This window comes from Kitasatospora sp. NPDC005748, from assembly GCF_040630735.1.
Taxonomy (GTDB): Bacteria; Actinomycetota; Actinomycetes; order Streptomycetales; family Streptomycetaceae; genus Kitasatospora.
This window is the reverse complement of the sequence record NZ_JBEXYD010000048.1, coordinates 1-56829: the sequence shown is the minus strand read 5'-3', so window position 1 is coordinate 56829 and position 56829 is coordinate 1. Positions and strand designations below refer to the sequence as shown.

Genomic DNA, 56829 nt, shown 5'->3' with positions numbered 1-56829 from the left:
CCGCACCACGCGGCTCGGTATGCGGCCGTTCACGATCGAGACCGAGAAGAACCGCCGGGAGTGGCGGCAGATGCTGCGAGCCCTCGAAAAGCGTGTGGTCCTGGCCGACAAGCATGACGGCATGCTCACGGACGACCTGTCCGACTATCTCTTCGCCCGCAGCACCGGACACATCGGCTCGCTGATGACGTTGATCAACCGCGGCTGCCAGCGGGCCGTCCGAAGCGGCGAGGAAACACTCAGCCAAGACTTGCTGGACGGCGTGAAGAACGACGAAGCGTCCGAGAAGGCCCGCCAGGAACTCGAAGCCGCCCTCGAGAAGAGGCGACTGACAAGCCGCCCGCAGACCACACGCAGGAAATCGGCATGACCGGTGCCCCAAGAACGCTGCCGATCCGGATCGACCCCCTGCCTGGCGAAGCCCTCGACTCCTGGCTCGAAGCCCTGGCCCATCGGCTGGACACCCCACTTGGCGACGTACGGTCGCATCTCGGCTTCCCGGTGAGAGACCGATCCGGGAACCACCTCAGGGACATCCCGCCGGACTGGACGATCGCGCTGCGTGAGCACGAGACATCGGCCGTCGCGCACGCGAGCGGACTCTCGCCGGCTCTGATCACGACCATGACGCTGGCCCACTACGACCAACGCGCCCTGCGTATCGACCTGGCCCGCCGGCACGTCGACCGCCGGGTGCTCTGGGGCCGCGGCCGGGGTTCGCGGTTCTGCCCGGACTGCCTGGCCGGCTCCGGCGGCCGCTGGCAGTTGGCCTGGCGCCTGGGATGGGCCTTCGCCTGCCCCCGCCACCGTCGCCTGCTCGCGGACTGCTGCCCGAACTGCGGGCGTGTCCAGCGGGAGCGACCCCGTTCCGGCCGGGTCGTTCCCCAGCTGGGCATCTGCGGCAATCCCCCCTCACAACCCGGCAGAGCGATATCCGGTGACTGCGGCTTCGACCTCACCAAGACCGGAACGCTTCGGCTGCCCGCAGGCCATCCAGCGCTGACCGCCCAGGACCGGCTGCTGGAGATCATCGAGTCCGGGGCAGCCGCCTTCGGTGCCTACACCGTCAGCCCGCAGCCAGCACTCGACGCCCTCGCGGACATCCGAGCCTTCGGCGGACGAGTGCTGGCGGACCTCCCCGCTGGTGTCATCAAGAAGCTGCTGCCCGCCGACCTCGCCGACGAGCACTTCACGCCTGACCCCAGCTCCCGACTCGCATCCCGGGCCGTGGAGCGGCCCGGCTTCATGGCCCCGCCACGGGCCGTGAGCGCTGGCGCCGCGATGACCATCGCACTGCGAGTCCTTGAACACCGGGATGTCCACCAGGCCGGGAAGGCGATGCGCGGACTGCTGGAGGCGATGCGCGAAGAGCTCTGGCAGATCAGTGCCACGAGCATCGACAGCTGGGGACGCGGCCTGAGCCCCGTGCTCAACGCGGTGCACTTGGTCGCGCTCGCCCCATCGTTCCGGCCCAGTGACCAGCTCCGCTTCCGTACGGTGACCAGCATGCCCAGCAGACCGAACCTCACGGACACTGAGCTGGCGCGCCGAGCCCGGAACATAGCCAGCACATTCTGGCCGGCCTGGGCAGTACGGCTCACCCCGTCGGAAGGGGTCTACCCTCGTGTTCTCGCGCCCGTCCTGGCCAGCGCTCTCCTGATAATCGGCAGTCGGACCAGCCTTGATGACGTGGCCCGGCACCTCGGCGCAGTCGCTGACGGCATCGACATCTCCCGGATCTTGCAACTGCTGAACGATCAGCCGAAATGGCCGGACATGATGACCGCCCTGGTCCGCCTGGCCGACTACCTCGACTCCAACGACATTCCCATCGACTACCAGCGGCGCCGCCGCCTCGACTACACCAACCTGCTGCCGCACGAGCGCTGGCTCGACATCTGCCGCAGCACCGGCACATCGCCCGGCCAACGCCGACGAGAGCAGATCATCCGCTGCCGGTTGTTCCAACGCATCAGTGGCCTGCCGACCGAAGCCGTCCCCGGCTACCGCCAGGTCGACGAAGCACCCTTCAGGGCCGAGGTCGCCCGAGCTGCAGCCCTCCAAACACCCGAGCTGGCCAAGGAACTGGACCGCGCAGCTATGGACTTCCTGGCAGCCCACGACATCCACGACGAGCCGGTGACCTGGCAGCCGCCCACCTCCCTGCTCGACGGACTGGACCTGCCCGGACCCGACCCCGCTCGCATCGAGGTCCCGCGCCTGCACCAGCTCATCCGCCAGCGCAAGAATCCGGTGCAGTACGCGGCCAGGGCACTCGACACCAGCGTCGAGGCGATCCGCTATGTACTGGACGAGCATCCCGCTCCCGCACCGCTGCCGACCAGGTCCGTTGCCAGAGCGACAGGCGCCACCCGTCACCGAGCCCGCCAAGAGGTGCCGAAGGAGACCTTCGTCCGCCTCTACCTGCACGAGCACCAATCCCTGAACCAGATCGCCGCCCTCACCGGCTTCTCTCGCAAGGTGCTCGCCCCGCTTGCGCACGAGTACGACATCCCGCTCCGCGACGGCCCACAGGACTACAAGCCCCGAGGAACCGTCGAACCGGACTGGCTGATTGAGCAGTACGTCAACCGCCGCCGGACCCTTGCAGACCTCGCCCACGAGAAGGGGATGAGCACCGCGAACATGGCGCGCTGGGCCAAGACCCACAACATCCCGCTGCGATCACGCGGAGGATCCAGCCACAGCCGGTCACTTCGCGCTGCCGACCAGGCCGATCGAGCGCCGACCATCCTGCGGCCGGCTCTCAGTGGCCAGGGGGCCAACGAACGCCTGAGCCGATTCGCGGCCGCATCCGCCTACCCCAGCCTCAGCGCGGCGGCGAGCGGCCTCGGTTTCAACACCTTCACCCTCGTCGCGCAGATCAACCGGATCGAACGAGAGCTTGGCGGACCGCTGCTGGTCAGAGCCGAACGCGGCCGACCCATGACGCTGACCCCCTTGGGGAAGAGGGTGCTCAGAGCTATTCGCACGTCTCAAGATGGTGCAGCGTCATGAATCCGAAGTTCACTCCAGGTCGGAAAGGCGATGGAAGGCTCCGTCGAAGTCTCCCGACGCAAGCAGTTTGGTGATCACGCCCACCATGCCCTGGATCCCAGGATCTTGAACGATCAGCCCGTCCAAGCACCAGAAGCACCGACCACCTGCCGCTTCTCCGGTCTCCTCCCGTTTCCTCATCAGCCGGTCCACCTCGGGGAGGGTGAAGATCGTCGCACTCCAGCGAGAGCCATCGGGGAGGTGAACCTCGACATCCACATTGCAGACCTCATCGAGCACCTCATCAGGGCTTGGGAGGAAGAGTGCCTCGAACCCGTCTCGGCGGGCACGGTAGTAGGGGCCATCCCATCCAGCGTCGGTCTGCGGCTTGCTCGTTGTAGTGGTCACAGCAGGAGCATCCCAGTAGTTCAGATGGCCATCCAACGGGAATTGGACACCGCGACGGCTGGAGAGCAGAGCACCGCCATCGTGGGCCCGTGAAGACTAGGAGCTGCAGGGTGCGATTAGATGTTGCTGGGGAAAAGACCGTGACGGTGTCGGCGTCTGCTCCTATCTTCAGACCATGACCGTCACCGCACGGCGGGAGCTGGTGAGCCCCGCAACCCGAAACGCTTTCCGCTCTCTGGCCACGGACCTGACCATCCGGATCGTGGCCGAGTTGTGGGAGGACCATGGCTTCGCGCCTATCCCGCCAGATGAGCTGAAGTACCAGGACTCAGGCCAGCGGCGCACCGAGTTCATGCTGTATGCGGAGGGCGTGGACTGGTCGGATCCGAACCACGTTCGGCGTGCCCTACTCGTCTTCGAGGACTTCATCCGCACCTATCGGAGCCCGGACGACCAAGGAACGCCAAAGTGGCTGGACGACATCAGAGTTCGCTTGGAGCGGGACGGCTTCGCCCTCGACAAGGAGGGGAAGATCTCCTGGTCAAGCCCGCCGGTGCTGGCCCGTGACCTCAGCACCCTGAGCGATGCATCAGGAATCACGATCGAGCTGGAGCGCATTCGACGGGACCTGACCACCGACCCCCATGGGGCCATTGGCGCGGCCAAGCAACTCATCGAAGCGACCGCGAAGACCGCTCTTCGGGAGCTGGGCATCGTGGTGGACAGGAACGCCGCGCTCCCTGCCCTGATCAGTACGGTCCAGAAGGCATTGAAGCTCGATGCTGCCTCGGCTCCGGATGGACCCGACGGCAGCAAGGCCGTGAAGAAGATTCTCTCGGGGTCGGTGAACATCGCGATCGGTGTCGCCGAACTGCGTAACCAGGGCTTCGGCAGCGGTCACGGTCAGGCGAGCGCACCGTCCGGGCTCGGAGTGCGTCATGCCCGCCTGACGGTCAACGCTGCTGTGACCTGGTGCGAGCTGATTCTCGACACGCTCTCGGACCCTGCCGCTCCGTGGCGCAACGCCAAGGTCTGATCCACTCGGGAAGAGCCGGGCCACCCCCGAGTTCTGTCGGACTGGGAAGGCACAATCGGCGCATGTCTGAGACCTTCGTCGACCTTGGATCCGTCAATGTGCCGTCTGGTGTGCTGGTGCTCGGCATGGCTGGGTGGATCGACTACTGGCGGGAAATGGGTCAGCTGCTGTCCGAGCGCGCCCGGACAGCAGCGTCGTCGGGAGGAAGCCATCTTCGTGAGTGGCTGTGCGAGGCGGTCGCGGTCCCGGCTGCCGATGACCGGCCCCTGAGGGTAAGGGCGACCGCCTCGCCGTCCCCCTTTGATGAGGAACCGACGATCGCGATCCTGGAGATCAGCCTCGGTGTCCAGTGGCCGGAGACCGCGGACCGGTCGGTGCCGATCCGGCTCGGGGACCTGCCCGTCGACCGTTGCGGCATGGTTATCGGCGACGCCGCAGGTCTGGACGCGTGGACGGGAATGGGCGGCGAGCCGGCCGATGGGCTCGCCGACGTCTTCTACTGGGGCCTGTACGCGGACGACGCGCACGCGGAGTTTGGCGGTGAGCGGATCGCGCAGCACGGCGTCGACGGACCGCACGGGTGGCTCGACCTCACGCTGGCCGAGGCGGCCGCCCGTGCAACCGAACTCACTGCCTGGTGCGACCGCCTCCACGGCAAGGGCCTTGTGGTCTCGGTCGACAAGCACACCGACGACCACCGTTTCCGTCGAGCCGGGTGGCACCATCCGCTCCGCGTCGGAGCGATCGAGGTCGGCGGCTGCCAGGTGCTCGGCATCGAATGGGACCAGGGCGACCATTCGATGAGGCACCGCGGTGAGCGGGACGCCGGCCAGGTCTATCCGGTCACGCTCGAAGCCGACGAGGCGGGCGAGATGGTGATGCGATGGACCATCCCGCCCTACGACTTCGACGACGAAGACGAGTAACGAGCTCAGCTCTGGGGATCCGCCACCGTGGTGAGACTGATCAACCTCGACACGCAGTGAGACAGATCGGGGAACCGCAGGTCACAGCAGTGGTCTCCGACACGAGCCGCGAGACCCTACACCGCTCCGGCCGTGCGAAGGGCCCGTACCCGGTGGGGTACGGGCCTTCGCGTCGCCGGCTCGCGACGGCGCGCTGGGGTGGCGGGGCGTCAGAGCGTCACGGTGGCGCGGAAGACGGTGGCGTCGTCGCCGTCGAGGCGGGTGGCGGTGCCGGTCGCGGGGAGGAAGACCGACCCGCCGCGGGCGAGGTCCAGCACGGTGCCGTCGGCGGCGGTGAGCCGGGCCCGGCCGGCGGTGCAGAGCAGGATCTGCGGGGCGCGGCCGTCGAGTTCGCGCTCCCGGCCGGTCAGCACGAAGCGGGAGAGCCGGAACTCGTCGATCGGGACGGGGAAGAGCTCCTCCCCGGGGGTGGTGTCGACGGCGGTCGGCAGCAGCAGCTCCGGCGCTCCGGGGGTGAAGTCCACCACCTTCAGCAGCTCCGGCACATCGATGTGCTTGGGCGTCAGCCCGGCCCGCAGGACGTTGTCGGAGTTGGCCTGCAGCTCGACGCAGACGCCGTGCAGATAGGCGTGCGGCACGCCCGCGCCGAGGTAGAGCGCCTGGCCGGGCCGGAGCCGGACGGCGTTGAGCAGCAGGCCGCCGATCAGGCCGCGGTCGCCGGGGAACTCGCGGGTGATCCGGCCGTAGAGCGCGTAGGGGCCGTCGGGGTCGCCGGCGGCGGCCTTGTCCACCGCGTCGGCGGTCTCCCGGACGGTCGCGGCGGCCGTGGCCTCGTCCATGGTGAGGATGGCGGCCAGTGTGGCGCGCAGGGCCTCGGCCTCGTCCTCGGCGCCGAGCAGCGCGATCAGCGGGTCGAGTGCCGGCACCCGCAGCCCGGCCATCAGGGCGGCCGCCCCGGCCGGTGTCCGGAAGCCGCAGAGACCGTCGAACTCGTCGAGCGCGCAGATGAGTTCGGGCTTGTGGTTGGCGTCCCGGTAGCTGCGGTGCGGGGCGTCGAGCGGCACGCCCAGGGCGTTCTCGGCGGCGTACCCGGCGCGGGCCTGGTCCAGGGTGGGGTGCGCCTGGATGGAGAGCGGGATGCCGGCGGCCAGGACCTTGAACAGGAACGGCAGGGCGGGGCCGAACCGGGCCACGGTGGCGGCGCCCAGCTCGCCCTCGGGGTCGGCGGCGATGAGCTCGTCCAGCGGGCGGAGCCCGTCGCCCCGGTCGGCGCGGGAGGGCGCTCCGGGGTGGGCCCCCATCCACAGCTCGGCCTGCGGTTCCCCGGTCGGTTCCTGCCCGAGCAGCTCGGGGAGCGCGGTGTGCGACCCCCAGGCGTACGGGCGGACAGTGTTGACGAGCCTGTCCATGCGCGCGGTCCTGCTCCTCTGCTGCTGTGCCTGGTGTGCCGGATCGCCGGGAGACGGCCCGGCGGGCGTGTGGTCCGGGCAAAGGCTGGGCATCGACCCTAGCCGACCGGTGCCGTCGGAAGGGAAACGGCCGGGGTCGGCCGGGAGTGCCAGAGCCGTACCGGCTGTTCGAGGACGCGGTAGTAGGATGCCAGGACGCAGTAATTTCCACAGTGGTTTCCAGGTCGGCGGGATGCCGACGGGGACTGCGTCTCAGAGTGCGGGCAACGGTGACTGGCACTTCCCGCCACCGGCCGAGAGGTTTGTACGTGACCGTGAACCAGCAGAGTTTTGCTGATCTCGGCAGGGTGCTGGTGATCATCCCGACGTTCAACGAAGCGGAGAACGTCGAGCGGATCGTCGGACGGGTCCGTGCGGCCGTGCCCGAGGCCCATGTCCTGGTCGCCGATGACAACAGCCCTGACGGGACCGGCGAGCTGGCCGACAAGCTGGCCGCCGAGGACCCGAACGTGCAGGTCATGCACCGTCGGGGCAAGGAGGGGCTGGGCGCCGCCTACCTGGCGGGCTTCCGCTGGGGCATCGACAACGGCTACGACGTCCTGGTCGAGATGGACGCGGACGGCTCGCACCAGCCCGAGGAGCTGGACCGGCTGCTGGGCGCGCTGCGCGGCGCCGACCTGGTGCTCGGCTCGCGCTGGGTGCCGGGCGGCCGGGTGGTGAACTGGCCGAAGTCGCGCCTGCTGCTCTCGCGCGGCGGCTCGACGTACTCGCGGCTGATGCTGAACGTGCCGATCCGGGACGTCACCGGCGGCTACCGGGCCTTCCGCAAGGAGACCCTGCTCGGCCTGGGCATGGACGAGGTCGCCTCGGCCGGCTACTGCTTCCAGGTCGACCTGGCCTGGCGCACGGTGAAGGCCGGCTTCAAGGTGGCCGAGGTGCCGATCACCTTCGTGGAGCGCGAGCTGGGTGCCTCCAAGATGAGCCGCCACATCGTGCTGGAGGCGCTCTGGCGCGTCACCTCCTGGGGTGTCGCCGACCGGGTCGCCAAGCTGACCGCCCGCGCGAAGGGCTGACCGGCGGCCGAAGAGACCGACCGCGCCCGGGCCCGCCTGTGAGAACAGGCGGGCCCGGGCGCTTCGTGCTGTCCGGGGTGGGCCCGTCCGGCGGGGCGGGCGGGGTGCGGCGCGGGCGGGTCAGCAGGAGCCGGGCTGCTTGAGGGCGCTGTCCGGCAGGTAGCGGTCGGCCCAGACGGCCAGCTCGGTCAGGGCCGGGCGCAGCGCGGCGCCCGCCTCGGTGAGCCGGTAGCTGACGCGCAGCGGCGGGCCCTCGTCGACCTGGCGCAGTACGAGCCCGGCCTCGGCCAGTTCGGTGAGGCGGTCGGAGAGCATGCGTTCGCTGATGCCGGGGACGGCCCGGCGCAGTTCGGAGAAGTAGCCGGGCCCGTTGTTGGTGAGCGTGGCCACGATCAGGCCGGTCCAGCGCTTGCCGAGCAGGGTGAACACCCGGGTCAGCGCGATCTCCGTGCCGGTGCAGGCGACCGCCGCCGCCCCGTGTTCCCCGGGGGTGGCGTGGACCTGCTCGGTCACCTCTTGCTGGGCCATGGGTACAGCGTACCGGTCTGTCCACTAGTGACTGCAGAAAAGTAAGCTGCTACGGTACTGATAGCTGCGGCGGAAAGAGCAGCTGCTTACTTTGATGGAGGTTCGCCATGCCCACTCTGCTGCACATCGACTCGTCCGCGTTCACCGACGGCTCGGTCTCCCGCGAGGTCTCGGCCGCCTACCGGGCCGCCTGGCAGGCCCAGCACCCCGACGGCACGGTGATCCACCGCGACCTCGCCGCCCTGCCGGTGCCGCACCTGGACGCCCACGGCATCTCCGCGGCCTTCACCCCCGCGGAGGGACGCAGCGCCGAGCAGGCGGCGGCCTTCGCGCTGCGCGAGGAGCTGATGGCGGAGCTGGAGCGGGCCGACGCGATCGTGATCGGCACCCCGATGTACAACTTCACGATCCCGTCCAGCCTCAAGGCCTGGCTGGACCAGGTGATCCTGATGGGCCGCACGGCGGGGGACACCCCCTCGGCGGCCGGGACCCCGGTGACGGTGGTCGCGGCCCGCGGCGGCTCCTACGCGCCCGGCGCCCCGCGCGAGCCCTACGAGTTCGTCACCACCTACCTGGAGAAGGTGCTGACCGGGATGCTCGGGCTGGAGGTCGAGTTCATCGTCCCCGAGTTCACCCTGGCGGCGACGGTGCCGGCGATGGCGGACTTCGTGCAGCACGCCGCCGACTCCAAGGCCCGGGCGCTGGAGGACGCGGCGCGCCTGGCCAAGGCCTCGGCCGCCTGACGGCGCCGTACCCCGCGCGGAAGGCGCGCCCCGCCGGGCGCGCCTTCCGCGCAATCGGCGGGCCGTGCTCCCATGCTGTAGGGCGCAGGGAGTCCGAGCGCCGACCGGAGGGAGCAGCCAGTGACGTCGTCCTCGCCCGAGGGGAGCGCCGCCGCGGAACGCGCGGGCGCCGCGGACGGCGACCGGGCCGGGGCGGACGGGGCGGACGCGGCCGGGACGGCCGGTGTCCGGCCGCTGGAGATCGCCGTGTTCACCGGTCCCGAGTCGGCCTTCTTCGCCACCTCGACCCTGATCCTCGGCGAACGGACCGCGATCCTGGTCGACGCCCAGCTCACCCGCAGCGCCGGCCGCGAGCTGGCCGAGTGGGTGGCCGGCAAGAACCGACGGCTGCTGGCCATCGTGATCACCCACCAGCACCCCGACCACTACTTCGGTGCCGAGGAGGTGCTGAAGCTCTTCCCGGAGGCGCAGCTGCTGGCCGCGCCGCCGGTGGTGGACGGCATCCTGCGCACCGCGGCCGCCAAGGTCGCCCAGTGGAAGCCGGTGTACGGCGACGACATCCCCGACCACCCGCTGGTGCCCGCGCCGCTGCTGCCCCAGCCGCTGATGGTCGACCGCCAGGTGATTCCGGTGCTGCTGTTCGGGCAGGGCGACTGCGAGGGGTCCACGGTGGTCCACGTGCCCAGCATCCGCACCGTGCTCGCCGGTGACTTCGTCTACAACGGCACCCACGTCTGGACGGCCGACACCACCCCGGAACAGCGCACCGCGTGGGTGCGCAACCTCGGCCGGATCGCCGAACTCGGCGCCGACCGCGTGATCGCCGGGCACCGGGCGCCCGAGCAGGACGACGACGCGGACCGGGTGCTCGCCTTCACCGGTGAGTACCTCCAGGACTTCGACCGGCTGCTGGCCGCACACCCGGACGACGCGGAGGCGCTGGTCGCCGCGGTGGGCGAGCGGTACGGGGAGCTGACCCTGCCGGCCATCCTGGAACTGAGCGTCGCCGCCAACCTCGCCCGCCCCCGCCCCCGCCCCCGCCCCCTGCCGGACGAGGACGGGATCGTCGACGCCGAACTGGTCGACGAGGACCCCGAGGACTGAGCCGGGGCGGACCGGGCGCCGCGGCGCGGATACTGGCGGCATGACGCCGTACGACGTGATCGTGCCCGCCGGGGGCGCCGCCCGCCGGCTCGGGGGAGCGGACAAACCCGGGCTGACCGTCGGTGGGACGGCCCTGCTCGACCGGGTGCTCGCCGCCGCCGCCGGTGCCCGCACCACCGTGGTGGTCGGCCCCGCCCGGCCCACCGCCCGGACCGGGATCCGCTGGACCCGCGAGCGGCCGCCCGGCGGCGGACCGGTAGCGGCCGTCGCGGCCGGTCTGGCCGAGGTGACGGCCGAGGTGGTGCTGCTGCTCGCCGCCGACCTGCCGTTCCTGGACGCGCGGACCGTCGGGCGGCTGACCGGGGCCCTCGCCGGGGCGGGGCCGGAGACCGGGGCGGTCGTCCTGGTCGACGCCGCCGGCCGCGACCAGCCGCTCGCCGCCGCCTACCGCACCGCCGCCCTGCGCGCCGCGCTGGCCGCCGCCGGGGACCCGGCCGGGCTGCCGCTGCGCCGGCTGACCGGCGGCCTGCGCACCCTGCGGCTGGCCGACACCGACGACGTGAGCCACGACTGCGACACCTGGGAGGAGCTGGAGCTGGCCCGGGAACGGGACCGCTCCCGCTGACGCCCGCCGCCCCCTCTCGTGGGGCGCCGCCGGCCGGTTCACGGGGGCCGGCGGCCCCCGTGCGGGAGACGACGCGCGGCGCTCATCGGGGAAACATCCCGGGGAAACCGCCGATCAGGCAGCATGGGGCCCATGGAGCGCACGCTGGATGACTGGATGGCCGAGGTCCGGGCCGAGCTGGGGATCGACCTGGACGTCGACGTCCCCGGACTGCTCGACCTCGCCCGGGTGGTCGCGCACGGGGTGGCCCGGCCCGCCGCGCCGCTGACCGCCTTCCTGGTCGGCTACGCGGCCGCGCAGCGCGGCGGCGGCCCGGAGGCCGTCACCGAGGCGTCCCGGCGCATCGCCGAACTCGCCGAGCGCTGGACGGCGGCGGCCGGGCCGGAGCACCCGTGAGCACGGTCGAGGAGGCCGCGGTGCCCGGTGGACGCTCCGCCGCCGGCCCGCTGACCTGGCCGCAGGCCCGGGCGGCCGCCCGCCGGGCCGGTCTGCACCCGCTCCCGCCGCAGCGCCTGGACCTGGCCGAGGCGCTCGGCCGGACCCTGGCCGAGCCGCTCACCGCCCTCACCGACCTGCCGGCCTTCGACACCTCGGCGATGGACGGCTGGGCCGTCGCCGGGCCGGGCCCCTGGCGGGTCGCCGGGCGGATACTGGCCGGGCAGTCGGGCGTGCCGCCGCTGGAGGACGGCGCGGCCGCCGAGATCGCGACCGGCGCCCAGCTGCCGCCCGGTGCCACCGCGGTGCTCCGGCGCGAGCACGGCGAGCGGATCGGTGCCCTGCTGCACGACCGGAGCCCGGGCTCGCTGACCACCGGCCAGGACGTCCGCCCGCGCGGTCAGGAGTGCCGCCGGGGCGAGGCGCTGCTGGCCGCCGGCACCCCGGTCGGCCCGGCCGTGCTGGGCCTCGCGGCGGCCTGCGGCCACGACGGGCTGGCGGTCCGCCGCCGCCCGGTCGTCGAACTCCTCGTCCTCGGTGACGAACTGCTCTGCGCCGGGGTCCCGCGGCCCGGCCTGGTCCGGGACGCGCTCGGCCCGCTGCTGCCGCCCTGGCTCCGGGCGGTCGGTGCCGAGGTGGGTGAGCCGCGGGCCGTCCGCGACGACTTCGGCCTGCTCCGGGACGCCGTCCGGCACTCCACCGCCGACGTGGTGGTCACCACCGGCGGCACGGCCGCCGGTCCGGTCGACTTCCTGCACCGGGCCCTGACCGAGGCCGGCGCCCGGCTGCTGGTGGACGGCGTCGCCGTCCGCCCCGGCCACCCCATGCTGCTCGCCGAACTCCCGGGCGGTCGCCACCTGGTGGGCCTGCCGGGCAACCCGCTGGCCGCGGTGGCCGGCGCCGTCACCCTCGCGCTGCCGCTGCTGCACGCCCGGGGCGGCCGGTCCGCCGGCGAGCCGGCGCTCGCGCTCGCCGCCGTGGACCTCGCCGGCCATCCCGCGGACACCCGGCTGCTGCCGGTGCGCCGCACCGCGCACGGCGTCGTCCCGCTGGCCTTCGACGGCCCGGCGATGCTGCGCGGCCTGGCCCGGGCCGAGGCGCTCGCCGTGGTGCCGCCCGGCGGCGCGGCGCAGGGCGCCACCGTCGAACTCCTGGAGGTCCCGTGAGTGCCCGCCGCCGTGAGTCGCCGCTGCGCCCGGTGACCCCCGGCACCGAGCCGTGGGCGGACGCCGGCATCGTGCTGCCCGCCCGGCGGACCGCGCCCGCCTTCCAGCAGGTCGGTTCACGGCTGCTGGTGGCCCTCGGCGTGCTGGTGGCCACCACCGTGATCGTCTGGCTGGACCGGGCCGGCTACAACGACAACGCCGGCGGCGGGGTGAGCTTCCTCGACGCGGCGTACTACGCCACCGTCACGCTCTCCACCACCGGGTACGGCGACATCACGCCGTTCAGCGACAGCGCCCGGCTCACCAACATCTTCGTGATCACCCCGCTGCGCGTGGTCTTCCTGATCATCCTGGTCGGCACCACGCTCGAAGTGCTCACCGAACGCACCCGTCAGCAGTGGCGGTTGAACCGCTGGAGGTCCACCGTGCGCGAGCACACCGTCGTGATCGGCTACGGCACCAAGGGGCGCAGCGCCGTCGACACCCTGCTCGGCCAGGGGGTGCGCAAGGAGGAGATCGTGGTGGTCGACCCGCAGCGCAAGGTGATCGACCAGGCCGCCCAGCACGGCCTGGTGGGAGTGGTCGGCGACGCCACCCGGACCGACACCCTGCTGCGCGCCGGACTGCCCGCGGCCGCGCGGGTGGTGGTGGCGCCGGAGCGGGACGACACCGCCGTCCTGATCACGCTGACCGCGCGTCAGCTGACCAAGGCGGCCACCGTGGTCGCGGCCGTGCGGGAGGACGAGAACGCCCCGCTGCTGCGGCAGAGCGGCGCCGACGTGGTGGTGACCAGCTCCAGTTCGGCGGGCCGGCTGCTCGGCATGTCGATGCTCAGCCCGCACGCCGGCGCGGTGATGGAGGACCTGCTCACCTACGGCAACGGCCTGGACGTGATCGAGCGCCCGGTGACCCGGGCCGAGGCCGGGCACGGCCCGCGCGAGTGCGAGGACCTCGTGGTGGCGGTGGTCCGCGGTCGCCGGGTGCTCAACTACACCGAGCCGGAGGCCCAGGTGCTCCAGCTCACCGACCGGGTGATCGTCATCAAGTGATCCGCCGGTGACTACAGTTCGTGTCATGAACGATCAACCGCAGCTCCCCTTCGGCACGTTCGAGACGGTCGCGCCGGCCCTCGACGTCCGCGACCTGCTGGCCGGGCCGGTGGCCGACGCCCTCGCGGCCTGGGCGGACCGGGAGGCCGCGCGGTCCGTGCTCTACGTGGACACCGACCCGGAGAAGGCGGACACCGCGGTGTTCTGCGAGACCTACGGGGTGCCGCTGGAGGCCTCGGCGAACTGCGTGGTGGTGGCCGCCAAGCGCGGCGGGGAGACCACGCGGGCCGCCTGCCTGGCGCTCGCCCACACCCGGGTGGACGTCAACCGGGCCGTCCGCAAGCGCCTGGAGGCGCGCAAGGCCTCGTTCGCGCCGATGGACGCGGCGGTCGAGCTGACCGGGATGGAGTACGGCGGCATCACGCCGGTCGGGCTGCCCGCCGACTGGCCGCTGCTGATCGACGAGGCGGTGGCCCGGGCGCCGTACGTCCTGGTGGGCAGCGGGCGGCGGCGGGGCAAGCTGATCCTGCCGGGCCGGGCGCTGGCGGCCCTGCCGGGCGCCGAGGTGCTGGCCGGGCTGGCCGGCTGAACAGGGGCGCTCCCGGCGGGCCGGCCGGGAGCGCGGACCGGGTTCGGTCGGCGCTCCCGCGGACTGCGCGGGGCGCCCCCGCCGCCCCGTCAGGACGCAGTAGCTTCGGGTCATGCATGCGATGACGATTCCCGAACCCGGCGGTCCCGACGCGCTGGTCTGGGCCGAGGTGCCGGACCCGGTGCCCGGTGACGGCGAGGTCCTGGTCGAGGTGGCGGCGACCGCCGTGAACCGGGCCGACCTGCTCCAGCGCCAGGGCTTCTACAACCCGCCGCCCGGCAGCCCGCCCTACCCCGGCCTGGAGTGCTCGGGCCGGATCGTCGCCCTGGGGGCCGGCGTGGCCGGCTGGGCGGTCGGCGACGAGGTCTGCGCGCTGCTGGCGGGCGGCGGCTACGCGCAGCGGGTCGCGGTGCCGGCGGGGCAGCTGCTGCCGGTGCCCAAGGGGCTCGACCTGGAGCAGGCCGCCGCGCTGCCGGAGGTCGCCTCGACGGTGTGGTCCAACGTCTTCCTGGTCGCGCACCTGCGCCCGGGGGAGACGGTGCTGCTGCACGGCGGGGCGAGCGGCATCGGCACGATGGCGATCCAGCTGGCCAAGGCGGTCGGCGCCCGGGTGGCGGTGACGGCGGGCAGCGCGGAGAAGCTGGCCCGGTGCGCCGAGCTCGGCGCCGACATCACGATCAACTACCGCGAGCAGGACTTCGTCGAGGTGCTCAGGGAGGCCACCGGCGGCGCCGGGGCGGACGTGATCCTGGACCTGATGGGCGCCGCGTACCTGCAGCGCAACGTCGACGCGCTGGCGGTCAACGGCCGACTGGTGATCATCGGGCTGCAGGGCGGCGTGCAGGGCGAGATCAACCTGAACACGCTGCTGCGCAAGCGCGGCGCGGTGATCGCGACCAATCTGCGCGGGCGGCCGCTGGCGGAGAAGGCCGCGATCGTGGCGGCGGTGCGCGAGCACGTCTGGCCGCTGGTCGAGCAGGGCCTGGTGCGGCCGGTGATCGACCGGGTGCTGCCGCTGACCGCGGCGGCCGACGGGCACCGGGCGCTGGAGGCCGGCGATCAGGTGGGCAAGGTGGTGCTGCGGGCCTGAGGCGGGGCGGGGCCGACGGGCCCGGGGAGTCGGTGGCCGGGCGGGGCGGTTGGTGCACGGCCGTTCGAAATGCCCGGAATGTCGGATTGTGTGACGCTGGTCCGGAGCTGTCCCGCCGCCGACCCCGCCCGTGCGCGGTCGGCCGTCGGAAGGACCTCGACCGTGGCCGCACCTTCGACCCCCTCGAACGCGCTCCTCGGGCCGCTGCCCGCCGCGCCGCCCCACGGCCGTGCCCGCACCCGGGGCCGGGCCGGTACCGGCACCCCGCGTGATCGGGGCGACCACCGGGTGCGGCGGCTGCTGACGATGGCGGTGCTCGGCCTCGCCCTCCCGCTGACCGTCGTGCCCCCGGCGGCGGCCGCCGGTCCGCAGCGGCCGTCCGGCCCGTGGGAGGCGGTCGCCGGGCCCGCCGCGTCGGACCCGCCCACCGTGCCCGCCGAGCCGTCCGAGCCGTCAGAGCCGTCCACCGCCCCCGAGCCCGGCGCTCCGGCGGCGGACGGACCGCAGCCCGGTGGCCCCGGGTGGTCCGGTTCGCCCTCCGCCGACGCCGGTCCGGCGTCCCCCGAGGCCTCGCCCCCGCCCTCCGCCGCACCCTCGGCCCAGCCGTCGGCGGCCGCGCCCCCGAGCACGCCGCCGGCCCCGGCCGCCACCCCGCCGCCCCCGGCCGCCCTCTCGGCGGCCGCCGCGCCGCCGTCGCACCAGGGCGGGCACCCGCGGCCCGGCCCGGCGCCCGTCGGCCCCCGAGCCGGTCACCGGCACCGCCCGGCCTCGGCCCCCGAGCGTGCCGAGCGGGTGCCCGACCGGTCGGAGCGGGGCCCGGAGCAGTCCGTCGAGGCCACGCAGGCCGTCCCGGACGCGGACCCCGGCACGCCGGACGGCGCCGCACCGGCCGAGGACGCCGTGCCGGACGGCGCCACGGTGGCGGCCGGAGCGACCCAGCAGGCCGCCGGGGCCGTCCCGGCCGTGCTGCCCGCCCGCTGGCGCGACGCCTCCACGCTCCAGCTGCCGCTGGGCGCCGGCCTCGGCCTGATCGGCTGCGGCCTCGGGCTGATCGGACTGCGCCTGCGCAAGGGCTGAGCCGCCGCCGCCCCCGCGCGACCTGAGTATCCGTACGGATGCCGGGCCGCCGTGCGGGGGCGTAGCGTCGTCAGCGGAAGCGGGTGCGGTGACCGCGGTGCCGCTGACCGGTGACCGTGGTGCGGGGCGGCGGTGCGGTCGGGGGTTCCACCCGGCCAACCCCAGTGAGGAAGAATGTTGTTCATGACGAATCCGATGAACGAGCGCTCGCCGCAGGACCTGTACCAGGCCATGGGCGGGCAGTCGCAGGACGGCCAGAAGGTGCTGATCGTCGGACCGGACGGGCTGCCCGTGGGCCAGGGGTTCGCCGGCTCGGCGCACGACGACGGTGAAGGGCCGCGCGAGCTCCCGGTGACCGAGATGGTGGAGCAGCCGGCCAAGGTCATGCGGATCGGCAGCATGATCAAGCAGCTGCTGGAGGAGGTCCGGGCGGCTCCTCTCGACGAGGCCAGCCGGGTCCGGCTGAAGGACATCCACGCCAGCTCCATCAAGGAGCTGGAGCTCGGCCTGGCGCCCGAGCTGGTCGCGGAGCTGGAGCGGCTCTCGCTGCCGTTCACCGACGACACCATCCCGACCGAGGCCGAACTGCGGATCGCGCAGGCGCAGCTGGTGGGCTGGCTGGAGGGGCTGTTCCACGGCATCCAGACCGCGCTCTTCGCCCAGCAGATGGCCGCCCGGGCGCAGTTGGAGCAGATGCGGCGGGCGCTGCCGCCGGGTCTGCACGGCGGCGAGCAGGAGGACGACGAGCCCGGCGAGGGCCGCGGCATCCGCTCCGGCCCGTACCTGTAGGCCCCCCACCGGCCCGGCGCAGCCGCCCCGGTCGGCGCCGCGGACCCCGTGGCGACCGCCCGGTATCGGACGTACCGCCACGATCCGGTGCCGAACGCACGACCGACCCACTACCGTCCGGTAGTGGGTCGCGGCTCGGACACAGTGTCGGCCCTGCGCCGATCACTGTCGCCGTGAGCCGATACCCTGAGCCCCTGTCGCAGGCCGGGCGAGCGCCGCGACAGGGGTCGGGTGGGCCACCAAACCGGGCCCGACCACGCACGGACGAGACCGAACGTCACGGTTGCGGCGGCACGACCGCGCCGAGGGGGAGCAGAGGACCATGAGCGAGCACGGCAACGCGGCGGTCGAGGGCCACTCCCTGGGCAACGGCAGGTACGTGCTGCAGCGGGTGCTGGGCGAGGGCGGCATGGCCTCCGTGCACCTCGCCTACGACAACGTGCTCGGCCGCTCGGTCGCGCTGAAGAGCATGCACGCCGAGCTCGGCCGGGACGAGTCCTTCAAGGAGCGGTTCCGGCGCGAGGCGCAGGCCGTGGCCCGGCTGGAACACGCCAACATCGTCACCGTCTACGACAGCGGCGAGGACGTCGCCGCCGACGGCTCCACCACCCCGTACATCGTGATGCAGCTGGTCGACGGCAAGGGCCTGCGCGAGGCGATCAACGACGCGGTCGCGCAGTACGGCGCGATGCCGACCGAGGAGGCGCTGCGGGTCACCGTCGGCGTGCTGAACGCGCTGGAGGCCTCGCACGACCAGGGGCTGGTCCACCGCGACATCAAGCCCGGCAACGTGATGTTCGACCGTAAGGGCAACATCAAGGTCATGGACTTCGGCATCGCCCGCGCGCTGGAGTCCGGGGTCACCTCGATGACCCAGACCGGCATGGTGGTCGGCACCCCGCAGTACCTCTCGCCCGAGCAGGCGCTCGGCAAGCCGGTGGACGCCCGCTCCGACCTCTACTCGGTCGGCGTGATGCTCTTCGAGATGCTCACCGGGCAGCTGGTCTTCGACGGCGACTCGGCGTTCTCGATCGCCTACAAGCACGTCCAGGAGGAGCCCTCGGCGCCGTCCACCGTCAACCGGGCGGTCAGCCCGGCGGTGGACGCCTTCGTCGCCCAGGCGCTGCGCAAGGACCCGGCGCACCGCTTCCCGAGCGCGGCGGCGATGCGCGACGAGGCGGAGCGGTTGATCGCGGCGGAGAAGGGCGGCGGCAACGGCAACCAGCTGGCCGCGAGCTCGCCGCTGGTGATCACCGACGGTCCGCGCTCGGTGCACGCCGGGCCGCAGGCCCCGCAGACCCCGCCGCCGTTCCAGCAGCAGTACCGGACGCCGCCGCCGGCCTTCCAGACCCCGCCGCCGCAGCACCCGCAGACGCCGCAGCCCTTCCCGCAGCAGTACCAGACCCCGCCGCCGGCCTTCCAGGCCCCGCAGCACTTCCCGCCGCAGGCGCACACCCCGCCGCCCCAGCCGATGCCGATGCCGACGCAGTTCCAGCCGGCCCCCGCGTCGAACAGCGGCGGCTGCTCCACCGCGCTCGTGATCGTCGGCATCATCATCGGTGTGATCGTCCTCGCGATCATCATCATCGCCATCGTGGTGACCAAGGCGGAGAAGACCAGCACCTCCCGGTCCGTCGAGCGGCCCGCGACCGTCCTGCACCTGGACGACCTGCCCGACCGGAATGGCCTGCTCTGACGCGGTGCGCCCGGATCGGGCGTGCTACGGGGGAAGTCCGGAGGCGGTAGCGTTCGGGGACACGAAGCGACAGGGCACCGCGATCCGAGCGAAGGCCCGGGGCGAGGAGCGATGGCACAGACGCAGCGGCCGGACGACGACGAGGGTGCCCGGGCGGCCGGTTCGACCGGCGGGGCCCGGAGGATGCCCGAGCCCGGCAGCGACAGCGCCGCCACCTCCGCACTCCCGCCGTACGGCGGCGGCCCGCAGACCCCCGGCCGCGGCACCGCGGCCCCGCTCGGCACGGTGGGTGACGGCCGCTACCGGCTGACCCACCGGCTCGGCCGCGGCGGCATGGCCGAGGTGTTCGCCGCCCAGGACGTCCGGCTCGGCCGGACCGTCGCCGTCAAGCTGCTGCGCCCCGAACTCGCCCAGGACGACATCGCCCGGCTGCGCTTCACCCGCGAGGCACACGCCGTCGCGGCGCTCAACCACCACTCGATCGTCGCGGTCTACGACACCGGCGAGGAGTACGTCGGCGACGAGTCGACGCCCTACATCGTGATGGAGCTGGTCGAGGGCCGGACCGTCCGCGAGCTGCTGGTGGACGAGGAGGAGCCGCCGGTCGACCAGGCGCTCATCATCATCGCCGGGGTGCTGGAGGCGCTCGCCTACAGCCACCGGCACGGCATCGTGCACCGGGACATCAAGCCCGCCAACGTCATCATCACCACCACCGGCGCGGTCAAGGTGATGGACTTCGGCATCGCCCGCGCGCTGACCGGCACCGCCAGCACCATGACCCAGACCGGCATGGTCATGGGCACCCCGCAGTACCTCTCGCCCGAGCAGGCCCTCGGCAAGCCGGTCGACCACCGCTCCGACCTGTACGCGGCCGGCTGCATGCTCTACGAGCTGCTCACGCTGCGCCCGCCGTTCACCGGCGACACCCCGCTCTCGGTGGTCTACCAGCACGTGCAGGACCCGCCGGTGCCGCCGGCGCAGGTCAACGCGAGGGTCCCGGCGGCGCTCGACCCGCTGGTGCTGCGCTCGCTCGCCAAGAACCCGGACGACCGCTTCCAGGACGCCGACGAGTTCCGCGCCCACCTCCAGCACGCCCTGCGCGAGATGCACGGCGGGGCCTGGGCGACGGGTGCCGCGGCGGCCGGGCTGGCGGCGGCCGGCCAGGGGCACAGCGGTGCCACCCCGATGCCCGGGGCGGACGGCGAGACGGCCGTCACCGCGCCGTTCGGCCTGGGCGGCCCGAGCGATTCGACGACGGTGCTGCCGTACCAGGTGCCCGGCGGCCCGCACACGCCGTCCTCGCCCTACCCCGGGGCCGGCGGCCCGTACGGCGGCGGCTCGTACGACGGTGGCTCGTACGACGGCGGTCACGGCGGCCCGGGCGGCGACGGCGGCGACGGGGACGACGACCGCCGCCGGCGGCGCGGGCCCTGGGCCTGGGTGGCCGGCGCCGCGGCGGTGTTCGTCGCGTCCGGTGTCGGGATCGCGCTCGCGCTCAGCGGTGGCGGTGGCGGCGGGACGAAGGACCCCGGCCAGACGCCCGCCCCGTCCGTCTCGGTGGTCTCCTCCTCCGACGCCGGTACGCCCACCGGTGGGGGGATCTCCCCGACCACGGTGGCGCCCAGCCAGACCAGCCGGAAGCCGAACCAGCCGACCGACACGAACAACAACAACAACCAGAGCCCGCCGGCCACCGTGCCCAAGCACTCGCCGAGCATGACCCCGACGCCCACCGGTACCAAGCCGTCGTCGACGACGACCCCGTCGTCCACCGGCACGCCGACCGGCGGGGGCACCGGGACGCCGACCGGCGGCGCGAGCGGGACGCCGACCAACGCCCCGACGGGCACCCAGCCGCCGCCGACCAAGCCGGCCACCCAGCCCCCGACCACCGCGCCCGGGGCCGGCGGCTGACCGGCGGCGCCGACCGGTGACGGTCAGTTGGCGAAGGCGTCCAGGACCTGCTCGTACTCCTGGCACCACCACGCCAGCTGGCCGGCCGAGGCGGGGTAGAGCGGGTCGGCCCGGTGGTCGGCCCGCTGGTAGCGCCACTGGAGCATCCAGAAGTCGTTGAGCCGCTCCCACCAGACCCGGTGGACGGCCGCCGCCAGGTGTTCCGCGGTGGCCGCCCCGGTGGCCCGGTACGCCTGCGAGTAGGTCCGGACCCGGACGAGGTCGAGCGCGCCCGACGTCCGGTCGTTGAAGACCAGGGTGGCCGACCGGACGGCCTCCTCGGCGCGCGGCTGCGGGCCGAGCTTGTCCCAGTCCAGGACGGCCGCGATCCGGTCGCCCGCGTGCAGCAGGTTGAGCCCGTGGAAGTCGCCGTGCGTCCAGCCGGTGGGCGGGGCGGCCTGCGGGACGGGCCGGCGGTGGGCGTACTCGGCGAGCAGGTCGAGCCGTTCGGTGAGGCGCCGCTCGACCAGCGCGTCCAGCGCGCCGTACGGGCGCTGCTCGCGGGCGCTGAGCCGGAGTTCGCGGGCCAGCCGGGCGCTGTCCAGCGGGTCGGCACTGTGGTAGCCGGCGGGTTGTGCGAGGGGGGCGCAGACGTCGTCGAGCGCGCCGTGCAGCCGGCCGAGCAGCGCTCCGAGCGCGCCGCACTGCGTCAGGGAGAGATCGCTGCCGTGCCGGTGCCGGCCATCGACCCAGGGGAAGAGCGCGAACAGCCGGCTGCCGAAGGACGCCACCGTGCCGGAGCGTTCGGCACACGCCAGCGGGGGAGCGACGGGCAGTCCGAGGGTCTCCAGCGCGGCCATCGCGCGGTGGTGCCCGGCGATCGATTCGCGGTGCGCGGTGGCGGCGTCGACGTAGCACTTCAGGAAGTACGTCCCGGCCTCGGTGGTGACCCGGTAGCCCCGGTTCAACAGGCCCTCGGCGACCGGCTCGGCGGTGAGCAGCCGCCCCACCCGGTAGCGGCGCAGGACCTCGGCCAGGACGAGGTGGGGAACGGGCGGGCTGAGGGTCCCTATCGGGGGTGCGGTGAGATCGGGGCGGGCCGGGGCACAGGCGAGGGTCTGGCTGAAAGTCACAGGCTGAGGTTAGGGCCCCCTGGCGGGGGTCCTTGACAAACCGTCAGAACTGTGATTCCCGGCGCTCTCAGTGCTGCTGATCGGCCTGGTGCCGTGCCACGAAGGCGGCTGCCTGGGTGCGCCGCTCCATGCCCATCTTGGCGAGCAGACTGGAGACGTAGTTCTTGACCGTTTTCTCGGCCAGGTGCAGCTCGTTGCCGATCTGACGGTTGGTCATCCCCTCGCCGATCAGATCGAGGATCCGCCGCTCCTGCTTGGTGAGCTGGGACAGTCGCTCGTCCTCCTTCTCGCCGCCGTCGCGCAGCCGGGCCAGCACCCGGCTGGTGGCCACCGGGTCGAGCAGCGACTTGCCGGCCGCGACGTCCCGGACGGCGGTGATCAGGTCGGTGCCGCGGATCGCCTTCAGGACGTAGCCGGAGGCGCCCGCCATGATCGAGTCGAACAGCGCCTCGTCGTCCGAGAACGAGGTCAGCATCAGGCACTTGATCTCCGGCAGCCGGGAGCGGACCTCCCGGCAGACCTCGACGCCGTTCCCGTCCGGCAGCCGGACGTCGAGGACCGCGACGTCGGGGTGCACGGCGGTGATCCGGGTGATCGCCTCGGCGGCCGTCCCGGCCTCGCCGACCACCTCGATGTCGTCCTCGACCGAGAGGAGATCGTGGACGCCCCGCCGGACCACCTCGTGATCGTCGAGCAGAAATACCCTGATCTGTCCGTTATCAGCCACGTGTAAAGCCTCCCATATCGCCGCAGGAGCGACCTATTGCCCGCGCCGCCCCCGGAACGCTATCCGGCCAGATCAGTCGAAAGCGATGCCGGTAACCCCCTTACGAACGGGGCTCCGCCCGGATAACGTGCGCAGGTGTCCTGAAGGCGACCGAATTGAGAGCTGCGCCACACCCGCAGTTGTAGGCCCTGAACAAGTAGGACGTCCTAGCGCAAGCGCGCCAAGGGCTGCCGCTGGGTAACGTTCTCGTGAGGGACGCCGTCGGAACAGGATCACCACCTGCCTTGCAGCCGGTGCGCACACCCACGCGCGCCCCGCGAGGCGGTGACCGGACCGGTCACCGGCGACCCCGGGCGGCCGGACAGACCGAGGAGTGAACGTGACCGTCAAAAGCACGGCGAGGGCCCGCAAGAAGGCGGCCCCCGGCGTCCCTGACACCCTCCGCGCCACGGGTACGGACGCCCAGCCGGAGCTCGTACAGCTGCTCACCCCGGAAGGCGAGCGGATCGAGCACCCGGACTACCCGCTCACCACCACCCCGGACGAGCTGCGCGCCCTCTACCGCGACCTGGTGCTGGTGCGCCGGTTCGACGCCGAGGCCACCGCGCTGCAGCGCCAGGGCGAGCTGGGCCTGTGGGCCTCGCTGCTCGGCCAGGAGGCCGCCCAGGTCGGCTCCGGGCGGGCCATGCGCACCGGTGACTACGCCTTCCCCACCTACCGCGAGCACGGCGTGGCCTGGTGCCGCGACGTGGACCCGCTGAACCTGCTCGGCATGTTCCGCGGCGTGAACCACGGCGGCTGGGACCCGAACGAGAAGAACTTCCACCTGTACACCATCGTGATCGGCGCGCAGACCCTGCACGCCACCGGCTACGCGATGGGCATCACCAAGGACGGCGCGGACGACGCGGTGATCGCCTACTTCGGCGACGGCGCCTCCAGCCAGGGCGACGTCAACGAGGCCTTCACCTTCGCCTCGGTCTACAACGCCCCGGTGGTCTTCTTCTGCCAGAACAACCAGTGGGCGATCTCCGAGCCCACCACCACCCAGACCAAGATCCCGCTGTACCGCCGCGCCTCCGGCTTCGGCTTCCCCGGCGTCCGGGTCGACGGCAACGACGTGCTGGCCTGCCTGGCGGTCACCCGCTGGGCGCTCGACCACGCCCGCAGCGGCAACGGTCCGGTGCTGATCGAGGCGTTCACCTACCGGATGGGCGCGCACACCACCTCCGACGACCCCACCCGCTACCGCCCCTCCGAGGAGACCGAGGCCTGGAAGGCCAAGGACCCGATCACCCGGCTCCGGGCGCTCCTGGAGAAGGAGGGCCTGGCCGAGGAGGAGTTCTTCGCCTCGATCGAGGCCGAGAGCGAGCAGCTGGGGCTGCGGGTGCGCGAGGGCGTGCGCACCATGCCGGACCCGGACCCGACCCTGATCTTCGACCACGTCTACGCCGAGCCGCACACACTGGTCGATGAGGAACGGGCCGAGTACGTCGAGTACGCGGCCTCCTTCGAGGCGGGGGAGAACCTCTGATGGCCGCTCAGCTCAGCATCGCGAAGGCGCTCAACGAGGCGCTGCGCAAGTCGCTGGAGAACGACCCGAAGACGCTCCTGATGGGCGAGGACATCGGCAAGCTCGGTGGCGTCTTCCGGATCACCGACGGCCTGCAGAAGGACTTCGGCGACAGCCGGGTGATCGACTCCCCGCTCGCCGAGTCCGGCATCGTCGGCACCGCGATCGGCCTCGCGCTGCGCGGCTACCGCCCGGTGGTGGAGATCCAGTTCGACGGGTTCGTCTACCCGGCCTTCGACCAGATCGTCTCCCAGCTGGCCAAGATGCACGCCCGCGCGCTCGGGCACGTCAAGATGCCGGTCACCATCCGCATCCCGTACGCGGGCGGCATCGGCGCGGTCGAGCACCACAGCGAGTCGCACGAGGCGTACTTCGCGCACACCGCCGGTCTGCGGGTGGTCTCGCCGTCCAGCGCGCACGACGCGCACTGGATGCTGTGCCAGGCCATCGAGTCGGACGACCCGGTGATCTTCCTGGAGCCCAAGCGCCGCTACTGGGACAAGGGGGAGGTCGGCGACGCCGCCGACCTGGGCCTGTACGACGCCCGGATCGTGCGCCCCGGCACGGACGCGACGCTGATCGCCTACGGCCCGATGGTCAAGGTCTGCCTGGAGGCCGCCGCGGCCGCCGAGGAGGACGGCCGCCGGCTGGAGGTCGTCGACCTGCGCTCGCTCTCCCCGGTGGACTTCGCCGCTCTGGAGGAGTCGGTCAAGCGGACCGGCCGCGGCATCGTGGTGCACGAGGCGCCGGTCTTCCTGGGTATGGGCGCCGAGCTGGCCGCCCGGCTGACGGAGCGGTGCTTCTACCACCTGGAGGCGCCGATCCTGCGGGTCGGCGGCTACCACGCGCCGTACCCGCCGTCCCGGGTCGAGGAAGCCTTCCTGCCGGACCTGGACCGCGTGCTCGACGCCGTCGACCGCGCGCTCGCGTACTGAACCGGGGAGCGAAGATGACCACCGAAGTTCGCTCGCTCCGCGAGTTCAAGATGCCCGACGTGGGCGAGGGCCTCACCGAGGCCGAGATCCTCAGCTGGTCCGTGAAGCCCGGTGACACCGTGACGGACGGCCAGGTCGTCTGCGAGGTGGAGACCGCCAAGGCCGCCGTGGAGCTGCCGATCCCGTTCAACGGGGTGGTGGAGCGGCTGTTCTTCCCCGAGGGCGCGACGGTCGACGTCGGCACCGTGATCATCTCGGTCGCGGTGGCGGGGGAGGCGGGCGCCGCCGCTCCGGCCGCGGCCGCCCCGGTCGCCCCGGTGGCCGCTCCCGCCGAGGCCGAGCCGGCCCGGCGCGAGGTGCTGGTCGGCTACGGTCCGCGGACCGGCGGTACCCAGCGCCGGGCCCGCCGGACCACCACGACCACCGTGGTCGCCCCGGCTCCGGCTGCTCCCGCGCCGGCCCCGGTGGCCGCCGCGCCGGTGGTACCGGCCCAGCCCACCGGTGACCGGCCGTTGGCCAAGCCGCCGGTGCGCAAGCTCGCCAAGGACCTCGGCGTCGACCTGCGGGCCGTCACACCGACCGGCCCGGACGGCGTGGTCACCCGCGAGGACGTGCACGCGCACGCCGCCGCGGCGGCCGCCGTCGCGGCGCCCCCGGCCGAGTCGGCCGCGGTGGCACCGGTGGAGCCGGTGGTCGTGGCGACCGCCGGCACCGGGGACGTCCGGGTGCCGATCAAGGGCGTCCGCAAGGCGACCGCGCAGGCGATGGTGGCCTCGGCCTTCACCGCCCCGCACGTCACCGAGTTCGTCCAGGTCGACGTCACCCGCACGATGAAGTTCGTCCGCCGGCTCAAGGAGAGCGGCGAGCTGGGCCGGGACATCCGGGTCAGCCCGCTGCTGCTGGTCGCCAAGGCGCTGCTGACCGCGATCAAGCGGCACCCCGAGATCAACGCCCAGTGGGACGAGGCGGCCCAGGAGATCGTCATCAGGGGCCAGGTGAACCTCGGCATCGCCGCGGCCACCCCGCGCGGCCTGATCGTCCCCAACATCAAGGACGCGGGCGGCCGCACGCTGTCCGGTCTGGCGGCCGCGCTCGGCGAGCTGATCGACACCGCCCGGCTGGGCAAGACCTCGCCGAACGACATGCAGGGCGGCACCGTCACCATCACCAACGTCGGCGTCTTCGGCGTCGACACCGGCACCCCGATCCTCAACCCGGGCGAGGCCGCGATCCTCGCCTTCGGCGCGGTCCGGGAGCTGCCGTGGGTGCACAAGGGCAAGGTGGTGCCGCGCCAGGTCACCACGCTGGCCCTCTCCTTCGACCACCGCCTGGTGGACGGCGAGCTGGGCTCCAGGGTGCTGGCCGACGTCGCCGCGCTGCTGGAGTACCCCAAGCGCCTGATCACCTGGGGCTGACCGGCCGGACCGAGGGAGGGCCCTGCTCCGCACGACAGTGCGGAGCAGGGCCCTCCGGCATTTCCGACACCGGACACCGGACACCGGACTCCGGACGAGCCTTAGCGCGTGGCGCGCAGCCGCCGCCCGGCGTACCGGACGCCCAGGCCGAGCACGAGCAGCACGGCGCCGAGACCGGCCGTCAGGATCCCGACGGCGGTGCCGGTCGGGGCCTGCTCCGGCATGCCGGTCGGCCCGCCGGCGGTGGGGCCGAAGGCGGGCGCGCCGACGGCGGCCCCCGGAGCGCCGAGGGTCGCCGCCGGGGCGGGCGGTCCGGACACCTGCCGGACGGCCGACGTGCCGGGGCCGGGCCCGTGGGCCGAGGCGGTGTCGGGGGCGAGCAGGTGCACGGAGCCGGCCAGGACGACGGCGACGGCGACGGTCGCGAGCCGGCGGCGGGTGGAGCGCGGGCGGGCGTTCTTCGCAGAAGTGGAGAAAACAGGCATGCGCACGACGTGACTCCCCGCAGTCATGAAGCCGATGGTGGGTGGAGGTGGCCGGTCCTGCCCCCGTCGGCCGGTAGCGCCCCCCCGGCGCTTCCCGGCTCGCTCTCCAGCCCTCCACTTCCAAGGACGCGCGGCCCCGCCGGAGGTTGCGGGTGGATCCGGAAGTCCTCCGGGATTCTTCGAAAGGCCCGCCGCCGGTGCCCGCTCCGCGATACTGCCGCCATGGCAGAGGAGCTGATAACCCGTTCGGCGGACAGTCGGACCGAGCCCGAGGAGCGCCGCTCGCTGCGGCGGGACGTCTCCCTCCCCGCCCTCCTGGCCGGGCTGGTGTGCATCGCGGTGTCGTTCTCCGGCCCGCTGGTGGTGGTGCTCGCGGCGGCGTCGGCCGGGCGGCTGGACGAGGCGCACACGGCCTCCTGGATCTGGGCGGTGGCCATCGGCAGCGGACTGCCCGGTCTGCTGCTCAGCTGGTGGACCAGGACGCCGGTGATCACCGCCTGGTCCACGCCGGGCGCCGCGCTGCTGGTCACCAGCCTCGGCGCGTACCCCTACCGGGAGGCGGTCGGCGCCTTCCTGGTGAGCGGGGTGCTGGTGACCCTGTTCGGTGTCACCGGGCTGTTCGGCCGGCTGATCGCCGCGATCCCGGCCGGGATCGTCAACGCGATGCTGGCGGGCATCCTGTTCTCCTTCGGCGCCGGCATCTTCGGCGCCGTCCACGGCGCGCCCGCCCTGGTGCTCGGCAGCTTCGCGGCCTTCCTGCTGGCGAAGCGGCTGGCGCCGCGGTACGCCGTACCGGTCGCGCTGCTGGCCGGCGGGGTGCTGGCGGCGGTCACCGTCGGGCTGCCGGTGCACCTCGGGTCCGGCGGGCCGACCGTGCCGGTGTTCACCGTGCCGGCCTTCTCCGGGCCGGCCATGGTGGGGCTGGCGCTGCCGCTCACCATCGTGGCGCTGGCCTCGCAGAACGCCCCCGGGCTGGGCGTGATGCGGGCCTTCGGCTACCAGCCGGACGACCGGCTGCTGATCGGGGCCACCGGCGGGGTCTCCGTCCTGCTGGCGCCGTTCGGCTCGCCCGGGGTGAACCTGGCCGCGATCACCGCGGCGATCTGCGCAGGGCCGGAGAGCCACCCCGATCCGCGGCGCCGCTACGTCGCCGGGATGTCGGCGGGTCTGCTCTACGTGCTGGTGGGCAGTTTCGGCGGGCTGCTGGTGAGCCTGTTCACCGGTCTGCCGAAGGAGCTGATCGCGGTGATCGCCGGGGTCGCCCTGCTGGCCTCGCTCCAGGGGAGCCTGGCCGCGGCCGTCGCCGACGAGGGCGGTCGGGACGCGGCGGTGGTGACCTTCCTGGCCTCGGCCTCCGGGATGAGCCTGCTCGGCATCGGCTCGGCGTTCTGGGGGCTGCTGCTCGGGCTGGGCACCCATCTGGTGCTCCGGGCGGGGCCGAAGCGGCGCGGCTGAGGCGTTGCGCGGCCGGGGCGCCCCAGGCCGGTGGTGTGCTCGGCCGGTGGTGTGCTCGGCCGGTGGTGTACTCGGCCGGGGACCACGGGGTGGGCCGGCTCCGCCGGAGGCGGCGCTGGTGGGTCACGGGCCATCCGGATCATCCACCTGATCGGACTCATGGGTATGACCGGGGTGATCCGGGTCGTTCGGCCAGGGCGGTGACATTTTCGCCGGACGGTGAGGGTGACACGCCGGTCCGGGTACGTCTTCGCGTCCACCACCCGGGCGACGCCGGGTGACCGGATCCCCGAGGACGCACCCGTATGCCGCCTGGCAACCCTGGCCGGCTCGTCCGGAGTCTGGCCGCGCTCGTGCTGGTGTCCACCGCCGTACTGCCCGCCGCCCTGGAGCTGGCCGGTCCCTCGCCCTTCGGGGTGATCGGGCCGGGTGCCCCCGCCGACCGGGCGGTGCCGCCGCACACCGCCCAGCGGGCCGACCTCCGCGCGGCCGGCGCCGCCCCGACCGTCGACATAAGGCGGACCGGGGACCCGGCGAACCGGATCACGCTGGTGCTGCTCGGCGACGGCTACAGCGCGGACGAGCAGGAGCTCTTCCGCGCCCAGGCCGACCGGGCCTGGCGGGCGCTGATGGAGATCGAGCCGTTCCGCAGCTACCAGGGGTTCTTCAACATAAGGCGGGTCGAGGTCGTCTCGGCGGACTCCGGCATCGCCGAGACCGAGAGCCGGGGCCGAAACCCCGGGACCCCGCTCGGCATGCACTTCTGGTGCGAGGGCACCGCCCGGCTGCTCTGCGCCGACGAGGCCGCCACCGCGCGCTACGCCGGCGAGGGCGACGGCCCGCAGTACCTGATCGCGCTGGCCAACTCCAGCGAGTACGGGGGTGCCGGCGGCACCGGGGTGACCACCCTGGCCGGCGGCAGCCCGGACGCGGGGCGGATCATCCAGCACGAGATAGGGCACACCGTGGGCGACCTCGGTGACGAGTACGACAGCGCGCCGGACGACGCCGACTACCCCAACCTCGCCACCGAGAACGCCGACGACATGCGCCGCAAGCAGACCAAGTGGTGGCGCTGGCTGGGTGCGGAGTCCCCGGACGGCGGCGGCACGATCGGCGCCTACCGCAGCGCCAACGGGATCTACCGGCCCACCCAGGACTCGGTGATGCGCACCCTCGGCGGGGCCTACAACCTGCCCTCGCGGGAGGCGATCATCGAGGAGATCTACCGCCGGATCCGGCCGACCGACACACCCGTGCCCGCCCCGGGCGAGGTGACCGGCCGCCCCCGGCTGGAGGTCCGGCCGCTGCCGCTGGTCGGGACCCGCGCGCTGCAGGTGGACTGGAAGGTGGACGGCGCCGCGGTGGAGCCGCAGGCGCCGGACCGCAGCTGGCTGGACACCGCCGCGCTGAACCTGTCCCCGGGGCAGAGCGCCACCGTCACGGCCACCGTCCGGGACACCACCGACTGGGTCCGGGACGAGGCCTTCCGCGACCGCTACATGACCAGGACGGTCTCCTGGACGGTCACCGGCTGAGCCGGGCCCGCCCCGCCCCGGACCGAGGGTCGAATGATGGGATGACTAATCTGGGGACACTATGTCCGTGGAGCCCGCCAGTTCAGCCCGCCCCCTGTCCGTTCCCGCTCCCCCGGCCGCCGCCGGGCCGACGCCCTCGGCGGCCCCCGTGCCCCCGGCGGCCCCCGTGCCCCCGGCGGCCCCCGTGCCCCCGGCGGCCCTCGTGCCCCCGGCCACCGGGATCCCGGCGCCGCCCGGCGGCCGGGCCGCCTGGCTGGCCTGGTCCATCGGCGTCAGCGTGTACGTCCTCGCGGTGATCCACCGGACCAGTCTCGGGGTGGCCGGGCTGGACGCCGCCGACCGCTTCGCGATCGGCGCCTCCGCGCTCTCCACCTTCTCGATCCTCCAGGTGCTGGTCTACGCGGCGATGCAGATACCGGTCGGCCTGCTGGTCGACCGGTTCGGCCCGCGCCGGGTGCTGCTGCTCGGCGTCCTGCTGCTGAGCGCCGGGCAGCTCGCCTTCGCGTTCTCCTCCTCCTTCGGGCCGGCGCTGGCCTCCCGGGCGGTGCTCGGCTGCGGTGACGCGATGACCTTCATCAGCGTGCTGCGGATCGCCGCGCGCTGGTTCCCGGCCGCGAAGAACCCGTTCGTCGCCCAGCTGACCGGTCTCGCCGGGATGGGCGGGAACCTGGTCACCACCGTCGTCCTCGCCGACGCCCTGCACCGGGAGGGCTGGACCCCGACCTTCACCGCGATCGCGCTGCTCGGAGTGGCGGTGTTCGCGCTGGTCGCGCTCTTCCTGCGGGAGGCTCCGGCGGGCGCGCCGCAGCGGGCCGCGGCCGCCGGGCCGGGAGGCGTCGGGCCGGGGGGCGCGCCGCTCCGGCCGGGCGTGGGCCGGCAGGTCCGGCTGGCGTGGTCGGAGCCCGGCACCAGGCTCGGCCTCTGGGTGCACTTCACCACCCAGTTCCCCGGCAACGCCTTCGGCCTGCTCTGGGGGATGCCCTACCTGGTGGAGGCCCAGGGCATGTCGCGCACCGCGGCGGGCGGGCTGCTGACCCTGCTGGTGCTCGCCAACATGTCCTTCGGCCTCCTCTTCGGCCGGGTGCTCTCGCGCACCGCCCGGGCCCGGATGCCGATCGTGCTCACCGTGATCGCCGCCACCGCGCTCGGCTGGGCGCTGGTGCTGGCCTGGCCGGGCGGGCACCCGCCGCTCTGGCTGCTGGTCGGGATCATCCTGGTGATGGGCAGCAACGGCCCGGCCTCGCTGGTCGGTCTGGACTACGCCCGTGCGCGCAACCCCGTGGAGCGGCTCGGCACCGCCTCCGGGATCGTCAACATGGGCGGCTTCATCGGCACGATGATCACCCTGTTCGGCATCGGCGTCCTCCTGGACGCCCTCACCCCGACCGGCACCGGCGGCTACTCCGCCGACGCCTTCCGCTGGGCCTTCTGCTGGCTCTACGTGCCGCTCGCGGCGGGCACCCTGATGATCCTGCGGCTGCGGCGCAAGGTCGCCGAGCGGGAGCGGGGCGCGGCGGCGGGCGTCTGACGGCCCGCCTCCGACAGCCGGCCGGCCGTTCGGCACGGCCCGCGCGGCCGGAGCCGTGCGGGCCGCGCCGGGTCGTCAGACCGTGACGGCGAAATTGGCCAGCACCCGCGAGGCCAGCTCCTGGTCGCCCTCGACGGTGACCGGGCCCGGGCGGCCGCGGCCGCAGGCGAGCCGGGCGTACGTCTCCCAGTCCATCGTGAGCTGCACGTCGGGGGCGAGGCTGATCGACTCGTCGACCGTGCCGCGGCCGGCGGCGTCGACCCGGACGGTGCGCAGGAACTCGACCGGGCCGGTGACGTCCAGCACCAGGGCCGTCCCGGCCGGGGCGCCGGCCCGGTGGGCGACGGCCTTGGGCAGCGACTCCAGCAGCACGTCCCGGGCGAGCAGCGCGGCCGGGGAGGCCAGGTTGCCCGGCACCGCGAGGGCCCGGCGGAGGTCCTGCTCGTGCACCCAGACGTCGAAGGCCCGGTGGCGCAGCAGCTCGTGGTACGGCAGGTCGCGGCTGAGCGGGCCGCCCGGGAAGCGGACCGGCTCGGACGGGGTCTGCCGGGCGTTGCGCAGCGCCCGGGAGCGGCGGATGATCGTGTACTCCAGCTCGCCGGTCATCTCCAGCGCGGTGTGGCAGCGGCGCTTGTCGACCGGCAGCTCGATGTAGCGGGCGAACTCGGTGGTGACGTGGCGCAGGTCGCGGGGGAGCGAGTGGATCGGGCGCGGGTCGCCGAGCAGCTCGGACTCGACGGCGATGACGTGCGAGACGATGTCCCGGACCGACCAGCCGGGGCACTCGGTGGCCCGGTTCCAGGAGCCCTCCGGGAGAGGGGCCACCAGCTCCGATATCGATTCGATGGACTGCGTCCACGCCTCGGTGTAAGCCTGCACGGTCTGGTTGTCCGTCACGGGAATCTCCGGCCCTCCGTCAGCTGCCTTGCCACGCGCGCCCTGTTTTCGGGTCGGACGGGAAAGTCCGGCTTCCGGGCGCACACGCTAACCGCACGTTACGCTGCCGGGTGAGAACAGGGCAGCGCTTTCGAGTGACGATCGTAGGACTCTTGCCGTGGACGGTGGTACTGTGCGCGCTTCATTGATCCAACTCGCGGTCTCCGACGCCGAGCCGCCCGCCGAGCGGCGGGCCCGCGCGGCGGCCCTGGTCCGTGCCCAGCAGGGGGCCGACCTGGTGGTCCTGCCGGAGCTGTGGGCGCTGGGCGGTTTCGCGTACGACCTCTGGTCGGACGGCGCCGAGGCGCTGGACGGGCCCACCTCGGACGCGATGGCCGCCGCCGCGAAGGCGGCCGGGGTCTGGCTGCACGCCGGGTCGATCGTCGAGCGCGACCCGGACGGGCCGATCTACAACACCTCGCTGCTGTTCGCCCCGGACGGCGAGCTGGTGCACACCTACCGCAAGATCCACCGCTTCGGCTTCGACAGCGGCGAGGCGGTGGTGATGGGCGCCGGGCAGGAGATCGTCACCGCCGCCACCGACTTCGCCACGCTCGGCCTGGCGACCTGCTACGACCTGCGGTTCCCCGAGCTGTTCCGGGCGCTGCTGGACGCGGGCGCCCAGCTGATGGTGGTGCCGGCGGCCTGGCCGGCGCGGCGGCGCGAGCACTGGACACTGCTGAGCCGGGCCCGCGCGGTCGAGGAGCAGGCCTACGTCCTGGCCTGCAACACCGCCGGGACGCACGGCGGGGTCGAGCAGGCCGGCCACAGCATCGTGGTGGACCCGTGGGGCCGGGTGCTGGCCGAGGCGGGCGCCGGTGAGGAGGTGCTGACCGTGGACTTCGACCCCGCGGAGGTGGGCAAGGCCCGCGCCGAGTTCCCGGTCCACCGGGACCGGCTGCTGGGCATCCCGGCCCCCGTCCAGCGGTGACGTCCCCGGCCGGGTGAGCGGGGCTTTCCGGGGCATACGGGAGGCTTGTACGGGGCGGCGGCATTTTTGAGAAGATGAGCCTTCGTCGTGTTACCCGCCGTTCTTCAGCCGGCCTGTCCCGAGGCAGACCGTCGAGCCTGCCCGAGGAGGTCGCGCGCATGTACGGCACCGGCGCAGGCGACACCAGCACCGTGATCCAGCGCAACAGCCTGCGCGAGCAGATCGCCGGCGCGCTGCGCGAGGAGATGATGGCCGGCCGGCTGGCGGCCGGCCGCAACTTCACCGTCAAGGAGATCGCCGAGCTGTACGGCGTCTCCGCGACCCCGGCCCGCGAGGCGCTGGTGGACCTCGGTGCGCAGGGGCTGCTCCGGGCCGAGCACCACCGCGGCTTCACGGTGCCCGAGTTCGGCTGGGCCGACTTCCTGGAGATCTTCGAGTCCCGGGTGCTGCTCACCGACAGCTGCTTCCGCCAGCTCGCGGTCCGCCCGGCGACGCCGGACGCCGCCCGGCTGCCCTCGCTGCGCCGCCGGGCGGACGCGGCGGTCGGTGCGGTCCGGGCGGGCAACCTGGACGTCATGGTGGGCTGCGACCGCCGGTTCTGGCAGGAGGTCGCCGGACTGCTCGGCAACCGCCGGATCGGGGACTACCTGGACTGGCTCCGGGTGCAGTCCTGGATGTTCGCCGCGCCGTACCTGCGGGCGATGCCGACGCTGGGCGGGTTCTGCTGGGACCGCCACGTCGAGCTGGTCGAGGCGATCGAGCGGGAGGACCTCGCGGGCGCGCACCGGATCGTCTGCGAGTACAACCTGTTCACCGTGCGGGCGCTGGCCGGTTTGACCGGGGAGTCGGAGGAGTCGGTGGGGGTGCTGCCGCTGCTGACCGCCGGGCTCGACGCGGCGCCGGTGGCCGCGCCGCCGGCCGCCCGGTCGGGTGGGCCGGGGCCGTCCGGACCGGCTCCCTCACCGGTGCCGGCCGGCAGGTCTTCCGTTCCTTCCGTCCCTTCGGTCCCTTCGCCGGTGTCGGCGGGTCCGGAGGCGGGCCGCAGGCCGGAGCCGCAGCGGGCGGCGGAGGGCGGCCGCGGCCGCGAACGGGAGCTGGGCCGGGAGCTCGGCCGCGAGCTGGGGCTGGGCCTCGGTCTGGTGCCGCAGCCGCGTTCGGTGCCGTACGGGCGCTTCGGCCGCCGGCCGGCCGACCCGTCGGCCGGCCAACTGTCCGAGGGGCGGCCCGGCCCGCACCGCGCGCCGGGCCGGTAGGGTGGGCGGTCGTCGCCCCGGGCGGTCCCCGTACCGACCGTCCGGACCCCGACCCGCCCATCCGTCACCCGCTCGCGCGGGCGACTCCGCCGCCCGGAGAGGAAGAGCCGGCCCATGGCCTGCGACCTCTGGCTCGTCCCGCTCGTGGACGTGCTGAGCCACAGCCCCGACAACCCCTTCCGGGACGATCTCGCGCTGTACAACGCCGTGTTGACCGCGCACGGGCTGCCCGAGGTGCCGGTCTACCAGTTCGTCCCGGGGATAAGCGGGGCGGTCGAGCCGATAGCCGCCTTCGACTACGACTCGCTGCACTTCCTGCGCCGCGCCTACCTGCTGGGCCTGACCGGCCTGGACATCACGCCGGTGGACGCGCTCGGCGGCGACTACGAGCAGCTGCTGGAGATGTTCGAGAGCAGCGCGGAACACTCGCACCTGGTCTGGCACTTCGACCACGCCGGGGCCTACGTGCCGATCGAGTTCGCGGCTCCGCTGGTGGACGACGCGCTGCTCGCCTCCGGCGGTCCGCTGGGCTCCAGCCACGGGCTGCTGCGCGAACTCCAGGCCATCGCCCCGGCGCTGGACATCGACCCGGCCGACCCGCCGGACCCGACCCGGCCGCTCGGCCCGACCGGCCTGGAGCAGCCGTTCGGCCCGCCGCTGGACGACCTGCACCCCTTCGCCCGGGAGCGGCACGCCTGGGCGGGCCTGTACGCGGCGGCCACCCGGAGCCTCACCCAGGGCTCGATGATCGTCTTCGCCTGAGCCGACGGGCCCGCGAGCCACCCGGCTCCGCGGGCCCGTCGGTCTGCGGGCCCGCCGACGTCCGGGCCCGCGAAGAACGTCCGAGTCCGCGAGCGTCCGGGCTCGAAGGCCTCCGTGCGCCGTCCCCGCTACCGCAGCGGGCCCTCCGGCGGCCGCTGGCGCGGCATGGTGGGCCGGGTGCCCGGCGGGGGCAGGATCCGCACCTGGGCGCCGATCCCCGACTCGCTGCGGCCGCCCCAGCTGCCGGAGGCCTGGGTGGGCAGCTGGGTCATGCCCGCGCGGAACTCCAGCATCCACTCCGAGGTCTCGGTGCGGACCATGTCCGAGACGTCCTCGCAGAACCGCCGCAGCACCCCGAGGCAGCGTTCGGCCGCCTCGCCCGCGGTGCCCTCGGTGGGGCCGAGCACCTCCCGCACGCACTCCGACGCCCAGTCGAACTGGAAGGCCTCCAGGCGGCGTTGCAGCGCCTGCGCGGTGGAGACGTCCCGCATCCAGCCGGAGGTCAGCCCGAACGCCCGGTCGGCGCCGTAGCAGGCCGCGGCGAGCGCCAGGCCGACGTAGCCCCAGCTGGTGGCGTTCGCGACGGTGCCGGTGAGGTCCACCAGCGGCGCGGTGACGCCGCCCACCACGAAGCCGGCCGTGCCGAACCTCAGCAGACGTGCCCAGCGGCGCTTCCAGACCCGGTCCCGGCGGTACCAGTCGATCGCCTCGACCGCCCGCTCCTCGGACCAGCGGTAGAGCTCCTCCAGCCGCTCGGCGGGCTCGCCCCAGTCCCCGAGGGGGAACTGGCGGGCGCTCAGATCGGCCCGGCGACGCGTGTCGGCCCGGGGCGCGACTGCGGCGGGGGGCGGGTCCTCCTCGCCGATCTCCTTGCCCCAGGCACTCTCCTCGGGCTGCATTTCCGGCTGGCTCACCTGTGGGGCTCCCTGTGGCGGGCGGACTGCTGGGTCTGACATCGCGTCCTCCAACGCGTCCTCCTGACGAGTCATCGACCTGATGGGCCGTGAAACGCCGGACGACGGATCGGAACACACGGCGCCCCCGGGCGAGTGTGGGTGCCCCGGGACGGCGTACCGGCCGGTGGCCGGCGGTTGTCCATCAGCACTTCTTACCGCCAAATGGCTGACCGTGGGGGCGCTTCACCAATGATCGTTACCGGATTCGGGGCCCGGATGCCGAGGTGAGGGGGTTGCGGCGGTCGGCGAGATTTCACCCGTCCGAGCGAGCCCCCGGTGACCCGCTGTCCTGACCCGGGCACCCCGGGTGCACCGGCCCCGTCCCGGCTTGGATGATCCTCCGAGACCGGCGGCGTACGGACGGCTCCGCCTGGAGGTTCCGACGGGACCGGAGGGCGGCGCGAACCGGCCACCGACTACCCTTGCCAACCGTGAAGGTCCTCGTCATCGGCGGCGGCGCCCGCGAACACGCCCTGTGCCGCTCCCTGTCCCAAGATTCCGCCGTCACCGAGCTGCACTGTGCCCCGGGTAACGCCGGGATCGCGCAGGTGGCGACGGTCCACCCCGTCGACCAGCTGGACGGTGCGCAGGTCGCTGCGCTCGCCCGGCGGCTCGACGCCGACCTGGTCGTGGTCGGCCCGGAGGCCCCGCTCGTCGCGGGCGTCGCCGACGCCGTGCGCGCGGCCGGCATCCCGGTCTTCGGCCCGTCCGGCGAGGCCGCCCGGCTGGAGGGCTCCAAGGCGTTCGCCAAGGACGTCATGGCCGCCGCCGGGGTGCCCACCGCCCGCTCCTACCTCTGCACCACCCCCGCCGAGGCCGCCGAGGCACTGGACGCCTTCGGCGCGCCGTACGTGGTCAAGGACGACGGCCTGGCCGCCGGCAAGGGCGTCGTGGTCACCTCCGACCGCGAGGCCGCGCTGGCCCACGCCGCCTCCTGCGAGCGCGTGGTCATCGAGGAGTACCTGGACGGCCCCGAGGTCTCGCTGTTCGCGATCACCGACGGCACCACCGTCCTCCCGCTCCAGCCCGCGCAGGACTTCAAGCGCGCGCTGGACGGTGACGAGGGCCCGAACACCGGCGGCATGGGCGCCTACTCGCCGCTGCCGTGGGCGCCCGAGGGCCTGGTCGAGGAGGTCCTGGAGACCGTCCTGCAGCCCACCGTGGACGAGCTGCGCCGCCGGGGCACCGAGTTCTCCGGCCTGCTCTACGCCGGCCTGGCGCTGACCTCGCGCGGCACCCGGGTGATCGAGTTCAACGCCCGCTTCGGCGACCCGGAGACCCAGGTCGTGCTGGCCCGCCTGCGCACGCCGCTGGCGGCCGTCCTGCACGGCGCGGCCACCGGCGCGCTGGACCAGCTGGAGCCGCTGCGCTGGGACGACGGCGCCGCCGTCACCGTGGTGATCGCCTCCGAGGGCTACCCGGCAGCGCCGCGCACCGGCGACGTGATCGAGGGCCTGGCGGAGGCCGAGGCCGCCGACGGCACCGCGTTCGTCCTGCACGCCGGCACCGCGGCGGACGAGGACGGCCGGGTGCTCAGCGCCGGTGGCCGGGTCCTCTCCGTCACCGCCACCGGCGTCGACCTCGCCGAGGCGCGCGGCCGGGCGTACGCGGCGGTCGACCGGATCAGCCTCAAGGGTGGTCAGCACCGCACCGACATCGCGCTCAAGGCCGCCCAGTAGCAGGGCTTTTCGCCGCGTTCCGGGGCGCTGCGTCCGAGGGGAAACAACCCCCATGGACGCAGCGCCCCGCGGCGTTTCCGGGCCGGGTGGCACGGGAGCGGTTCCGGGGCCGCCGCACCGTTCGGCGGCCGGAATCCAGCCCATCGAGTGACAGCGGCCGCATCCGGCTGACGCAACCGGCCGCCCGGCCTTATGGTGCGCTGGTCCGCGGTCCCGGGGGCCGCGTCGTGCGCGGCCGCACCGGGTAGCGGCGGTCGCGCGGGGGGATGCTGGACGGCGTCCGGCCGGACCGGCGCGCCCGGGCCGCATTGCACGGCGCGCGGCGCGGTCGTCCGGAATCCGGGCACCGTCACCGGGACGAGTGGAAACCGGGGCGATCCGGAACACCCACCCGGACAAGGGCGTCAAGAATGTCAGAAGCGCCACGCAGCATGTACTACCGGGATCGGACGCCGCCGATTCCCGGTCGGAACTGATCGTTTCGAGTCGGCTCAGGGCCCCGTCGCCGGGTGCCCGAGGGCTCCGAAGGGGGTGCCGCACCGTATGGCCGCTGTCGACACCGCGCGCGCTCACGCCCAAGCGGTCCTGCGGGTCCGGGGGATCGCCCTGGCCACCGCCGTACTGCCCGCCGCCGCGGCGGTGGTCCTGCTCGCGGGCCGGTTCACCGGCCGGCTCGGTGCGCCAGGCTCCGCCGACGCCGCCGCCTGGGACGCCGTCCGCTGGGTGGTCTGCGCGGTGGCCGCCGCCACCCTGCTGGTCGCGGGCCTGGCCGCCCGCGCCCACCGCAGGGCCGTCCCGCCGCAGACCCCGGTCGTCCCGCTCGACCGGGCCCAGGCCCCCGAGCTGTACCGGCTGATCGACGAGCTGGCCGACCGGCTGGCGGTCCCCGCGCCCTCGGCGATCGCCCTCACCCCGGACTGCGACAGCTGGCTGGAGGACGTCCCGCCGGGCCGTCCGGCCGGCACCGGCCGCTCGTCGCGCCACTCGTCGCGCCACTCGTCGCGCCACGAGCAGGACCCGCCCGCGCCGGTGCTGGTGATCGGCTCGCCGTTCCTCTGGTGGATGCGGGCCGGCGAGCTGCGGGCCCTGCTCGCCCCGGTGGTGGCCGGTACCGGGGCCGCCGCCGACCCGGACATCGCCGCCGCCCGCCGCTTCCTGCGCGGTCTGGACGCCAGCCTGGACGCCGCCCCCGGGCCCGGCGTGGTCGGCGCCCCCGCGCCCGCCGCCCCGCGCGGGCGCCGCGGCCCGGCCGCGCTGACCGACCGGATCACCCGCCGGCTGCTCCGCGCCTGCCGGGCGCACTCCGCCGAGCTGGAGCGGGCCGTCGCCGGCTGGGCCTCCGAGCAGGCCCGGGCGGTCGACTACGGCCTGCGGATCGCCGCCCAGGAGCAGGTCGGCCTGGCGTACGCCGGCTGGGACCGGCTGCTCACCCGGGTCGCGCTGCCCGCCTGGCGGCTCGGCCGGCACCCCGCGCACCTCAACGCCGGGGTGGTCGCCGCGCTCACCGAGCTGTCCCGGCGCGACCGGCTGGCCGACGGGTACGGCAGCCGCCTCGGCGACCGCCCCGCCTGCGACCTGCTGGAGGAGCCGGGCACGGTGGACGAGGCGGTCTCGCTGCTCGCCGCCGAGCTGTTCTTCGGCCGCCCCGCCTCCGGCGCCTGGCGCGAGGTCGAGTGGACCGACTACCCGGCCGAGGTGGTGGACGCCGGCTGGCGGGCCCGCGCCACCGCGCTGCAGTCCGCGCTGGACCGGCTGGCCCCGCAGGCCCGCCCCGGCGCCCCGACGGTGACCAGGCTGCTCGGCCGGCTCGCCGAGGGCGGCGGCGAGCAGCTGGCGGCCGCGCTCACCGCCGAGCTGGCCCGGACCACGGCGCCCGCCCCGCTGCTCGAACCCGTCCGCACCGGGCGGGACCTGCTGGTCGACCACGTCACCGCGATGGTCTGCTGCGCCGCCGTCGACACCGCCGGGGCCACCCCGGGCCTGGACTGGCTGGACGGGCCGGTGCTGCTGATCGGCGGGGTGCGCCGCACCGATCTGGCCGGGCCGATCGCCCAGGCCGTCGAGCAGGGCCAGGACGGCCCGCTGCGGGCCTGGCTGGACGCCGCCGACGTCCGGCTGGAGAAGCCGGTCCGACTCTGAGCCCGGAGGGCGCTCGGTACCGGGGCTCGCGCCCCCGGGCCGGTCCCCGGTGGCAGGTCTTCGCAGGCCGGAGCCCCTCCACCGGCGGACCGGAAGATTCCCGGACACCAGTTGCTACCGATGGGTGACGCAGCGCCAGCACTCTGTGGTGTATTTGACCGCACGCACATCCGGGAGGCACATGCCGACCGGCGGAGGGTGCACCTTGTGGGAGGGGCGCGTGGGGACGGAACTCAACCGCCGCTGGGAGTCCGGAACGCACGCGTACAGCGTCTCCGACCCCTTCGGCCAGGGCCCGCTGCCCTGGCTCCGCAGCCCGGACCAGTACCTGGCCGGGGCCGAGGGCGCCGTCCCCTGGTACGTCTCGGTGGACGCACCGGGCCAGCAGCCGCTGGCCGGCGGTGCCAGACCGAAGCCGCCGGTCGGCACCCCGCAGGGGGCCAACGACGTGGTGCAGCAGATCAAGGGGTTCGCCTCGGCGGGCGTGGTCCGCCCCGGCGGCTCGGTGGACTTCCGGGTCACCGTCAACCCGCCCCGCGAGTTCACCGTCGACGTCTACCGGATCGGCCACTACAGCGGCGACGGTGCCCACCACATGACGTCCAGCCCGCTGATCGCCGGACTGGCCCAGCCGGCCCCGCTGGTGGCCGGGCGGACGGTCTCCTGCCACCACTGGTGGCACTCCTGGCGGCTGCAGATCCCGACCCACTGGCGCCCCGGCGCCTACGTCGCCGTCCTGACCACCGCGGACATGCTGCACCGCAGCCACATCCCGTTCACCGTGCGGGACTTCGAGGACCAGGCGCACGCCGCCGAGCTGCTCCTGGTGATCCCGGACGTGACCTGGCAGGCCTACAACCTCTTCCCCGAGGACGGCCGCAGCGGCGCCAGCCTGTACCACGCCTGGGACGACCGGGGCCGGCTGGTCGGCGAGCGGGACGCGGCCGTCACCGTCTCCTTCGACCGCCCGCACGCCACCGCGGGCCTGCCGCTGCACGTCGGCCACGCCTACGACTTCATCCGCTGGGCCGAGCGCTACGGCTACGACCTCTCCTACGCCACCGCCACCGACCTGCACGCCGGCCTGGTCGACCCGGCCCGGCACCGGGCGCTGGTCTTCCCCGGCCACGACGAGTACTGGTCGGAGCCGATGCGCCGGACGGTCGAGCGGGCCCGCGACGGCGGCACCTCGCTGGTCTTCCTCTCCGCCAACACCATGTACTGGCGGGTCGAGCTGAGCCCCGCGCCGTCCGGCGAGCCCAACCGGCTGCTCAACTGCCGCAAGCGGCAGAAGGTCGAGCCCGGCAGCCCGGCCACCGGGGTGGGCGGCGCCGCCAGCGCGCTCTGGCGGGACGCCGGCGAACCGGAGCAGCACCTGCTCGGTCTGCAGTACTCCGGCCGGGTCGCCTCCCCCGTCCCGCTGGTCGCCCGGCACACCGCGCACTGGCTCTGGGACGGCACCGGCGTCCAGGAGGGCGACGAGCTGCCCGGGCTGGTCGCCGGCGAGGCCGACCGGTACTACCCCAAGGTGGCGCTGCCCCGGCACACCGAGCGGGTGCTGCTCGCGCACTCCCCGTACCGGGACCTCGCCGGCCGCACCCGGTACCAGGAGACCTCGCTGTACCGGGCGCCGAGCGGCGCGTACGTCTTCGCCGCCGGGACGTTCGCGTGGTCGCCCGCGCTGGACCGGCCCGGCCTCACCGACGAGCGGATCCAGCGGGCCACCGCCAACCTGCTGGACCGCCTCTGCAAGAACGCCTGAGGGCGCCCGGCCGGGGCCCCGACGGGCGTTCGTGACAGACTCGGGTCCACTGACCTCCCCTTTCGCGCCGCACGCCCGCGAACGACCCCTGAGGACTGAGACAACCTTGAGCGGATTTGTCACCAAGCCCGAGCCGGTCCAGGTGCCCGGCCTGGTCCACCTGCACACCGGCAAGGTGCGCGACCTCTACCGCGCCGAGTCGGGCGACCTCGTGATGGTCGCCAGCGACCGCATGTCGGCGCACGACTGGGTCCTGCCCAACGAGATCCCCGACAAGGGCCGCATCCTCACCCAGCTCTCGCTGTGGTGGTTCGAGCGGATCGCCGACATCGTGCCCAACCACGTGATCTCCACCGAGGTCCCGGCGGGCGCCCCCGCCGACTGGAAGGGCCGCACGCTGGTCTGCCGCAGCCTGGAGATGATCCCGGTCGAGTGCGTGGCCCGCGGCTACCTGGCCGGCTCCGGCCTGACGGAGTACGAGGCGGACCGCACGGTCTGCGGCATCGCGCTGCCCGAGGGCCTGGTGAACAGCTCCGAGCTGCCCGCCCCGATCTACACCCCCGCCCTCAAGGCCGACGTCGGCGAGCACGACGAGAACGTCTCCTACGAGGAGACCGCCCGCCGGATCGGCGCGGAACTCGCCTCCCAGCTGCGCCGCACCACCCTGGACGTCTACGCCCGGGCCCGGGACATCGCCCGGTCGCGCGGCATCATCCTGGCGGACACCAAGTTCGAGTTCGGCCTGGTCGACGGCGAGCTGGTGATCGGCGACGAGGTGCTCACCCCGGACTCCTCCCGCTTCTGGCCCGCCGACGACTGGCAGCCCGGCCGCTCGCAGCCGTCCTTCGACAAGCAGCTCATCCGCGACTGGCTGGTCTCGCCGGCCTCCGGCTGGGACCGCGCCAGCGAGCTGCCGCCGCCGGAGCTCCCGGCCGAGGTCGTCGAGCAGACCAGGGCCAAGTACATCGAGGTCTACGAGCGGCTGACCAGTACCTCCTGGGCCTAGGGGTACCTGTCTGTCCGCGCGGGCACGGCCGGGTCCTCAGATCCAGCCGTGCTCGCGCGCGATCCGCACCGCCGCGTGGCGGTTCTCGGCGCCCAGCTTGCCGGCGGCCGAGGAGAGGTAGTTGCGGACGGTGCCCTGGGAGAGCGCCGCGCGCTCGGCGATCCCGGCGATCGAGGTGCCGTCGGCGGCCAGTTCGAGGACGTCCGTCTCGCGCGGGGTCAGCGGGGTCTCGCCCGCGCTGATCGCGTCCGCCGCCAGCTCCGGGTCCACGTAGCGGCCGCCCGCGCGCACCGTGCGGATGATTCCGGCGAGGTCCGCCGCCGAGACGGTCTTCGGCAGGAAGCCGCGCACGCCGACCTCCAGCGCCCGCTTCAGGTAGCCGGGTCGGCCGTGCCCGGTGACGATCATGGAGCGGCAGTCCGGCAGCAGCCGGCGCAGTTCGGTGGCCACCTCGATACCGTCCAGCCCGGGCATCTGGAGGTCCAGCACCGCGATGTCCGGGCGGTGCGCCTGCGCCATCGCCACCGCCTCCGGGCCGGAGGCGGCCTGGGCGACCACGGTGATGTCGTCCTCCAGGGAGAGCAGCGCGGCCAGCGCCCCCCGGATCAGGTGCTCGTCGTCCGCGAGCAGCACGCGCACGGGGTCGGTCTCGGTCATCGGGGCCTTCTTCCGGACGGGAGCGGTGCGGTGGCGGGCGGGGGCCGGAGCGGGACGCTGGCGAGCACCCGGAACCGGCCCGGCCCGGCCTCCGGGAGGGTCAGCTCGCCGTCGTGGGCGGCGAGGCGCTCGCGCAGCCCGTGCAGGCCCGTCCCGCTGCCCTGGGACGGGATCGGCACGGCCGGCACCCCGTCATTCTCCAGCTCCAGCACCACCCGGCCGTCCTCGCGGCGCAGCCGGATCGAGCAGTGCGCGGCCTCGCTGTGGCGCAGCGTGTTGGTGGTGGCCTCGCGGATCACCCAGCCGAGCACCGACTGCACCGGCAGCGGCAGTTCGTGCGGCTCCTCGCCCAGGTCGATCTCGCAGGCCACGTCGGCGGCGCGCAGCACGGCGCGGGCGCCGATCGCCTCGGCGTGCAGGTCCGCCGTGCGGTAGCCGCGGACGACGTCGCGGACCTCGCGCTGGGACTCCTGGGCGATCCGCTGCACCTCGGCCATCTGGTCGGCGGCCTCCGGCCGGCCGCGGCGGGCCAGTTGGGCGGCGAGTTCGCTCTTCAGCGCGATGGTGGTGAGGTTGCGGCCCATCACGTCGTGCAGGTCCCGGGAGAACCGCAGCCGCTCCTCGGCCACCGCCAGCCTGGACTGGGCCTCGCGGGCGGCGTCCAGCTCCCAGACCACGGACTGCAGCCAGGCGAAGCTGCGGCAGCTGGACCCGATGAAGGTGAGCGCGATCAGGTTGCCGACCAGCAGACCGGCCGTGGTCGCGCCGTCGAGCCCGGCGAGCAGGGCCGCGGGGGCGACCAGGAGCTGGGCCGTCACCCCGGTGAGGCAGGCCCGGCGCACCGGCAGGCCGACGCTCACCGGGCAGAAGGCGGCGGCCAGCAGGAGGGAGACGACCACGACGGTGAACGGCGGTGCGCCCGGGCTGTCCGGTCCGCCGTCGGCCGGGCCGAGCAGCAGGATCGCCCAGGAGCCGGCGATCGTCACGACGCCGAGGGTGAGGAGCCGGCGCAGGTGGTCGGTCGGCCGGTTCAGGTAGTGGTCGAGCGAGGCGCGCAGGGCCCGCAGGGTCAGCAGGGTGGTGGCCAGGCCGACGACCACGCAGACCTGGGCGCTGCCGCGGGTGTCCTCCCGGCCGGTGGGGGCGGCGATGGCCAGCACGATCATCGGGAGCAGGATCAGCGGGATGAAGTAGAGCGACCAGCGGAGGTACAGCTCGGTGCGCTGGGGTTTGCTGGACCCCTTCCAGCGCCGTCTCGGCGTCAGGACGCTCATCTCTCCCGCTCCCCCTTCGATCATGATCGTGCTGTGCCCTTCCTATCAGGTGGGGAGCGGGTGCCGGGGCGGGCCGGCTCCGGTCAGCGGCGGGGCTCCCAGCGGAACCAGCGGACGGCGCCCCAGGCGGCCAGGGCGAGCCAGACCATCCCGGTGACCAGGTGCGGGGCGGCGGGGGCCCAGGTGCCGGCGAAGCCGGTGGCGGCGGCGGAGCCGTCGGTGCCGAACCAGCCGAGGCGGATCAGCTGGAAGGCCGGGGTGGTCGGCAGCAGTCGGCAGACGTCGGCCATCCGGTCGGGCATGACCTCCAGCGGGATGAACAGGCCGGAACCGAACTGGGAGACCAGCAGGACCGGCATGGTGGTGATGCCGGCGCTCTCGACCGTCCTGGTGAAGGCGCTGGAGACGGCGGCCAGCGCCATCAGGGTGCCGATCACCAGGACCAGCCCGGCGGCCATCAGCAGCGGGTTGACCGGCGCGCTGAGGTCCAGGGCGGCGCCGCCGCCGACGGCGACCACGAGGCACATCAGCAGGGCCAGGGCGACCGAGGGCACCGCGGTGCCGGCCAGGATCTCGACGTCCCGCGCCTCGCCGGTGCGCAGCCGCTTGAGCACCAGCTCGCCGCGGCGGGCCACGTAGGCGCCGGTCAGGTTGTAGTAGACGACGAAGGCGAGCACCATCCCGATCGCCCCGTTGACCAGCAGCGAGTCGACGTCGAGGCCGGGGTGGGTCTCGGCCTGCTGTTCGAGCACGCCCCGCAGGGCGCCGATGAGCATCAGCGGCAGCAGCAGGGCCGTGAACATCGCGGTCCGGTTGCGCAGCAGCAGCGTGGCCTCGGCCCGGCCGAGGGCGAGCAGCCGGCGGACGGCGGTGGTCTGCGGGCCGGTGGCGGGACGGGCGGTGGCGGTGGTCATCGGGAGAGTCCCATCAGGCGGCGGAGGGTGGTGGGGGCGGCCGGGGCGTCGGCCGGGGGCTGGTGCGCGGCCTCGGAGGCGATGGCGAGGAAGGCCTCCTCCAGCGAGGCGCTGCGGGCGTCGAGGGCGCCGAGCGCGATGCCGTGCCGGGCGGCCCAGCCGAGCAGGTCGGTGAGGGTGGCCTGGAGCTGCCCGGTCTGCACGGTGATCCGGCGGCCGTCCGCGACCAGGGTGGCCCCGGTCAGCGGCGGGAGCGAGGCTCCGGTGAACTCCGGGAGCTCGAAGGAGATCCGGGCGGGCCGGCCGGCGATGACCTCGGCGACGGTGCCGGTGGTGACGATCCGGCCGCGGTGCATGATCGCCAGGCGGTCGGCCAGCTCCTCGGCCTCCTCCAGGTAGTGCGTGGTGAGCAGCACGGTGGTGCCCTGGGCGCGCAGGTCGCGGACCAGCCGCCAGACGGCGGCCCGGGCCTCGGGATCGAGGCCGGTGCTCGGCTCGTCCAGGAAGAGCACCTCGGGCCGGCCGAGCAGGGCCATCGCGAGGTCGAGCCGGCGCCGCTCGCCGCCGGAGAGCTGCTTGACCCGCACGCCCCGGCGGTCGGCGAGGCCGACCAGCTCCAGCGCCTCCTCCAGCGGGCGGGCGCCGCTGGTCATCCCGGCCCAGCTGCGGCCGGTCTCGGCGACGGTGAGGTCGCCGGGGAAGCCGCCCTCCTGGAGCATGATGCCGATCCGGGGGCGGAGCGCGGCGCGCTCGCGGTAGGGGTCGTGGCCGAGCACCCGGACCGCACCGGCGGTGGGGGCGGCGAGGCCCTCGATCAGCTCCATGGCGGAGGTCTTGCCGGCCCCGTTGGTACCGAGCAGCGCGAAGAGCTCACCGCGGCCGACGGTCAGGTCGACCCCGCGCACCGCGTGGAAGCCGGTGGCGCCGGAGCCGTAGTGGCGGTGGAGGTCGGTGACCTCGATCACAGGGTCGCTCGCGGTGTGCGGCTGGCTCGTTTCCATGGCTCAAGCCTTCCGCCGCCGGGGCGCCCCGGGCAGTGCGGGCTCTCATGAGAAGGCGGTGCGGATCCACGGGTCGGCGGTGACAAATGTCATCGGCGCTCCGGCGGCGGGGCGGGCCGGGAATGCGGGGACGGCTGTTCGGGCGGGGCCCGGCACAACCGCGGGGAATGCCGAAGGGCCCCCTCGATCGAGGGGGCCCTTCGTACTGGAGCGGACGACGAGATTCGAACTCGCGACCCTCACCTTGGCAAGGTGATGCTCTACCAACTGAGCCACGTCCGCAGGTCAAGATATTGAGTTGTGCTGTGCTCGCGCACTGCGAGCGGACGACGAGATTCGAACTCGCGACCCTCACCTTGGCAAGGTGATGCTCTACCAACTGAGCCACGTCCGCACGGTGCCTGGTGGGGCACCGGCCGCCTCTTCGGATCTCTCCGTTGCGGCGACGAGGAATACTCTACCCCATCGGTCGGGGTGGTCGCCCCACCCTTTCGGGGCAGGTGGGACGACCGGGTCCGGCGGGGTCAGTTCGCCTCGGCGAACGCCTCGTACACGTGCTTGGGGATGCGCCCCCGGGCGGGCAGCTCCATGCCGCGCGACTGGGCCCAGGCGCGCACGGCGGCCGGGTCCGGGGTGAGCGCGGTGCGGCGGAAGGACTTACCGGTACGGCTCTGGCGGCGGCCGGCCGCGACGAACGGAGCGAGGGCCTCCCGCAGCTTTTCCGCGTTGTCCAGGGACAGGTCGATCTCGTACGACTTCCCGTCGACGCCGAAGTGGACGGTTTCCGCGGCTGCGCCGCCGTCCAGGTCGTCGGAGAGCGTGACGACTACACGCTGAGCCATGGGTGTCAATCCTCTCGGGCAATTCGGCCGAAGGGCGCGGGGTGCGCTCCCGTGGCCTGATGTGCACCACTCGCGCAAGCGCATACGGGCAGGCCCGATGGCGTGCCGGATACGCAGCACTTGCCGCGACAGGTGGCCCTATTCTGCACCCGAAGCGGGTCGAAATCGAAGAGTCCGGCTTTCTTTTCCGTATATTCACGTGTCTTCGGCGGGTGCCGGATACCCGCTGCACTCGGCTGGCCGATCTGTCCGGAGTGCCGGTATTCGGGTGCTCTTCGGCCGTTCTCGCTCAGGCCGTCGAATCCGGTGAAAAGGGGTGCCCGCCGGGGGGTGTCGGGGAGTCGGAGCCCTTGTGGCGTAAGGGTCGTGGGTCTACGCGCGTCACCCTCCCCGGCCAGCAAAGTCGCCCGAAACCCCCGGTAGTCTGGAGTTCCCCCGCCTTCACGAAGACACCACCGGGAGTGCCAGTGGCACGCGTCGTAGTCGACGTCATGCTCAAGCCGGAGATCCTCGACCCCCAGGGACAGGCGGTGCAACGCGCACTGCCCCGTCTCGGATTCGCCGGGATCGCCGACGTCCGCCAGGGCAAGCGCTTCGAGCTGGAGCTGGAGGGCCCGGTCGACGACGCCGCGCTCGCCCGTATCCGCGAAGCAGCCGAGACCTTTCTCGCCAACACCGTGATCGAGGACTTCACCGTCCGCGTCGAGGAGGAGGGCAAGTGACCACCCGAGTCGGCGTCGTCACTTTCCCTGGTTCCCTCGACGACCGCGACGCCCAGCGCGCGGTCCGCCTGGCCGGCGCGGAGCCGGTCGCCCTCTGGCACCGTGACAAGGATCTCCACCAGGTCGACGCCGTCGTCCTGCCCGGCGGATTCAGTTACGGCGACTATCTGCGCTGCGGCGCCATCTCCCGCTTCTCGCCGGTGATGGACACCATCATCGAGCAGGCGAAGCTGGGAATGCCGGTTCTCGGTATCTGCAACGGCTTCCAGGTGCTGTGCGAATCGCACCTGCTGCCCGGCGCGCTCACCCGCAACGACTCGCTGCACTTCGTCTGCCGCGACCAGAAGCTGCGGATCGAGAACGCCGGCACCGCCTGGACCCGGGATTACTCGGCCGGCCAGGAAATCGTCGTCCCGCTGAAGAACGGCGAGGGCCGGTTCGTCGCCGACGAGCACGTCCTGGACGCGCTGGAGGCCGAGGGCCGGGTGGTCGCCCGCTACGTCGACGTCAACCCGAACGGTTCGTACCGCGACATCGCCGGCATCACCAACGCCGCCGGCAATGTCGTCGGTCTGATGCCGCACCCGGAGCACGCCGTGGAGCCGCTCACCGGTCCGAGCACCGAGGGCCTGGGCTTCTTCACTTCCGTCCTGAAGCAGCTGGTGAACGCCTGATGAGCCTCGACACCGTCAAGAACGCCGAGCAGACCCCGGACTCCGCCCAGCCGTGGTCCGAACTCGGCCTCAAGGAGGACGAGTACGCCCGCATCCGCGAGATCCTCGGCCGCCGCCCGACCGGCGCCGAGCTCGCGATGTACTCGGTCATGTGGTCGGAGCACTGCTCCTACAAGAGCTCCAAGGTGCACCTGAAGCAGTTCGGCGAGAAGGTTCCGCCGAACGACGCGATGCTCGTCGGCATCGGCGAGAACGCCGGTGTGGTCGACGTCGGCCAGGGCTACGCGGTCACCTTCAAGGTCGAGTCGCACAACCACCCCTCGTACATCGAGCCGTACCAGGGCGCGGCCACCGGCATCGGCGGCATCGTGCGCGACATCCTCGCGATGGGCGCCCGCCCGGTCGCCGTGATGGACCCGCTGCGGTTCGGCGCCGCCGACCACCCGGACACCCGGCGCGTGCTGCCCGGGATCGTCGCGGGCATCGGCGGCTACGGCAACTGCCTGGGCCTGCCCAACATCGGCGGCGAGGTCGTCTTCGACTCCTGCTACCAGGGCAACCCGCTGGTCAACGCGCTCTGCGTGGGCGTGATGAAGCACGAGGACATCCACCTCGCGCAGGCCTCCGGCGCCGGCAACAAGGTCATCCTGTACGGAGCCCGCACCGGTGGCGACGGCATCGGCGGCGTCTCGGTGCTCGCCTCGGAGACCTTCGACGCGACCGGGCCCGCCAAGCGCCCGGCCGTCCAGGTCGGCGACCCGTTCCAGGAGAAGCTCCTCATCGAGTGCACCCTGGAGATCTTCTCCGAGAAGCTCGTCAAGGGCATCCAGGACCTCGGCGGCGCCGGTCTCTCCTGCGCCACCTCCGAGCTGGCCTCGGCCGGTTCGGGCGGCATGCGGATCGAGCTCGACACCGTGCCGCTGCGCGACAAGACGCTCTCGCCGGAGGAGATCCTCATGAGCGAGTCGCAGGAGCGCATGTGCGCCATCGTCGAGCCCGGCAAGGTCGACCGCTTCCTGGAGATCTGCGAGAAGTGGGACGTCATCGCCACCGTCATCGGTGAGGTGACGGAGGGCGAGCGGCTGGAGATCTTCTGGCACGGCGAGTTGGTGGTCGACGTGCCGCCGCGCACCGTCGCCCACGAGGGCCCGACCTACCAGCGCCCGTACGCCCGCCCGAGCTGGCAGGACGCGCTGCAGGCCGACGCCCCGAGTGCCGAGCGGCTCGCCCGCCCGACCACCGGCGAGGGCCTGAAGGCCGACCTGCTCAAGGTCGCCGGCAGCCCGAACCAGGCCTCCAAGTCCTGGATCACCGACCAGTACGACCGCTACGTGCTCGGCAACACCGTCCTCTCGGTGCCCGAGGACTCCGGCATGATCCGGATCGACGAGGAGACCAACCTCGGCGTCTCGGTCGCCACCGACGGCAACGGCCGCTACACCAAGCTGGACCCGTACACCGGCGCCCAGCTGGCCCTCGCCGAGGCGTACCGCAACGTCGCCGCCGGCGGTGCCAAGCCGCTCGCGATCTCCGACTGCCTCAACTTCGGCTCCCCCGAGGACCCGGACGTGATGTGGCAGTTCGCCGAGGCCACCCGCGGCCTGGCCGACGCCTGCCTGGCGCTCGGCACCCCGGTCACCGGCGGCAACGTCTCGCTGTACAACCAGACCGGCGAGACCGCCATCCACCCGACCCCCGTGGTCGCGGTGCTCGGCGTGATCGACGACGTCACCCGCCGCACCCCGATCGGCTTCGCCGAGGAGGGCCAGCTGCTCTACCTGCTCGGTGACACCGAGGACGAGCTGGGTGGCTCGGCCTGGACGCAGGTGGTCCACGACCACCTCGGCGGCCTGCCGCCCAAGGTCGACCTGGACCGCGAGAAGCTGCTCGGCGACATCCTGATCGCCGCCTCGCGCGACGGCATGATCGACGCCGCGCACGACCTCTCCGACGGCGGCCTGGGCCAGGCCCTCGTGGAGAGCTGCCTCAAGGGCGGCCACGGCGCCCGGATCATCGTGCCCGAGGGCCAGGACCCGTTCGTGTTCCTGTTCTCCGAGTCGGCCGGCCGCGCGGTCGTCGCGGTGCCGCGCAGCGAGGAGCTCCGGTTCAACGACATGTGCACCGCGCGTGGCCTGCCGGCCACCCGGATCGGTGTGGTCGACGGTGATGTCCTGGACGTCCAGGGCCAGTTCACCGTCTCGCTGGCCGAGCTGAAGGACGCCCACACCGGCGTCATCGAGGCCCTGCTCGCCTGATCCGCGTGCTTCGAGGGGCGGACGGTTCCACGGAACCGTCCGCCCCTCGGCGTATGTTGGGGCGCATGCCCGCCAAGTCCCGTACGTACCAGCCCGCCAAGGTCCAGGCCGCGCTGGTGGAGCAGACCACAGCGCTGCGCGACACCGTCCGGGCGCTCTGCGCCCGCCCGGACGCCGCCGACCTGCTCGCCCGGCCCACCCGGCTGGGCACGTGGACGGTGCGCGAGCTGATCGCCCACCTCGGCGTCCAGGTCGACTGGGTGCCCGCGCACCTGGACGACCCGCTGGAGGGCCGGCCGCCGCTGGACCTGCCGCGGTGGGTGCGGCGGGTCGGCACGCTCGCCCCGCTGCTGGACGAGCAGGCCAGGACGCGGGCGGCGGGGGAGTACGGCGGCGACCCGGCCTCGGTGGCGGAGGCCTTCGGGCGGGCGGCCGACGGGCTGATTGCCGTCCTGGCGGACGCCGGCACGGCCGACCCGGGCCGGCGGTTCGAGATCCGGCTGGGCTCGATGACACTCACCGACATGCTGGTGACCAGGCTGGTGGAGACGGTGGTGCACGCCGACGACCTGGCCGACGCGGTGGGCACGGCGGCCTTCCCGCACGCCCGGCAGGCGCTGGCCGCCGTCACCCGGCTGCTGGCCGACGCCCTCGCCGACCAGGCGCCCGGCGGCGCGGTCGAGCTGCGGATCCCGCCGTACGCCGTGGTGCAGGCCGTCGAGGGCCCCCGGCACACCCGGGGCACCCCGCCGAACGTGGTCGAGACCGACCCGCTGACCTGGATCCGGCTCGCCACCGGCCGGACGGACTGGGACGCCGCGGTGGAGGCCGGCGCGCTCTCGGCCAGCGGTGAGCGCAGCGACCTGCGGGCCCAGCTGCCGGTCCTCGGGTAGGACGCCAAGGACCGGTCGGGCGGGCCCTACGGGCGCAGCTGGGCGGCGAGCCGCTCGGTGGCCTTGCGGAGCGCCTCCCCGGTCAGGGCCTGCTCCGGCCCGGCGTCCGAGGAGCTCTGGGAGAGGGTGAGCGCGATGTCGCCCTTGCCGTTGGCCGCGACCCGGGCGACGCCCACCGACTCCGCGCCCGGAGTCAGCTTGGTCTGGCCGGCCGTCGGCTGCGCTTCGGCGAACCGGGTCAGCTGGTCGACGCCGATGCCCCCGGCCTTCTGGATGTACGGCAGCATCATGTTGATCGCGACCCCGTTCTCCGGGACGGCCAGCAGGTCGATCTGGACCGGGGCCGAGCCGACCGTGTAGGCGCAGGTCACCCAGGCGGTCGGGGGAGTGGCCGGGACCGAGGCCATCGAGGGCGGCGCGGAGAAGCCGGAGGGCCAGGGCTCGGCCGGCCTGCCGTTGCCGAGGTCGGCGGTGACCGCCGGCTCGCCCTTGGACCCGGGGGCCACCGGGCGGTCGATCCCGGCCTCCTTCAGCGCCGCCGGGAGGTCCAGACCGAACGGGCACGGGCCGGTCCCGGCGAGCCCCTGGGCGGTCGACCGGACGTGGTCGTAGGAGAGGCTGCCGGTGCCGGTGACGCCTCCGGAGGAGGAACAGGCGGCCGTGCCGAGGAGGATCCCGGCGGTGCCGGCCACGGTGAGGAGGCGGCGGCGCCCTGCTGCGGTGCGGTCTGCGGTCATGCGATCAGCCTAGAACGGCCTTGTACCGGTGGGTCGGTGAACGGGTATCGGATCCGTTCCGATGCGGTCGGGCTCCGGTCGGGCTCCGTCGCGCGCGCTCTCCGGGCGCTCGGCCTGCCGCTCAGGACCTGCGGTTCAGAGCACCGACGGGCCGCTGAGGTAGCTGCCGTCGGCCGAGTACGGCCAGGCGTTGGGTTCGCAGCCCTTGAGGCCGTAGATCTGCTGCATCATCGCGGGCGCCGGCTTGCCCTTGCCCGGGCAGGTCTCGTGCCCGTGGCCGATCCGGTGGCCGACCTCGTGGTTGACGATCAGTGCCCGGTACTCGTCGATCGGTCCGCTGAACTGGGGTGAACCGGTGTTCCAGCGCTTGACGTTGACCAGCACCTGGTTGCCGACGTTGCAGTTCACCTCGCCGTGGGTGTCCAGTCCGGCAGCCCCGCAGATCCGGTCCACGGCGGCCGGCGACGCGATCTTCACGGTGAAGTCGTAGGCACCGCTCGACACCAGCTGGAAGCCGTTCCTGCGGTCGTTGGTCCAGCCCCGGGGGTCGGCGAGGATGCTCTGGACCTGGGCGGCGGCCGCGGCCGGGTCGATCCCGATGCCGTCCTCGACCTCGACCCGGTAGCGGCGGACGGTGCCCTTGCCGACCGCCGCGGCCGCGCCCGGGGCGACGGTGAAGGTGCCCGCGCCCTGGGCCGGGCCCGGGTCCGGGGTGCCCGGCGAGGCCGGTCCGGGCGTCGGACCGGGAGCCGGTGGCGGGGTCGGGGTCAGTGTCGGGGTGGGCGCCGGGGCAGCGGGCGCGGCGGCGGGCGGGGTGCTCGCCTCGGGCGGGGCGATCCGGCCCTGCGCGGTCGGCCCGGTGGTCGGTCGCGGGTCGGGGCGGTCGAGCATGAGCAGTGCCCCGCCGAGGACGGCCAGCGCCGCCACCAGCGCGGTGATCATGCCGGGGCGGATCCGGCGGCGCCTGCGCCGGGCACCGGTGGCGCGGGGGCGGGGGCGGCCGGTGCGGGAGCCGCCGGTGCGTTCGCCGGCCGCGCCGGAGCTGCGCGCGCGGGAGCGGCGTCGGTCGGGTCTGGCTGCGGGCACGTCTGGGCTTCCTGTCGGACCTGTGGGGTCGCCAAAGCCGTTCGAACCTCTGTGCGCCCCCCTCGCACGGACCACCCTGACACGGAGACCCGACGGCTGTCCACGCACCGGATACGCGTCCCGGCATGCGGCCGCCCCCGTACGGGCCGGAGGGCGCGTACGGGGGCGGGCGGTCCGGGCGGGTCGGCCCGGGGCGCTACCTGCGGACGGGCGGGTCAGCCCAGCGTGGCGGCGGCGGTCGGCGAGCTGTCCCGGAGGAACTGGGCGCAGCGCTCGGCCTCCTCCTTCTCGTCGATGGCGGCGGCGGCCCGGCCGAGGCCGTGCAGCGCCCGCAGGAAGCCGCGGTTCGGCTCGTGCTCCCACGGCACCGGGCCGTGGCCCTTCCAGCCCGCCCGGCGCAGCGAGTCCAGCCCGCGGTGGTAGCCGGTGCGGGCGTACGCGTAGGACTCGACGGTGCGGCCGGCGGCGAAGGCGTCGTCGGCGAGCTGAGCCCAGGCCAGCGAGGAGGTCGGGTACTTCGCCGCGACCTCGGCCGGGGAGGCGCCGCCGGCCAGCAGCTCCAGTGGAGCGGGCTCGGCGGGGAGGTGCGTCGGGGGCGGACCCCCGAGGAGGTTCTGGTGAATGCTCATGGCCCCCAGTGAACCACTGGGGGCCATGAGCCGGGGACCGGCCCGGGGAAAGCGCCGGGACTCCGGTGGTGCCTCGCGTCGGGCGGGTGCCCTGCTTCGGGCGGGTGCCTTACTTCAGGCGGGTGCCGGCCGAGCGCAGCTGCTGGGCGGCCTCCAGCACGCGGGCGGCCATGCCGGCCTCGGCCAGCTTGCCCCAGGTGCGCGGGTCGTAGGTGTTCTTCTTGCCGACCTCGCCGTCGACCTTCAGCACACCGTCGTAGTTGCGGAACATGTGGTCCACGACCGGGCGGGTGAAGGCGTACTGGGTGTCGGTGTCCAGGTTCATCTTCACGACGCCGTTCTCCAGCGCGGTGGCGATCTCCTCGGCGGTGGAGCCCGAGCCGCCGTGGAAGACGAAGTCGAACGGGTCGGTCTTGCCGTACTGCTTGCCGATCGCGTCCTGCAGCTCGCGCAGCAGCTCCGGCTTCAGGACGACGTTGCCCGGCTTGTAGACGCCGTGCACGTTGCCGAACGAGGCGGCCAGCAGGTAGCGGCCCTTCTCGCCCAGGCCCAGCGCCTCGGCGGTGCGGACCGCGTCGTTGACGGTGGTGTACAGCTCGTCGTTGATCTCGTGCGTGACACCGTCCTCCTCGCCGCCGGTCGGGGTGATCTCGACCTCAAGGATGATCTTGGCGGCGACGGCCTGGGCCAGCAACTCCTCGGCGATGGACAGGTTGTCGTTCAGGGTCTCGGCGGAGCCGTCCCACATGTGCGACTGGAACAGCGGGTTGAGGCCCTTGGCCACGCGCTCGGCGGAGATCGCCAGCAGCGGGCGGACGTAGCCGTCCAGCTTGTCCTTGGGGCAGTGGTCGGTGTGCAGCGCGACGGTGATGTCGTACTTGGCGGCGACCACGTGCGCGAACTCGGCGAGCGCGACGGCGCCGGTCACCATGTCCTTGTTGTGCTGACCCCCCAGGAACTCCGCACCACCGGTCGAGATCTGGATGATGCCGTCGCTCTCGGCCTCGGCGAAGCCGCGCAGCGCGGCGTGCAGGGTCTGGGACGAGGTGACGTTGATGGCCGGGTAGGCGAACTTGCCCGCCTTGGCCCGGTCGAGCATCTCGTTGTAGACCTCGGGAGTTGCGATGGGCATGCGAATCCGCTCCTGTCGGGTTGCGGCGTACGGACGGTGCTGTCCGACGCTGTGTACGCCTGTTACGACTCCGGGGTACCGGGGCCGACGCGCGGCTCTGCGGGGCGGCCACCAGTACCAAGGTTCGAGGCGGCCACCGCGGTACGACAATGAGGGTGTTGCGACCGCGGTCCGGACGCCGGAGCCATCTTCCCATCCCGGGCCCCGGCGCCACCATGTGGCCCGCCTGTCGGGACGGCCGCGCACGTGCGACGAAGGGATGACCACCGTCTCGCCCCCCGGGCGGAAGCCCGCGTCAAGACGGGCCCGCTATCCTGCGCCCGTGGACTACAACCAGCTGGCCGTCAACTTGCTCGACGCCAAATCACTGATCTCGTCCCTCGGTGCCATCGGGCTGATCGCGATCATCTTCGCCGAGACCGGCCTGCTGGTCGGGTTCTTCTTCCCGGGCGACTCACTGCTGATCATCGCCGGGGTCGCCTCCTCGAACGCCGCGTCGTCGGTGCTCGGGGAGGGCACGAAGCTGCCGATCGCGGCCCTGCTGATCGGGGCCCCACTGGCCGCCGTCGCGGGTGCCCAGCTCGGGCACCTGATCGGGGTGAAGGTCGGACCTAAGATGTTCGACAAGCCGGAGTCGAAGATCTTCCGGCGCGAGTACGTGCTGAAGGCGGAGGAGTACTTCAACAAGTTCGGGCCCGGCAAGGCCGTGGTGCTGGCCCGCTTCATGCCGATCGTCCGGACCTTCCTGAACCCGGTCGCGGGCACCCTGGAGATGCCGGCCCGGACGTTCTTCCTCTGGAACGTGATCGGCGGCGTGCTGTGGACCGAGTCCATGCTGCTGATCGGCTACTTCTTCGGTGACGCGCTCGCCCCGGTGATCGACAAGTACCTGATCCCCGCGGTGCTGCTGATCGTGCTGCTCTCGGTGTCGCCGATCCTCGTCGAGGTGGTGCGCGAGCGCCGGAAGAAGAAGGCCGGCGGTGCCGAGGCCGCCGACGCCGAGACCGCCCAGGCGGGTGCCGGGCGCCACCGCCGCGGCTGAGCGTCCCACGACGAACGGCCGGGGCCGGGTCCTGTTTCACGTGAAACAGGACCCGGCCCAAAGGGAGAGGGTGGGGTGGGGTAAGAGTGTGCACGTGAAGGTGTAGAAAAAGGTGGGGGCCG

Annotated in this window: 50 protein-coding genes, 2 tRNA genes and 2 pseudogenes (1 of these 54 only partly in view); 35 read left to right on the top strand and 19 right to left on the bottom strand. The window is 73.5% G+C overall.

All coding sequences use genetic code 11. From position 1 onward, the window contains the following. Both ABZ495_RS27645 and ABZ495_RS27640 read left to right on the top strand, forming a co-directional pair. A protein-coding gene (locus ABZ495_RS27645) for an AAA family ATPase (RefSeq protein ID WP_359838616.1) crosses the window boundary here: on the top strand, window positions 1–370 show its 3' end. It extends 752 nt beyond the left edge of the window; the window shows 370 of its 1122 coding nt (coding positions 753–1122); the start codon falls outside the window, past its left edge; it ends in the stop codon at window positions 368–370. Continuing rightward, window positions 367–3018: a TniQ family protein gene (locus ABZ495_RS27640; protein WP_359808993.1), complete on the top strand. Its 2652-nt coding sequence runs from the start codon at window positions 367–369 to the stop codon at window positions 3016–3018. Before ABZ495_RS27645 ends, ABZ495_RS27640 begins: the two co-directional genes overlap by 4 nt. A gap of 9 nt (window positions 3019–3027) precedes the next feature. Here ABZ495_RS27640 and ABZ495_RS27635 read toward each other — a convergent pair whose 3' ends face one another. Continuing rightward, window positions 3028–3405, bottom strand: a complete 378-nt coding sequence (locus tag ABZ495_RS27635; protein WP_359808991.1) for a hypothetical protein — start codon at window positions 3403–3405, stop codon at window positions 3028–3030. 175 nt (window positions 3406–3580) lie between these two features. Between ABZ495_RS27635 and ABZ495_RS27630 the strand changes: the two genes are divergently transcribed. Both ABZ495_RS27630 and ABZ495_RS27625 read left to right on the top strand, forming a co-directional pair. Then, window positions 3581–4441 (top strand): abortive infection family protein, encoded by an 861-nt coding sequence (locus ABZ495_RS27630; protein WP_359808989.1) that lies wholly within the window; start codon window positions 3581–3583, stop codon window positions 4439–4441. A 62-nt stretch (window positions 4442–4503) separates the two neighbouring features. Continuing rightward, window positions 4504–5367: a hypothetical protein gene (locus ABZ495_RS27625; RefSeq protein WP_359808988.1), complete on the top strand. Its 864-nt coding sequence runs from the start codon at window positions 4504–4506 to the stop codon at window positions 5365–5367. A 209-nt stretch (window positions 5368–5576) separates the two neighbouring features. Here ABZ495_RS27625 and manA read toward each other — a convergent pair whose 3' ends face one another. Continuing rightward, window positions 5577–6776 (bottom strand): mannose-6-phosphate isomerase, class I, encoded by a 1200-nt coding sequence (gene manA, locus ABZ495_RS27620; RefSeq protein ID WP_329488770.1) that lies wholly within the window; start codon window positions 6774–6776, stop codon window positions 5577–5579. Window positions 6777–7084: 308 nt separating this feature from the next. Here manA and ABZ495_RS27615 point away from each other — a divergent pair, with 308 nt between their 5' ends. Beyond that, a complete protein-coding gene (locus ABZ495_RS27615; protein ID WP_329488769.1) occupies window positions 7085–7849 on the top strand; it encodes a polyprenol monophosphomannose synthase in 765 nt (254 codons plus the stop codon). A gap of 120 nt (window positions 7850–7969) precedes the next feature. Here ABZ495_RS27615 and ABZ495_RS27610 read toward each other — a convergent pair whose 3' ends face one another. Next, a complete protein-coding gene (locus ABZ495_RS27610) occupies window positions 7970–8377 on the bottom strand; it encodes a helix-turn-helix domain-containing protein (RefSeq protein ID WP_359838614.1) in 408 nt (135 codons plus the stop codon). Window positions 8378–8484: 107 nt separating this feature from the next. Between ABZ495_RS27610 and ABZ495_RS27605 the strand changes: the two genes are divergently transcribed. The 12 genes and pseudogenes from ABZ495_RS27605 to ABZ495_RS27550 all read left to right on the top strand — a co-directional run bounded on the left by ABZ495_RS27605 (window position 8485) and on the right by ABZ495_RS27550 (window position 20657). After that, on the top strand, window positions 8485–9120 hold the full coding sequence (locus tag ABZ495_RS27605; protein ID WP_329488767.1) for an NAD(P)H-dependent oxidoreductase: 636 nt from the start codon (window positions 8485–8487) through the stop codon (window positions 9118–9120). Between the two features lie 120 nt (window positions 9121–9240). Next, window positions 9241–10224 carry an MBL fold metallo-hydrolase gene (locus ABZ495_RS27600; protein ID WP_359838612.1) on the top strand — a complete coding sequence of 328 codons (984 nt, stop codon included), beginning with the start codon at window positions 9241–9243 and terminating at the stop codon, window positions 10222–10224. A gap of 40 nt (window positions 10225–10264) precedes the next feature. Next, window positions 10265–10840 (top strand): annotated as a pseudogene (locus ABZ495_RS27595) (NTP transferase domain-containing protein); the annotation flags it as partial. 153 nt (window positions 10841–10993) lie between these two features. Then, a pseudogene (locus ABZ495_RS27590) lies at window positions 10994–11245 on the top strand (DUF6457 domain-containing protein); the annotation flags it as partial. Further along, a complete protein-coding gene (locus ABZ495_RS27585) occupies window positions 11242–12450 on the top strand; it encodes a molybdopterin molybdotransferase MoeA (RefSeq protein WP_359838610.1) in 1209 nt (402 codons plus the stop codon). The pseudogene ABZ495_RS27590 and the gene ABZ495_RS27585, both read left to right, overlap by 4 nt. Window positions 12451–12518: 68 nt before the next feature. Next, complete coding sequence (locus ABZ495_RS27580; RefSeq protein ID WP_352288628.1) at window positions 12519–13499, top strand: NAD-binding protein; 981 nt, start codon at window positions 12519–12521, stop codon at window positions 13497–13499. Between the two features lie 25 nt (window positions 13500–13524). Continuing rightward, on the top strand, window positions 13525–14088 hold the full coding sequence (locus tag ABZ495_RS27575) for a YbaK/EbsC family protein (RefSeq protein ID WP_352288518.1): 564 nt from the start codon (window positions 13525–13527) through the stop codon (window positions 14086–14088). A 112-nt stretch (window positions 14089–14200) separates the two neighbouring features. Then, a complete protein-coding gene (locus ABZ495_RS27570) occupies window positions 14201–15178 on the top strand; it encodes an NAD(P)H-quinone oxidoreductase (RefSeq protein ID WP_329488761.1) in 978 nt (325 codons plus the stop codon). Between the two features lie 162 nt (window positions 15179–15340). Further along, a complete protein-coding gene (locus tag ABZ495_RS27565) occupies window positions 15341–16255 on the top strand; it encodes a hypothetical protein (protein ID WP_359838608.1) in 915 nt (304 codons plus the stop codon). A gap of 231 nt (window positions 16256–16486) precedes the next feature. Further along, on the top strand, window positions 16487–17044 hold the full coding sequence (locus tag ABZ495_RS27560) for a bacterial proteasome activator family protein (protein WP_359808997.1): 558 nt from the start codon (window positions 16487–16489) through the stop codon (window positions 17042–17044). A 322-nt stretch (window positions 17045–17366) separates the two neighbouring features. Next, entirely contained in the window at window positions 17367–18740 is a 1374-nt protein-coding gene (locus ABZ495_RS27555) for a protein kinase (RefSeq protein ID WP_359808976.1), read from the top strand. Window positions 18741–18851: 111 nt separating this feature from the next. Further along, window positions 18852–20657 (top strand): protein kinase, encoded by a 1806-nt coding sequence (locus tag ABZ495_RS27550; protein WP_359838606.1) that lies wholly within the window; start codon window positions 18852–18854, stop codon window positions 20655–20657. Window positions 20658–20680: 23 nt separating this feature from the next. On the opposite strand, the gene ABZ495_RS27545 is transcribed toward ABZ495_RS27550, so the two are convergent. Beyond that, window positions 20681–21769 (bottom strand): phosphotransferase, encoded by a 1089-nt coding sequence (locus ABZ495_RS27545; RefSeq protein WP_329488757.1) that lies wholly within the window; start codon window positions 21767–21769, stop codon window positions 20681–20683. 67 nt (window positions 21770–21836) lie between these two features. Continuing rightward, window positions 21837–22496, bottom strand: a complete 660-nt coding sequence (locus ABZ495_RS27540) for a response regulator transcription factor (RefSeq protein ID WP_359808971.1) — start codon at window positions 22494–22496, stop codon at window positions 21837–21839. Between the two features lie 373 nt (window positions 22497–22869). On the opposite strand from ABZ495_RS27540, the gene pdhA reads away from it, so the two are divergent. Genes pdhA through ABZ495_RS27525 form a run of 3 tightly spaced genes read left to right on the top strand, consistent with a single transcriptional unit; the run spans window position 22870 to window position 26419 of the window. Further along, entirely contained in the window at window positions 22870–24030 is a 1161-nt protein-coding gene (gene pdhA / locus ABZ495_RS27535) for a pyruvate dehydrogenase (acetyl-transferring) E1 component subunit alpha (RefSeq protein ID WP_352288502.1), read from the top strand. Further along, window positions 24030–25004, top strand: coding sequence for an alpha-ketoacid dehydrogenase subunit beta (locus ABZ495_RS27530; protein ID WP_359838604.1), 975 nt, complete (start codon window positions 24030–24032; stop codon window positions 25002–25004). The genes pdhA and ABZ495_RS27530 overlap by 1 nt, the downstream gene beginning before the upstream one ends. A gap of 14 nt (window positions 25005–25018) precedes the next feature. After that, window positions 25019–26419, top strand: coding sequence for a dihydrolipoamide acetyltransferase family protein (locus ABZ495_RS27525; protein ID WP_359838602.1), 1401 nt, complete (start codon window positions 25019–25021; stop codon window positions 26417–26419). 101 nt (window positions 26420–26520) lie between these two features. Here the strand turns inward: ABZ495_RS27525 and ABZ495_RS27520 are convergent, their stop codons facing one another. Then, complete coding sequence (locus ABZ495_RS27520) at window positions 26521–26910, bottom strand: hypothetical protein (RefSeq protein WP_359838600.1); 390 nt, start codon at window positions 26908–26910, stop codon at window positions 26521–26523. A 216-nt stretch (window positions 26911–27126) separates the two neighbouring features. Between ABZ495_RS27520 and ABZ495_RS27515 the strand changes: the two genes are divergently transcribed. From ABZ495_RS27515 to ABZ495_RS27505, 3 genes are all read left to right on the top strand, one after another. After that, entirely contained in the window at window positions 27127–28359 is a 1233-nt protein-coding gene (locus ABZ495_RS27515) for a benzoate/H(+) symporter BenE family transporter (protein WP_359838598.1), read from the top strand. A gap of 305 nt (window positions 28360–28664) precedes the next feature. Then, window positions 28665–29897 (top strand): M64 family metallopeptidase, encoded by a 1233-nt coding sequence (locus ABZ495_RS27510; protein WP_359808963.1) that lies wholly within the window; start codon window positions 28665–28667, stop codon window positions 29895–29897. 202 nt (window positions 29898–30099) lie between these two features. Then, complete coding sequence (locus ABZ495_RS27505; protein WP_359838596.1) at window positions 30100–31425, top strand: MFS transporter; 1326 nt, start codon at window positions 30100–30102, stop codon at window positions 31423–31425. Between the two features lie 75 nt (window positions 31426–31500). Here the strand turns inward: ABZ495_RS27505 and ABZ495_RS27500 are convergent, their stop codons facing one another. After that, window positions 31501–32322: a maleylpyruvate isomerase family mycothiol-dependent enzyme gene (locus ABZ495_RS27500; protein ID WP_359808961.1), complete on the bottom strand. Its 822-nt coding sequence runs from the start codon at window positions 32320–32322 to the stop codon at window positions 31501–31503. Window positions 32323–32494: 172 nt separating this feature from the next. Between ABZ495_RS27500 and ABZ495_RS27495 the strand changes: the two genes are divergently transcribed. The 3 genes from ABZ495_RS27495 to ABZ495_RS27485 all read left to right on the top strand — a co-directional run bounded on the left by ABZ495_RS27495 (window position 32495) and on the right by ABZ495_RS27485 (window position 35307). Beyond that, window positions 32495–33292 (top strand): carbon-nitrogen family hydrolase, encoded by a 798-nt coding sequence (locus ABZ495_RS27495; RefSeq protein WP_329488748.1) that lies wholly within the window; start codon window positions 32495–32497, stop codon window positions 33290–33292. A gap of 158 nt (window positions 33293–33450) precedes the next feature. Next, entirely contained in the window at window positions 33451–34545 is a 1095-nt protein-coding gene (locus tag ABZ495_RS27490; RefSeq protein ID WP_359808959.1) for a GntR family transcriptional regulator, read from the top strand. A gap of 114 nt (window positions 34546–34659) precedes the next feature. Further along, window positions 34660–35307, top strand: a complete 648-nt coding sequence (locus ABZ495_RS27485; RefSeq protein WP_329488746.1) for a hypothetical protein — start codon at window positions 34660–34662, stop codon at window positions 35305–35307. A 128-nt stretch (window positions 35308–35435) separates the two neighbouring features. On the opposite strand, the gene ABZ495_RS27480 is transcribed toward ABZ495_RS27485, so the two are convergent. After that, window positions 35436–36206 carry an SLATT domain-containing protein gene (locus ABZ495_RS27480; RefSeq protein ID WP_329492170.1) on the bottom strand — a complete coding sequence of 257 codons (771 nt, stop codon included), beginning with the start codon at window positions 36204–36206 and terminating at the stop codon, window positions 35436–35438. Window positions 36207–36694: 488 nt separating this feature from the next. Between ABZ495_RS27480 and purD the strand changes: the two genes are divergently transcribed. The 4 genes from purD (at window position 36695) to ABZ495_RS27460 (ending at window position 42849) form a co-directional block, all read left to right on the top strand. Next, window positions 36695–37942, top strand: a complete 1248-nt coding sequence (gene purD / locus ABZ495_RS27475; protein ID WP_329488745.1) for a phosphoribosylamine--glycine ligase — start codon at window positions 36695–36697, stop codon at window positions 37940–37942. Window positions 37943–38485: 543 nt separating this feature from the next. Then, window positions 38486–40081, top strand: coding sequence for a hypothetical protein (locus tag ABZ495_RS27470; RefSeq protein ID WP_359808958.1), 1596 nt, complete (start codon window positions 38486–38488; stop codon window positions 40079–40081). Between the two features lie 220 nt (window positions 40082–40301). Next, on the top strand, window positions 40302–41843 hold the full coding sequence (locus tag ABZ495_RS27465; RefSeq protein WP_329488743.1) for a N,N-dimethylformamidase beta subunit family domain-containing protein: 1542 nt from the start codon (window positions 40302–40304) through the stop codon (window positions 41841–41843). A gap of 106 nt (window positions 41844–41949) precedes the next feature. Beyond that, the gene (locus ABZ495_RS27460; RefSeq protein ID WP_359838594.1) at window positions 41950–42849 is read left to right on the top strand and encodes a phosphoribosylaminoimidazolesuccinocarboxamide synthase; all 900 of its coding nucleotides are present in this window, start codon (window positions 41950–41952) and stop codon (window positions 42847–42849) included. 36 nt (window positions 42850–42885) lie between these two features. Here the strand turns inward: ABZ495_RS27460 and ABZ495_RS27455 are convergent, their stop codons facing one another. The 7 genes from ABZ495_RS27455 to ABZ495_RS27425 all read right to left on the bottom strand — a co-directional run bounded on the left by ABZ495_RS27455 (window position 42886) and on the right by ABZ495_RS27425 (window position 47537). Beyond that, complete coding sequence (locus ABZ495_RS27455; RefSeq protein ID WP_329488741.1) at window positions 42886–43506, bottom strand: response regulator transcription factor; 621 nt, start codon at window positions 43504–43506, stop codon at window positions 42886–42888. Continuing rightward, window positions 43503–44780 (bottom strand): sensor histidine kinase, encoded by a 1278-nt coding sequence (locus ABZ495_RS27450; protein ID WP_359838592.1) that lies wholly within the window; start codon window positions 44778–44780, stop codon window positions 43503–43505. Before ABZ495_RS27450 ends, ABZ495_RS27455 begins: the two co-directional genes overlap by 4 nt. 83 nt (window positions 44781–44863) lie before the next feature. Further along, the gene (locus tag ABZ495_RS27445) at window positions 44864–45694 is read right to left on the bottom strand and encodes an ABC transporter permease (protein WP_359838590.1); all 831 of its coding nucleotides are present in this window, start codon (window positions 45692–45694) and stop codon (window positions 44864–44866) included. After that, window positions 45691–46695 (bottom strand): ABC transporter ATP-binding protein, encoded by a 1005-nt coding sequence (locus ABZ495_RS27440; protein WP_359808953.1) that lies wholly within the window; start codon window positions 46693–46695, stop codon window positions 45691–45693. The genes ABZ495_RS27445 and ABZ495_RS27440 overlap by 4 nt, the downstream gene beginning before the upstream one ends. Window positions 46696–46901: 206 nt before the next feature. Next, window positions 46902–46977 (bottom strand) — tRNA-Gly (locus tag ABZ495_RS27435). A gap of 39 nt (window positions 46978–47016) precedes the next feature. Next, a tRNA-Gly gene (locus ABZ495_RS27430) sits at window positions 47017–47089 on the bottom strand. A gap of 130 nt (window positions 47090–47219) precedes the next feature. Further along, window positions 47220–47537, bottom strand: coding sequence for an Lsr2 family protein (locus ABZ495_RS27425; RefSeq protein WP_238860361.1), 318 nt, complete (start codon window positions 47535–47537; stop codon window positions 47220–47222). A gap of 467 nt (window positions 47538–48004) precedes the next feature. Between ABZ495_RS27425 and purS the strand changes: the two genes are divergently transcribed. The 4 genes from purS to ABZ495_RS27405 all read left to right on the top strand — a co-directional run bounded on the left by purS (window position 48005) and on the right by ABZ495_RS27405 (window position 52081). Then, window positions 48005–48259 (top strand): phosphoribosylformylglycinamidine synthase subunit PurS, encoded by a 255-nt coding sequence (gene purS, locus ABZ495_RS27420; RefSeq protein WP_033250393.1) that lies wholly within the window; start codon window positions 48005–48007, stop codon window positions 48257–48259. Further along, window positions 48256–48933 carry a phosphoribosylformylglycinamidine synthase subunit PurQ gene (purQ, locus tag ABZ495_RS27415; protein ID WP_329488736.1) on the top strand — a complete coding sequence of 226 codons (678 nt, stop codon included), beginning with the start codon at window positions 48256–48258 and terminating at the stop codon, window positions 48931–48933. Before purS ends, purQ begins: the two co-directional genes overlap by 4 nt. Next, window positions 48933–51188 carry a phosphoribosylformylglycinamidine synthase subunit PurL gene (gene purL / locus ABZ495_RS27410; protein WP_329488735.1) on the top strand — a complete coding sequence of 752 codons (2256 nt, stop codon included), beginning with the start codon at window positions 48933–48935 and terminating at the stop codon, window positions 51186–51188. Before purQ ends, purL begins: the two co-directional genes overlap by 1 nt. Window positions 51189–51253: 65 nt before the next feature. Beyond that, a complete protein-coding gene (locus tag ABZ495_RS27405; RefSeq protein ID WP_359808950.1) occupies window positions 51254–52081 on the top strand; it encodes a sterol carrier family protein in 828 nt (275 codons plus the stop codon). 26 nt (window positions 52082–52107) lie between these two features. Here ABZ495_RS27405 and ABZ495_RS27400 read toward each other — a convergent pair whose 3' ends face one another. From ABZ495_RS27400 to fbaA, 4 genes are all read right to left on the bottom strand, one after another. Then, on the bottom strand, window positions 52108–52818 hold the full coding sequence (locus ABZ495_RS27400; RefSeq protein WP_359808948.1) for a hypothetical protein: 711 nt from the start codon (window positions 52816–52818) through the stop codon (window positions 52108–52110). A 135-nt stretch (window positions 52819–52953) separates the two neighbouring features. Continuing rightward, window positions 52954–53904, bottom strand: coding sequence for a DUF3152 domain-containing protein (locus ABZ495_RS27395; RefSeq protein WP_359838588.1), 951 nt, complete (start codon window positions 53902–53904; stop codon window positions 52954–52956). Window positions 53905–54119: 215 nt separating this feature from the next. Beyond that, on the bottom strand, window positions 54120–54533 hold the full coding sequence (locus tag ABZ495_RS27390; RefSeq protein ID WP_352288463.1) for a DUF3151 domain-containing protein: 414 nt from the start codon (window positions 54531–54533) through the stop codon (window positions 54120–54122). Window positions 54534–54642: 109 nt separating this feature from the next. Then, window positions 54643–55665, bottom strand: a complete 1023-nt coding sequence (gene fbaA / locus ABZ495_RS27385) for a class II fructose-bisphosphate aldolase (RefSeq protein ID WP_329488730.1) — start codon at window positions 55663–55665, stop codon at window positions 54643–54645. A gap of 322 nt (window positions 55666–55987) precedes the next feature. Here fbaA and ABZ495_RS27380 point away from each other — a divergent pair, with 322 nt between their 5' ends. Then, window positions 55988–56707: a VTT domain-containing protein gene (locus tag ABZ495_RS27380; RefSeq protein ID WP_329488729.1), complete on the top strand. Its 720-nt coding sequence runs from the start codon at window positions 55988–55990 to the stop codon at window positions 56705–56707. The last annotated feature ends 122 nt before the right edge of the window (window positions 56708–56829 follow it).

Coding starts and splice junctions, on each gene's coding strand:
- ABZ495_RS27525 (WP_359838602.1), top strand. CDS start 25,019: ATGACCACCGAAGTTCGCTCGCTCCGCGAGTTCAAGATGCCCGACGTG.
- fbaA (WP_329488730.1), bottom strand. CDS start 55,665: ATGCCCATCGCAACTCCCGAGGTCTACAACGAGATGCTCGACCGGGCC.
- ABZ495_RS27605 (WP_329488767.1), top strand. CDS start 8,485: ATGCCCACTCTGCTGCACATCGACTCGTCCGCGTTCACCGACGGCTCG.
- purL (WP_329488735.1), top strand. CDS start 48,933: ATGAGCCTCGACACCGTCAAGAACGCCGAGCAGACCCCGGACTCCGCC.
- ABZ495_RS27425 (WP_238860361.1), bottom strand. CDS start 47,537: ATGGCTCAGCGTGTAGTCGTCACGCTCTCCGACGACCTGGACGGCGGC.
- ABZ495_RS27470 (WP_359808958.1), top strand. CDS start 38,486: ATGGCCGCTGTCGACACCGCGCGCGCTCACGCCCAAGCGGTCCTGCGG.
- ABZ495_RS27390 (WP_352288463.1), bottom strand. CDS start 54,533: ATGAGCATTCACCAGAACCTCCTCGGGGGTCCGCCCCCGACGCACCTC.
- ABZ495_RS27610 (WP_359838614.1), bottom strand. CDS start 8,377: ATGGCCCAGCAAGAGGTGACCGAGCAGGTCCACGCCACCCCCGGGGAA.
- ABZ495_RS27510 (WP_359808963.1), top strand. CDS start 28,665: ATGCCGCCTGGCAACCCTGGCCGGCTCGTCCGGAGTCTGGCCGCGCTC.
- ABZ495_RS27445 (WP_359838590.1), bottom strand. CDS start 45,694: ATGACCACCGCCACCGCCCGTCCCGCCACCGGCCCGCAGACCACCGCC.
- ABZ495_RS27560 (WP_359808997.1), top strand. CDS start 16,487: ATGGGCGGGCAGTCGCAGGACGGCCAGAAGGTGCTGATCGTCGGACCG.
- ABZ495_RS27570 (WP_329488761.1), top strand. CDS start 14,201: ATGCATGCGATGACGATTCCCGAACCCGGCGGTCCCGACGCGCTGGTC.
- ABZ495_RS27485 (WP_329488746.1), top strand. CDS start 34,660: ATGGCCTGCGACCTCTGGCTCGTCCCGCTCGTGGACGTGCTGAGCCAC.
- manA (WP_329488770.1), bottom strand. CDS start 6,776: ATGGACAGGCTCGTCAACACTGTCCGCCCGTACGCCTGGGGGTCGCAC.
- ABZ495_RS27490 (WP_359808959.1), top strand. CDS start 33,451: ATGTACGGCACCGGCGCAGGCGACACCAGCACCGTGATCCAGCGCAAC.
- ABZ495_RS27555 (WP_359808976.1), top strand. CDS start 17,367: ATGAGCGAGCACGGCAACGCGGCGGTCGAGGGCCACTCCCTGGGCAAC.
- ABZ495_RS27440 (WP_359808953.1), bottom strand. CDS start 46,695: ATGGAAACGAGCCAGCCGCACACCGCGAGCGACCCTGTGATCGAGGTC.
- ABZ495_RS27455 (WP_329488741.1), bottom strand. CDS start 43,506: ATGACCGAGACCGACCCCGTGCGCGTGCTGCTCGCGGACGACGAGCAC.
- ABZ495_RS27400 (WP_359808948.1), bottom strand. CDS start 52,818: ATGACCGCAGACCGCACCGCAGCAGGGCGCCGCCGCCTCCTCACCGTG.
- ABZ495_RS27575 (WP_352288518.1), top strand. CDS start 13,525: ATGAACGATCAACCGCAGCTCCCCTTCGGCACGTTCGAGACGGTCGCG.
- ABZ495_RS27550 (WP_359838606.1), top strand. CDS start 18,852: ATGGCACAGACGCAGCGGCCGGACGACGACGAGGGTGCCCGGGCGGCC.
- ABZ495_RS27630 (WP_359808989.1), top strand. CDS start 3,581: ATGACCGTCACCGCACGGCGGGAGCTGGTGAGCCCCGCAACCCGAAAC.
- ABZ495_RS27640 (WP_359808993.1), top strand. CDS start 367: ATGACCGGTGCCCCAAGAACGCTGCCGATCCGGATCGACCCCCTGCCT.
- ABZ495_RS27405 (WP_359808950.1), top strand. CDS start 51,254: ATGCCCGCCAAGTCCCGTACGTACCAGCCCGCCAAGGTCCAGGCCGCG.
- ABZ495_RS27515 (WP_359838598.1), top strand. CDS start 27,127: ATGGCAGAGGAGCTGATAACCCGTTCGGCGGACAGTCGGACCGAGCCC.
- ABZ495_RS27480 (WP_329492170.1), bottom strand. CDS start 36,206: ATGCAGCCCGAGGAGAGTGCCTGGGGCAAGGAGATCGGCGAGGAGGAC.
- ABZ495_RS27625 (WP_359808988.1), top strand. CDS start 4,504: ATGTCTGAGACCTTCGTCGACCTTGGATCCGTCAATGTGCCGTCTGGT.
- ABZ495_RS27450 (WP_359838592.1), bottom strand. CDS start 44,780: ATGAGCGTCCTGACGCCGAGACGGCGCTGGAAGGGGTCCAGCAAACCC.
- ABZ495_RS27530 (WP_359838604.1), top strand. CDS start 24,030: ATGGCCGCTCAGCTCAGCATCGCGAAGGCGCTCAACGAGGCGCTGCGC.